This window comes from Dyella sp. C11, assembly GCF_003121485.1.
Lineage (GTDB): Bacteria > Pseudomonadota > Gammaproteobacteria > Xanthomonadales > Rhodanobacteraceae > Dyella.
The window spans coordinates 99,670-157,340 of sequence record NZ_QAVX01000005.1; the positions used below are offsets into that span (position 1 = coordinate 99,670).

Below are 57,671 nucleotides of genomic sequence, written 5' to 3' on the forward strand. Positions count from 1 at the left end.
CGCGCTGCTCAAACAGCACGCAGAAGGACGCGACCTTACGCAGGTCGCCGCGGCATGAGGCATGCACTGATCTTTGCTGCGGGACTCGGCGAGCGCATGCGTCCGCTGACCGATCACACGCCCAAGCCCTTGCTGGAAGCGGGCGGCAAGCGTCTCATCGAATGGCATCTGGAAAAACTTGCCGCCATCGATGTGCGCTACGTGGTGATCAACACCTCGCACCTGGCCGACCAGTTTCCCGAGGCGCTGGGCGATGGCTCGCGCTGGGGCATGCGCATCCGTTACGCGTACGAAGGCCCCACGCCGCTGGAAACCGGCGGCGGCATGCTCAATGCGCTGCCCCTGCTGGGCTCCGAGCCTTTCATCGTGATCAGCGCCGACGTGTGGACCGACATGGATTTCTCGACGCTGCCCGTCGAGCCACGCGGCGTCGGTCATCTGCTGATGGTCGACAACGCGCCCCATCATCCCCTCGGCGATTTTTCACTGGACGCTCAGGGGCTGATTCACGCTGACGACAGCGCGCCGCGACTCACCTACAGCGGCATCGGCGTTTTTCGCCGCGAGCTTCTCGATGCGTGGCAGGACGTGGCGCATGACGCGGCCGCGAAGGAAACGCCGCCCCGCTTCAAGCTGCGCCCGCTGCTTGAGCGCGCCATCGCTCGCCGCGAGCTGACCGGCAGCCACTACCGGGGCGCATGGACCGATGTGGGAACACCGCAGCGCCTCAAGGAACTGGACGAACGTCTACGCCGCTGAGGCAGCCCGGCGAAAGGTAACCTGCGCAAAATCCTGCCGGTTGGATGCCGCCGCAAGCCGGAGGTATCCTGAACCGCCCGGTTCTGTAGTGCCTCGCATCGCCCCGCTGCAGGACCGACACGTTTCCTCGCAAGGTGTCGACGATGTCCGAACTGTGGTCCCATCTGGTCAGCTGGTTCGCCAGCCACGGCGTGCTGCCGGTGCTGCAATTCCTGCATCTGGAAGGCCTGGCCGGCGATCCGAGCGACATCTCCGCCTCGCTGCTCATCGCCGCGTTCCAGCTGTGCGTGATCGGACTTATCTTCCGTCCGCTGGAAAGCATCGTGCCCGCGGAGAAGTGGGAAAACCGCAAACTCACCAGCGTGGACTTCCAGTACACGGTGATGATGCTGGTCGGCATCTTTCCGATCTTCAGCTATCTCATCCTCACGCCCATCGCCAACTACTTTGGCGGACCCGACACCGGCCCGGGCGATGCCAGCGCCTCGCCGCTCGCCATCACGCACTGGGTGCCCTGGCTGAAGCAGCATCCGTGGCTGCTGTTCGGCTGCTACTACGTGGTTTACGACCTGGTGTACTACTGGATGCATCGCCTGCAACACGCCCTGCCGTGGTGGTGGGCGCTGCACAGCATGCATCACAGCACGCGCCAGATGAGTTGCTGGACGAACGATCGCGGCAGCCTTATCGATGGCTTCATCCAGTCGATGATTCTCGCCTGCGTCGGCATCGTGATGGGCGTGGAACCCGAACAGTTCGCATGGCTGGTGCTGATGGGTGAACTGGTGCAGAACTTCTCGCACGCCAACGTACGCATCGCCTTCGGCCCGGTGTTCAACCGCGTGCTCGTATCGCCCAAGTTCCACCGCCTGCATCACATGCTGGTGGACCCCACCCGCCCCAACCTGCACAACTGCAACTTCGGCCAGGTGTTCTCCATCTGGGACGTGATCTTCGGCACCGCGCTCTACAACGAACCGCTGCGCCCCACCGGCGTGGGTGACCCGATGGTGGATGACGACAACAACCGCAACCTGGTCGGCCTGCACTGGAATGCCGCCAAGCGCTTCTGGGGTTCGGTGCGCCGGCTGGAAGGCTGGAAGTTCGGCGAAGTGGCTTTTGGTCCGGATTACCGGCCGATTCCGGTGGATCAGCTGGATCTGCATGGGCTGGCGCATCATGTGATGCAGCCGGCCAAGTCGGTGGACGAAACCCTGGGTGAAACCGCGCCCTCCCGCGAATCTGCCGAACCTGCCTGATCCCGAATCCGGCGACCCGACCGACGGTACACTGAGTCCCTCCGGGCCGTGATGGCTCGACAGGGAGTCTTTCTTGTCAGCCACGTCCACTCATGCGCCTCACGGAACGACCCTCCTGGACGGTCGCGATGGCATACGGTTCGTCAAGCCATCCGGCAGCAGTTATCAACCCTGCGTCGATTTCATCCGCCACAGCGCAGACGACAAACTGATTCTCTGGCTGCAAGCCATTCCCGACCATGACGCCGTAGCCATGCTTTTGAGCTGCGATGGCGTGGAGCACGTCCATCGAGTGCATGTGCAGACTCGTCACCTGGAAGATCCGTCGCGACTTTCATCGCTCCATCATCTCCGTACCTTCGGCGCCGATGATGCGATCGCGATGGACTTCCGTCACATGGCCCGGCTATGGGCGCTGGGTGGCGTCTGGTCCGAGCACTGGCAAGGTCTGGAACACTGCACTTCGCTTCGCAGCCTGCATGTCTCCGCCTTCCAGCGTAAGTCGTTCGAATCCCTGCCTCTGATCGAACAATACGAGGACCTGACGCTCATCCAGACTCGCGTTGCCTCACTCCGAGGACTGGAACAGGCGAGCAAGCTCACGCATCTGTCGATTTCGCATGCTTCCGCCCTCGTTGATATCAGTGCGCTCGGCTCGTCGAAGTCGCTTCGGCGCGTCGAATTTGATGGATGCAGGAAGATTCACGACTTCAGTGTCATCGGGCAGCTGGAACAACTTGAGCTGCTCAGCCTGCACCGCTGCGGCACCATCGCATCGCTGGGATTCATAAGACGGAATGTGCATTTGCGTGGTTTGGGACTGATCGAAACGCGACCCGCCGATCTCGACCTCAGCCCATGCATGGATCATCCGACGCTGCGGCATTTCGGTGCAACGGCATTTCGCGGCGCCACGCCTAGCGTAAGAAACGTGGAGAAAGCGCTGGAGGCGCGAAGCCAAGCTCAAGCTTCGTCATCCGGTTCCTCGCACGATCAAGTTCTGCACTAAAGAAAAGGCCCGGGAAATCCCGGGCCTTTTCCTTTCCATCGGAGCCTTGAGTCGCACTTACGGACGACGCGCCAGCTCCGGGTTTTCCTTGGTCTTGGGCATCAGGTCCTGCTTGGACACGCCCAGCCACAGCAGGATCGGGCTCGCCACGAAGATCGAGGAGAGCGTACCGACCACGATGCCGATCAGCATGGTGATGGCGAAGCCGTGCACGGCCGGGCCGCCGAAGAAGTACAGCGCGGCCATGGTGATGCCGGTGAACAGCGCGGTGATGATGGTTCGCGACAGCGTGTTGTTGATCGAGCGGTTGAGGATCTCTTCCGGCTCGGCCTTGCGGGCGAGGCGGAACAGTTCGCGCACGCGGTCGAACACCACCACCTTGTCGTTGATGGAGTAACCGATCACCGCCAGCACCGAGGCAAGCACCGTCAGGTCGAATTCGCGCTGCGTCAACGCGAAGATGCCGACCGTTACCAGCGCGTCGTGAGCCTCGGTGGCAATGGCCGCCACGGCGAAGCGCCACTCGAAGCGGATGCCCAGGTACAGGCCGATGCCCAGCACCACCACGATGGCGGCCACGATACCGTCACTGCGCAGTTCCTCGCCCACGGCGGAACCCACGTAGTCGCGGCTCTTCAGCTTGGCATCGGGACGCGCGACCTGCAGCACCTTGGTCACGTCTTCGGCGATCTTGTCCAGGTTCACCTTGCCGCCGTCGGCCACGCCCGAGTTCGGGTCGTCCTTGGGCTGCAGGCGAACGGAGACTTCCTTGGTGCCGCCCAGGCTCTGCACCAGGGCATGCTCCATGCCGCCCTTTTCGAGGGCGTCGCGGACTTCACCGACCTGCACCGGCTGGTCGTAGTCCATCACCAGCGACACGCCGCCGGTGAAATCCAGACCGTAGTTCAGGTGCTTTACCGAGATCAGCACGACGGAGGCGACCATCAGCAGGATGGCGAGACCGACGGAGAACTTCCTCATGCCGAGGAAGTTCACGTTTGCGTTGTGGTTGAAGATTTCCATGATTGATTGTTCCTCTTCAGACCGACAACGTCTTGAGCTTGCGATGACCGTGGATCAGCGCGGTGATGGCGTGCGTCACGGTGACCGAGGTGAACATCGAGGTCAAAATACCGATCAGCAGCGTCACACCGAAGCCCTTGATCGGGCCGGAGCCCATCGTGGTCAGCGCGAGCGCGGCGATAAGGTGGGTGACGTTGGCGTCGAGAATGGTGGCCCACGCCTTGTCGTAACCGGCGCGAATGGCTGCATGCGGCGACGAACCATTACGCAATTCTTCGCGTATGCGTTCGCAGATCAGCACGTTCGCGTCGATCGCCATACCCAGCGTCAGCACGATACCGGCGATGCCCGGCATGGTCAGCGTGACGCCGATGGCCGACATCACGGCAATCAGGATCACCAGGTTGAAGAACAGCGCGATATCGGCCACCAGGCCGAACAGCTTGTAGTAAACCGCAGCGGCCAGCAGCACCAGGGCAAGGCCGAGCGTCACGGCACGCAGGCCCTTGGCGATGTTGTCCTGGCCAAGGCTAGGACCGATCACGCGCTCTTCGACAATGTCGACAGCTGCCGCCAGCGAGCCGCCCTTGAGCAGCAGTGCCAGCTCGGAGGCTTCCTTCGGACTGCGCAGGCCGGTGGTCTGGAAGTTCTTGCCGAACACGCCATTGATGGTGGCGTAGTTGATCACCTCTTCGGTGACCTTGGGCGTGCGCACTTCCTTGCCGTCGACCACCTTGGTGTCGACCACGCGCTCCACATACACCACGCCCATCGGCTTGCCGACGTTGCCAGTGGTGAAGTCCAGCATCTTCTTGGCACCTGCCGCATTCAGCGTGACCGACACGGCGGGCGAACCGCTCTGCTGGTCGAACGAGGACGAGGCATCCACCAGCTGGTCGCCGGTGACGATGATGTTCTTGCTGAGCAGGTACGGACGGCCGTCGCGATCCTTGTAGAGGCGCGCATCCGGCGGAATGATGCCCGAGCGGGCGGCATCCACGGCCTGCTGCGGCGTGCCGTAACCCGCACGGTATTCCAGCGTGGCCACGGCACCGATGAGCTTCTTCGCTTCGGCCGTGTCCTGCACGCCAGCCAGCTCGACCACGATGCGGCTGTCGCCCTGCTGTTGGATGATCGGCTCGGACACGCCCAGCGCGTTGATGCGGTTACGCAGCGTGCCCAGGTTCTGGCGAATCGTGTTGAGCGAAAGCTCGCGCAGCTTGTCCGGACGCACCACGGCGTTGAGCGGGAAGCGGTCGCCGGTGGCGTTGCCGTCCGTCACGGTGAGGTCGGGATAGTCGGCAGAAATGGCGTTGGCGGCAGCGGTACGGTCCTCGGCGGACTTCAGCACCACGGACACGCCCTGCCCGCGCTGCGCGTTGCGCACCACGGATTCGTAGCGGATGTTCTTTTCGCGCAACAGGCTGCGGATGTCATCCGCATAGCGCGTTTCCTGCTTGTCGACCACGTCGTCCAGGTCGACCTGCATGAGGAAGTGCACGCCGCCCTGCAAGTCCAGGCCCAGCGGCATGGAGTGCGCGCCGATCGCGGTGAGCCAGTGCGGCACCGTCGACTTCAGGTTGAAAGCAACCGTGTAGTCGTCGCCCAGCGCGGCCTTGATCGCGTCAGAGGCGCTCTTCTGCAAGTCGGCGTTGGTGAAGCTCGCCAGCAGATGGTCACCATTGAGCTCGATGCCCGAACTGGCGACGTTCGCCTTCTTCAGCGCGTCGGCCACCTTCTGCTCAAGCGCCTGGTCGACCGTGCCGTTGCGGTTCGCCGTGATCTGCACGGCGGGTACCGGCAGGAACACGTTGGGCAACGCATAGACAATACCGAGCACCAATACGATGGCGACCAGCGCATATTTCCAGCGTGGAAAATCACTCATGCCTTGAATCCGTCAAAAGCCGCGGCATGAGGCAGCCGCGGCGAGCAATGCATCGTGGTGACCGGGGCCCCTCAACCCCGGCAAGTCGTCAGGACGACTTCAGCGTGCCCTTCGGCAGCACCTGCTGCACGGCACCCTTCTGCAGCTTGATCTTCACGTTCGGAGCGATCTCGACCGTGACGAAGCTCTCACCGATCTCGTCCACGCGACCGGCGATGCCGCCGTTGGTGACCACCTCGTCGCCCTTGGCGAGAGCGGAGATCATGGAACGATGTTCCTTCTGGCGCTTCATCTGCGGGCGGATCATGACGAAGAACATGACCACGATCAGCAGCACCGGCAGGGCCAGGCCAAAGAGCGGGTTGCCCTGTGCGCCGGCAGCCGGAGCGGCCTGGGCCATCACGAAAGACATCGGAAAAGTCATCAGCTTGTCTCGCAAGTTGCGGTATCGACAGGGTTTTCCGCCGAAACCTGATAAAAGATCGTGGATTATGCCACGCGCCCCCGGGCCCTGCATGCGTCACAAGGCCAGCCCGACGCAGGTTCTGGCGTCAAAACGGTCGGATTCCAAGGGGGGGACCGGGATTGGGCGTGCCTGGTTCCCGGAACCGCTTCGTGCACCGTCATTCCAGCCGTGGCCGGACTGACGGGCCAAGACCGTCAGTCCGAGAGGCCGCCGGCGCGACGCGCGTAGAACTCCGCCACGAAGTCGTCCAGCTTGCCGGCCGCGATGGACTCGCGAAGCCCTGCCATCAAGCGCTGGTAGTGACGCAGGTTGTGCATGGTGGCGAGCTGGCTGCCCAGGATTTCGTTGCAGCGATCCAGGTGCCGCAGATAAGCGCGGCTGAAGCCATTGCTGCATGCATAGCAATCGCAGCCTTCCTCGATCACGCGCGTATCCAATGCGAACTTCGCATTGCGGATGCGCAGCGTGCCTTCCGCGGTGAACAGGAAACCATTGCGTGCATTGCGCGTGGGCATCACGCAATCGAACATGTCGATGCCGCGACGCACCGCTTCCACGATGTCTTCCGGACGACCCACGCCCATCAGATAGCGCGGCTTGTCCACCGGCAGCATCGGCACAGTGAAATCCAGCGTGTGATTGCGTTCGGCTTCCGGCTCGCCCACGGCAAGGCCGCCCACGGCGTAACCGTCGAAACCGATGTTCACCAGGCCTTCCGCCGAACGGCGACGCAGGTTTTCAAACACGCTGCCCTGCACGATGCCAAACAGCGCATTGGGATTGCCGAGGTCATTGAACGCGCGACGCGAACGCTCGGCCCAGCGCAGGCTCAGCTCCATCGACGTCGACGCCACCTTCTCCGTCGCCGGATACGGCGTGCATTCGTCGAAGATCATCGCGATATCCGAATCGAGCACCTTCTGGATGCGCATCGATTCTTCCGGCGAGAGAAACACCTTCGAGCCATCCACCGGTGACGCAAAGGCCACGCCTTCCTCGGTGATCTTTCGCTTGTGCGCCAGCGAAAACACCTGAAACCCGCCGGAATCCGTAAGGATGGGTTTGTCCCAGCCGATGAATTTGTGCAATCCACCAAACTGCTCCACCACCTCAAGGCCGGGGCGCAGAAAAAGGTGGAACGTATTGCCCAGGATGATCTCGGCGCCGATCTCGCGGACATCCCGCGGCGTCATCGCCTTCACCGAGCCATACGTGCCCACCGGCATGAAAGCCGGCGTTTCCACCGTGCCACGGTCAAAGGTAAGACGGCCACGGCGAGCCGCGCCGTCAGTGGCCTGAAGTTCGAAAGTCATGGAAGTCATCGGGTAATTATCGCGTGTTCTGGGTTGCGGCGCTTGGAGCGCCGTGCAGACCCGCTTCCTTGGCTTGGTCCAGGGCTGAAGCAAGGCCCGTCGTTTCCGACGAATTGCCTATCAGAGCCTTGCATTCTGGTTTGCCTCGGCCATCGCTTTTTGCCCTGGCTCTTGGCTCCGGCTCTCGCTCTTGGCTCTCCGGGCCCCCGTATGACAGCGGCGGGCGGGTGAAGGATCAGCCCGCAGGGTGGCTGGCAGGGATGCCAGCCAGTTTGTCGTCAGGGCAGGATGCCCTGTCGACAAACCCCGTAGCCCGCACGCGAACCTGGAGGCCGAAGGCCGGAAGGCGCGTCATCCGGGGTGCCTTTTCTTTTGGTTACTTTTCTTTGGGCAAGCAAAGAAAAGTGACCCGACGATCGGCAGATCGTCGGAAGCCCGCGGCAGGCGAGCCAGGTCGCCACAGCGCTTCAACTGAGCGACAGAGCAAGGGCAAAGTCACTGGATCCCAGCCTTCGCTGGGATGACGGTGAGGGATAGGGGTGTCATCGCAAGGATGACGGTGAGGGATAGGAGCGTCCTCGCCAGGATGACCGTGAGAGATAGAAACGTTCCCGCGAGCACCCACCCCCCACCCCAACCCTCTCCCCGAAGGGGAGAGGGAGCTGCCTGCCAACCGTTACTTACCCTGCGGCAAGATCAACATCGCATCGCCATTCGAGAAAAACCGATAGCGCTGCTCCACCGCATGCCGATACGACCCCAACATGAAATCCCGCCCCGCCAACGCCGACACCAACATCAGCAACGTCGATTGCGGCAAGTGAAAGTTCGTCAGCAAACCATCGACGCTGGTGAACTTGTAGCCGGGGAAGATGAAGATCTGCGTTTCACCGGCGAACGGCTGCAGTTCGCCATCGCGCACGGCACTCTCCCGCGCCCGCACCACCGTGGTGCCCACAGCGAAGACACGACCACCGGCCGCGCGCGTGCGGCGAATCTGCTCCACCAGGCTCGCGCCCACGTTGAGCCACTCGCGCTGCATCTGGTGGTCCTTGATGTCGTCGGCACGCACCGGCTGAAACGTACCCGCACCCACATGCAGCGTGACGTAGCCGAACTGGATGCCGCGTTCGCGCAACAACGCCAGCGTGGCTTCGTCAAAATGCAGACCGGCCGTGGGCGCGGCAACGGCGCCAGGCTCGCGTGCAAACACCGTCTGGTAACGCTCCAGGTCGCTGGCGTCGGCGTGGCGCTCGATATACGGCGGCAGCGGCATTTCGCCCAGGCGCAGCAGCAACCGTTCCAGCGGATCGGTCGACTCGAAGCGCAGCCGGAAGAACGGCCCTTCGCGCCCCAGCACCACGGCATGGCTGCCGTCGGCCAGTTCGATGCGACCACCTTCCTTGGGCTTCTTGCTGACGCCCAACTGCACGATGGCTTCATGTGCACCGGTGACGCGCTCGATCAGGATTTCCACCTGACCGCCGGTGTCCTTGCGGCCATAGAGACGCGCCGGCAACACACGCGTGTCGTTGAACACCAGCAGGTCGCCTTCGCGAAGAAATTCCGGCAGGTCGCGGAACATGCGGTCCTGGCGCGTCTGCGCCTCCACATCGAGCACCAGCAGGCGGCTGGCCGAACGCTCGGCCAGCGGTGCCTGGGCGATCAGCTCGGGCGGGAGTTCGAAATCGAAATCGGTCTTCTTCACGGCGGGGATACTGGCGACGAATGGGCCATTATCCCCCAAAACCCTGCCCCGCCCTTCAGACCGCGGTTTTGCGGCGCCGACGGCGAACCAGCCAGATGGCCATCGCCACCACCACCAGCCCACATGCCGCCAGTGCATGCGGGAAGTAGCGCCGCGCGACATGCCGTACCTCAGCCACCTGTTGCGCGCGCTTCAACGCACGGGCCCGGTCGAAATCCGGCTCTTCGCAGTTGCTGCCGAAATCCTCCGCCCACGCCACGTAGGGCCCCTGCTTCACATAGCGCTGGTAGAGCGTGGTGGCACGGCGCATGCGCTCGGACGGCTGGCTGGGCGCCGCATCGCCGTAGAACTGATAGTGATCCTCGTAGTCGGGCGGCCCTTCCAGCATCCAGCCGGCGGCCTTGCACAGAACGGCCGCGAAGGCCTGCGAGCGCGGCGGCAGCAGATCGGCGGCCTGGTTTGCCTCGTCCGCCGCCACATAGCGATAGTGGAAACGGTAGTCCGGCTTCGCCACGCTGTCGGCGTATCGCTGGCGCTCGCCATCGGTCACGTAGGCCTGCTTGAGCGACTTCGGGGCCTGGCCGCTGCCACCTTGAAAGCTGCCACCGTTGTCGCTGAAATCCGGGCCTTGTTCGTAGCCCAGGATTTCCATGCCGTCTTCGCGTGCGATGACGGATGCCGTGTAAAGCGCCTGCGCCTTGCTGATATCGGACCACGCATGCTTGCTGTCGCGTAGCGCGGTTGCATAAGCGGCGGCCTTGGTGCGCAGATTGGATGGCTGCGTCTTGCCACTGTCGTCCGTGGCGGCGACGCGCGGATCGTCATCCTTGGGAAAATAGGCCCGTGCTTCGTCGTAGCGCGCCGCGCGCATCAGGCGACGAGCAAGCAACCAGCGCAGGTTGTCGGCCAGCGGAAGCTGGCCACGCCCATCGCCGTCTGCCTGTTTGTCTTGGGAGGGCGCCGGCGATGCAGGTGCGCGTGCATCCACAAAACTTTTCAGTTCGTCCACGGTGAGCACGCGTTCGGCCATGTACGACGCGTCATTGGCATAGCCGATGCCCATGCCAGCGTCCACGCCTTCATCGATGGCGTTGTAGTCGTTGCCATCACCGCCAACCGCCTGTGCAGCGTCGTAAAGATGCCCCATCGCCTCCACGTACTCGCCACGCGCCAGCGCGAGCACGCCTTGCTCGCCGGTAATGAGATGCGTGTTGGACGGCTCGACCACCGCGTGCGGATCGTCCACCTTCGGAAACGCCTTCACCGCAGCAGCGTAAGCCGCATTGGCAGCGGCGAGATCCCCCTTTTGCAGCGCGAGTTTGGCGCGCACCCATTCCGCCATGGGCCCCGACGATTTGTTGACCAGTCGAGCAGCAAGATCGTAATGGCCGACCTCGTAGGCCAGCGAAGCAAGACGATCCGCAGCTTGCACTTCGTCCACACCTCGCTTTTCGATGGCGTCGACCAGCGCAGGAAGGCGTGCATCGATCTTGTTCCTGGGTGAGGCGCTCGTCGTGTCGTACGACGGGCCATCCATGCGTGCCAATGCATAAGCGACGAGCAAACGCTGCGAGCTGGCATTGTCGATCAAGGCACCCATGAGTGTCGGGTGGCGCATGGAGAAATCCGCTACTGCCGCCAGCGAGTTCACCGCACCATCGGAACCATGGCCGGCTTGTGCCGCGTAGAGCGTGATGGCGCGCTTGAAGTCATCCGCACTGATGCCTTCCGCACACTTGGCGTCAAAGCCCGGATTGCGCTCACCGGCCTCGTCTGCCGTGCCATTTCCGGAATCCTGTTCGGCAACGCCGTAAAGATCAGCCCACGTACACTGCTTGCCGTGACTGTACAGATAAAGGCGGGCTTCCTCGCCGAAGCTGTCCACGGCGAGCCCTTGTGTGTCGGATGCACCATCGACGGCACGCGTGCGTGCCAGCTGGAATGCCTTGGCCGCCGCTGCGCGTTCGCGCTGGAAGGCATCCGGATCCGATGCATGTTCGTTGGCCTGTTGCGCGTGAATGCGCCCCAGCATGTAAGCCGCCCAGACGGAGCGCAGTGACGACTGCGCCGTCGGCAACGCCAGCACCTGTTCGAAACGCGTGGCCGCCTTGTCGGTATCGCCGCGGGTGTAGTCGACGGCTCCGGCCGTGTAGGCGCGCAAGTCTTCGGGAAGATCCTTGCCCTGGTCGTAAGCGGCATCGCCATGGTCCAGCGCGCGCAATGTCTTGATACGCGACAACTGCGAGGCGCTCACACCCAGCGACTTGGCTTCCGCATCGTCATCCTTGGCCCCATCGCCATAGCGCGGCGACTCCTGGCTCTGCAGCTTGTCCGTGGCGGGCAACAGGTGCATCGCCTCGAACGCGAAGCTGTTCTGCGGCACGTATTTCAGCGTCGCCGCGCGCTCGTCCAGCAACTGGTTGGGAAACATGGGGCCGCAAGCCCAGGCCACGGCGCCGGCAAGGCCGACGACCAACGCAGCGACGATTCCTTGGCGCTTCAACATGGTTTCACCTGGAGTAAGGCGCTCCGCGCCCGATGCCTCAAGTATGGCGAAAATGCCGGGTGGCCGGCATCAGGTTTCAACCCGCAACGACGGCGGTGCGGGGCAGCGAAGCCATCCCACCAACAGCGCCTGTCCCGCGCGCAGCGTGCCGGTGCGGGATCGCTGCAGATAAAGACCTGCCGTCCCCCGCTGCAATGTATATCCGTTGATGCCATCGGCCAGCACGCAAGACCCATCGACACGAACGAGCGACGGCAGGCTCAGGTCGGCATCGCCCTCGTTCACCAGGCGCACGTCGTAGCGCCCGGCATCGCTGGCAGGCTCCGCCCGCGCGACCAGCGATGCCCGCAAGGCGATTCGCCCCAGCACTGCTTGCCAGCTTGCGGCGCTCCAGGCACGTGCATCGTCACTGGTGGGAAGGCGGAACCACACGATGCCAATCAAACCCGGCGGTACGTCGCTCTCCAGCGTCGAGACGAACTGCTGCATGGCGCGCGGATCGGCGAAGAGCTCGCTGGTGTCGTCGTCACGACTCAATGTGGGACGTTCGCTTTCGATGGCGGAAACACGCCCCTGCGTATCCCAGCTTACCCGCGTGCCGTAGGCAGGCAAGGCGACTCGCCATGGTTTGCGGGTGTGGTGCGCGAAGTCCTGCATCCATGCCCTCGCCTTGCCCGCGTCAAACAGGCCCGCACGTGGCGATTGCACCGCATGCACCTGCAATACCGATTCGTCCGCTTGCGCGAGCAAGCCATCAAGGTCGGCACTTTCCAGCCAGGTGGGCAACGCCGTCAGCGAGAGACGTTCGCCGGCCTGCAACGACGGACGCAGAACCTGGAGAAAATGCGTGTACGCCGGCAGGCGTGCCGTGCCGGCATCGTGGTCCAGCTCGATGCCCGCGAAGGCGATTCCCTGTTGCCGCCACCGACCGAGCACCGTTTGCACGTCGGCAAGCAGCGCGGCTTCATTCCACTGGCGTAGCTGTCCCTCGATGCGCACGACCGCCACGACGGGCTTTCCGCTGTCCGCCAGCGCCCGCCAGTCGGGCGTGAATACACGCCACTGGCCCTGCACGTCCATTTCCGCTGCAAGCACGCGCCACGCACGCACCGACTGGCCTTCGCTCTGCACCGCCTGTACGAGTGCGGGCGTCCACTGGCGTTGCCACACATAGGCATCATTGGGCAGCGATGCGCCATGCGGTGCACACGCCGCCAGCACGCCACATGCAAGCAGCCACAGACCCATCCATCGGAATAGCGGGAGATGCACGCGTACGCCTGTCACCATCGGGGATGCACTATTGCACCCGATTGCGTGTACTACAGCCAGCCCTTCTGCCTTGCCAGGCGATAGGCTTCGATGCGATTGGCGGCGCCAAGCTTGCCGATGGCTTCGGAAAGGTAATTGCGCACGGTGCCGTGCGACAGGTTCAACTGGGTGGCGATGTCGTTGGCGGATTGACCTTCCCCCGCCAGGCGCAGCACCTGGCGTTCGCGGTCATTCAAAGGATCAGCTTCGGACCAGGCCTCCAGCGCAAGTTGCGGGTCGATGGCGCGACCGCCACGATGAACCATGCGCAGCGCTTCAGCCAGGTTTTCAGCGGGCGCATCCTTCAGCAGGTAACCGGAAACACCCGCATCCAGCGCACGACGCAGGAAACCCGAACGTGCAAACGTGGTGACGATGATCACCTTGATCGGCATGTCGTGGCGTTGAATGCGCTGCGCCAGCTCAAGGCCCGTAAGCCCCGGCATTTCGATATCGGTGACCAGCACATCCGGCTTCAGGCGTTGCAGTTCGCGCCACGCGGCTTCGCCATCGGGCGCCGAACCCAGCACCTCGATATCGCTCTCGAGGTTGAGCAGCGCGGACAACGCGCCGCGCACCATGGCCTGGTCTTCGGCCAGCATTACACGAATCATGCAGCACTCCTGTCATCCAGCACGGCGGTCGGCGCATCACTGGCGACGTCCGCGGATTGTTCTTTGTGCCTTGGCACCCGCACGGTCAACAGCGTGCCGCGTCGCGGTGGCGAGTCGATCTTCAGGCTGCCGCCCAGCGCGTGAATGCGCTCGCGCATGCCACTGACGCCGTTGCCATGCGCACTCAGGCCACCACAGCCGTCGTCGCGCACCCGCATTTCAAACTGGTCACCGCTCGTGGTGAATTCCACCCACGCGGACTGCGCCCGCGCGTGGCGATGAATGTTCGTCACCGCCTCCCGAAGCACCAGCGCAAGCGGCGCTTCGACCTGCGTCGACAGGCGCGTGTCATCGGGCAAGGCCCCGCTGAAATTGAGGCCCGATGCCTCCAGCATCAAACGGGCAGACACCAGCTCCGCCGCCAGGTCGCCACGACGCATGCCGGTGACGGCGGTACGCACTTCGGCGAGCGCGTGGCGCGCCACGCGCTCCACCTCCTCCATTTCGCGCTGCGCACGCTCGGGGTCCACGCGCGCGAGTTTGCGCGCCAGCTCGGACTTCAGTGCCACCAGCGACAAGGTGTGGCCAAGCAGATCGTGCAGATCACGGCCAATGCGCTCGCGCTCGGCGAGGGTGGCCAGCCGGCGAACCTCGTCCTGTGACATGCGCAATGCTGCATCCCTGCGGTGGTTGTTCATGCGCAGGAAATGACCGAAGCCGGACGCGAGCGCCACAAACGCAATCAACAGCATGACCCACGGCGACATGTGCAGCCGCCAGGCTTGAAAGGCCACGGGAACGGCCAGTATCGCCAGACCGGTCAGCCAACGGCGCAGCGATTGAAGGTACGCCATGCACATGCCGGCCGACACGATGAAGCCGATGGCCACGCCATTGAACGGCCACACCAGCATGCCGAGCAGGCCAATGCCCGCGGCATACCAGGGCAGGTAACGATAGGGTCCGGCGTAGATCCTGTAGTGAAAGTACAGATAGATCGGCGCAGAAATGAGCGTCGGGAGAAGCCAACGCGTCCAGGTGGTTCGAGCATCGGTGATGGGACCGATGAACAATGCGGCCACCCAAACAAGGTTGGCCATGGCCTCCCAGCGCAGGTAGCTTGGCGAGCCCAGCTTGCCCAACAGCGAGTCGGGATGAGGAGTGAACCAGGCTTTCATGTGGCTTGGCGCTCCTGTGAATGCCAGTCGGCGAGCGGCGCATCCGTGACATCGCCTTCCTGCAACGTCTCGCGCAGCTGCGGACGCGATCGCAGGGGCACGGTGATGCGCAACGACGTGCCGCCGCCCGAGGGTGATATCACTTCCACCTTGCCGCCGAGCGCGCGCACGCGTTCTTGCATGCCGTTGAGCCCATTGCCGTGCGCGCCGATGCCGCCACGACCATCGTCCTCGATGCTGAGCATCAGGTTGTGACTCATCACGTGGGTGGTGACGCGCGCACGGCTGGCCCGCGCATGCCGGGCGATGTTGGTGACCGCTTCGCGCAGCACCAGCGCAAGTCCGCGTTCCACATCCACCGGCAGCGAGGGTGGCAGTTCGTTGCATTCGAACGACACCGCGGACGATTCGAGCATCAGCCGCGCGGACGCCAGTTCTGCAGCCAGATCGGTGGCACGGATACCCGACACGGCAATGCGCACCTCGGACAGGGCATGACGCGCGACGCGCTCCGCCTCAGCCATTTCGCGCTTGGCGGCTTCGCTGTCGCGATCGAACAGCTTGCGTGACAACTCCAGCTTCAAGGTGATGAGCGATAGCGTGTGACCCAGCAGGTCATGCAGATCGCGGCCAATGCGCTCCCGCTCGGCGAGCGCGGCGAGGCGGCGCACTTCGTCATGGGAGAGCTGAAGCTCGGCTTCCTTCTCCTCGCTGAGTCGTTCCGCGTGCACCACCAGGCCAATGAAGATGGACGTGATGGGTATCCATATCCACGCCTGCCACGAGTAGTGCAGGAGCAGCACTTCGACCACCAACAGGGTATTGAGCACCACGAGCATGGCCATGTAGCGCCAAAGCTCCATGCGGCAACTGCGCAGCATGATCGTGCCGTACACGAAGTAGGAAAGCGCGCTGGGATACCAGGGCAGCAGCACCAGCGCCAAGCCCACCAGGCCCAGCGCGTAGTAGCGCGAATGCCGGCGCGAGGCGGTGCAGCTCTTGGCGTAAAGCACCAGGAATATGGGATAGGACAGCAGCGTGAGCCACGCCCACTGCCAGGTGTACCTGTCGAAGATAGGGGTGATGAACACCCACACCGACCACAGCAGGTGAATGGCATCCACCCAGGGCGACTTGCCCTTGCGGATACCGATGGCCACCAGCGAGTCCGGCGCTGGCGTCAACCAGTCTTGCAGCCATTGACGCACCGTACCACCCTCCCCGTGATCCGCCTGCTCCTCGTGCATGCTACTTCAACCAAGGCGACGCAGGCGGCGTACCGCCAGCAGGAAGAAGCCGGCGGTGTAGGCGAACAGCACCAGCAGGTGAGGCCACGCGTTCACGTGCTCCAGGCCGATGGCGCCAAGCGCGAGTTGCTGCAGGTGCGCGCTCGGCCAGATCGGCGCAATGCGCTGCAACACCGACGGCAAGGCCGACAGCGGAATCCACAGCCCCGAGAGGAACGACATGGGCAAGTAGATGATATTGACCACGCCGGGCGCGCCCTGCCCTTTCACCAGCGTGCCGACCAGCATGCCGAGCGCGCAGAACGGCAAGACGCCAAGCATGCCCGTGACAAGCAGCGACAAGGCCTGCCTGATGCCCAAAGGCACGTGTGCCAGCGCGACGGCAAGGGCAAGCAACAACACGATGACCATGCCGGCTGCCAGCATCGCCATCACCATCTTGCCCAGCAGGTACGCACCGGGCGGCATCGGCAACGCGCGCTTCAGTGTCAGCAGGCCGTTGTCGCGTTCCAGCGCCAGTGAAACGCCGAAGCCGAACAGGCCCGGACTCATCACGCCGAACACGCTATAGCTGGCCAGCAGGTAGCGGGCGGCGTTTCCGGGGGCGTTGTGGTTCATCACGATGCCAAACAACAGATAGAACATCGTGGGAAACAAGGTGATCGGCAGCAGGAAGCCCGGCGCACGAAAATAGCGCAAGCATTCGCTGCGGGCTTCGGCGACATACGCACCGAACACACGGCGCGGTGTCATGCCTTGGTGGGAAATGATGTCGAGCGCGGTGACGGACATTACGCAGCCTCCTTTGTCGTATCGGCATCGCGAGTCAGTTCGGTGAAGGCTTCCGCAAGGCCGGCGCGTCGTACTTCCAGTTCGCACAACGCGGGGTCGGCATCGAGCAGGCGACGCAATACGTTTTCAGGTGCGTCGCTATGCAGGTGAAGATGTTGTCCATCACGTTCCGCATGGGACACGTGGGGCCACGTCGCCAACGAGGCGGCGTCGAGATCGCTGATGCAACGAATGCGCGTCATCGCGACACGCGAGCGCAATGAATCCACGCTGCCTTCGCTGAGCACGCGCCCCTTGCCCAACACCACCACCCGTTGTGCCAACGCCTCGGCCTCTTCCAGATAGTGCGTGGTGAGCACGATGGCGCAGCCTTCGCCAACCAGGCGCCGAATGGCCGTCCACAGTTTCTGTCGCGCTCCGATATCCATGCCCACGGTGGGCTCATCGAGGAACAACAACTCGGGACGTCCGCACAACGCCATGGCGAATTGCACGCGGCGTTGCTCGCCACCCGACAGTGCGGCGTAGCGTCGCGACAACAAGCCTGTGACGCCAGCGAGTTCCGCCGTTTCATCGAGCGTTCGCGGCGCGGGGTAATAGCTCATGGTGAGCCGTAACAGTTCTGATACAGCCAGCGTCTGCGGCAACGATGCCGTTTGCAGCATGACGCCGATACGACGTCGGGCACTGATGTCCTGAGGGTCCTTGCCGAACAGTTCCACCTTTCCCGCATCGGCGCGTGTCAACCCCAGCAGCAGGCTGATCGCGGTGCTTTTGCCTGCGCCGTTCGGGCCCAGCAAAGCCAATAATTCGCCGCGGTGCAGCATGAGATCCAGGCCATCCAGCGCCGTTAAAGCGCCGTAATGTTTAACCGCGCCAGCCAGGCTGGCTACCACTGCAACAGGCTTTGTCATGGCTGCTCCTCCTTGCCTGCCATGCTAGGTGCCACAAGGGTGTGTCAGCAGTTGCCCCCGTCAGCCGGCGAAGGTGACAAGCGTCACCCGGGGTACCGGCCGCGACAACGCCGCGTTATGCTCGGAAAACCGTTGCAGCGCCACATCCGTGATGGATCGCACTGCGACATGGCCATAGAGCCAGGAAACGCTGATGGGTCGCGCGTTTCCACAACCATGCAAACGTAGACATGTCGATGTGCGTGCCATCGGGACGGCAGGCAAGTCGACCTTGAAGGAGGAACTCATGGGCGTGATTGATCAGCTGCGCGAATTGCGCGAATTCGGCGGCGCACCGCTGACCACCGGCCTGGATGACGCGGCCATCGAACGTTTTGCCGCCAGCCATCCGGCGTTGGCGCAAGCCATCACCGAAGCGGTGGCGCGTCATCGCGAACTGCGCGACGAACTGGGCGACTTCCTCAAGCTCGACGAAGCCCGGCAGCTCGTCGTGTCGCAGCAGGAAATCGTCAACTTCTACCCGACCGACGGCATCAACACCTACCTGCCCGCCGCAGCGCGCGGCCCGTGGGTGGTCACCCTCAAGGGTGCGGTGATCCACGACAACGGCGGCTACGGCATGCTGGGCTTCGGCCACAACTACGCGTCGATCGATGCGGCGCTGGCGCGTCCCCAGGTGATGGCCAACGTCATGACCGCGAGCATTTCGCAGATGCGTTTTGCCAAGGCCATGGATCGCGAACTGGGACGCCACCGTGGCGGCAATCCTTATACGCGCTACCTGATGCTCAACTCCGGCTCCGAAGCGGTGGGCCTCGCCTGCCGCATTGCCGACGTGAACGCCAAGCTGCAGACCGATGCCGGCGCGCGTTATGCGGGCCGCAGCATCAAGCGCGTTGCCGTGAAGGGCGCCTTCCACGGCCGTACCGACAAACCGGCGCTTTATTCCGACTCCACGCGCAAGACCTACGTGCAGCACCTGGCCAGCTATCGCCAGGAAGACACCTTGCTCACCGTGCAGCCGTACGACATTGCACAACTGGAAGCCGTGTTTGCCGACGCTGACAAGAACGGCTGGTTCATCGAAGCAATGTTCCTTGAGCCGGTCATGGGCGAAGGCGATCCGGGTCGGGCGGTGACGCCGGAGTTCTATGCCAAGGCGCGCGCGCTCACCGAAGCACACGGTTCGCTGCTGCTGGTCGACTCTATCCAGGCTGGCCTGCGTGCGCATGGCGTGTTGTCGGTCACCGACTACCCGGGCTTCGAGAAACTGGCTCCGCCGGATTTCGAAACGTTCTCCAAGGCACTCAACGCGGGCCAGTATCCGCTGTCCGTGCTGGCCGTGACGGAGCGCACCGCCGAGCTGTATCGCAAGGGCATCTACGGCAACACCATGACGGCGAATCCGCGTGCACTCGACGTGGCATTGGCTACGCTCGATGCACTCACCGACGACGTGCGTTCCAACATCCGCGAACGCGGCAAGGAATTCGTCGACAAGCTCAACGTGCTGAAGACCGAACTGGGTGGCCTGATCACCAAGGTGCAGGGCACCGGCCTGCTGTTCTCGTGCGAGCTGTCGCCGGAGTTCAAGTGCTACGGCGCCGATTCCATCGAGGAATACATGCGCGAACGCGGTGTCGGCGTGATCCACGGCGGTACCAATTCGCTGCGCTTTACCCCGCACTTCCTGGTCACCAGCGACGAAGTGGACCTGGTGGTGTCGCACGTTCGCCAGGCCTTGCTGCACGGCCCGCGCAAGCTCAAGGCCGAAGCGGCCTGACGCTTCAATTCGCCGGCATCGTTCGGAACCCCCGACGATGCCGGTGATGGCGTTAGGCGATGTCCTCCGGCAACCCGGAAGTCTCCTTGCTGAATGGCTTGCACCGTAAAGCGGTCAGCCACTCCCCGACACCCTCCGACCGGGCATAAACTTGCGCCGCCGGCACTCGCCGGTCATCCAGGAGGGTACCCGCATGACTTCGCGTCTGAGCCTGATGGTTGCCAGCGTTGCGCTGGCGTTTGCCGCCTCCACCGCCTTCGCAGCACCCCAGGACGCGGCCAGCAGTACGCCCGCCAAGAATTCACAACAGCAACGCATGACCGACTGCAACAAGCAGGCGACCGGCAAGACCGGTGACGACCGCAAGACCTTCATGAGCAGCTGCCTGAAGGGCGAAAGCGCCGCACCCGCCAAGATGACGCAGCAGGAAAAGATGAAATCCTGCAACGCCGATCCGCAGGCCAAGTCGCTCAAGGGCGATGCGCGCAAGCAATTCATGAGCACCTGCCTGAGCAGTTCGCCCAGCGCCGGTCACTGAGTACACGCACCCCTGTCTTGAAGGTGCCGGCATTGCCGGCACTTTTTTTGTGCCCAAAAAATCGTGTACGTAGCTCCATGTAGGAGCGCACTTGTGCGCGACCGCGGCCTGATCGTGCACCGAGGCGATGATGCAGGCCGCGGTCGCGCACAAGTGCGCTCCTACAGAAAAGGGCGGAAAACTGCGCGGTGGACCGCACATCGGTCACAATTGCCACATCATCCGGCAGGCAGTCCCCCATGAAGATCGTCGAAGTCCACCATCCCCTGATCCAGCACAAGCTTGGCCTGATGCGACGCGCCGGCATCAGCACGAAGGAGTTTCGCGAGCTTGCTTCCGAGGTCGCCTCGCTCCTGACCTACGAAGCCACCAAGGACCTGGAAACCGTCGAGCAACGCATCGAGGGCTGGGCCGGTCCGCTGACGGTGCATCAGATCAAGGGCAAGAAGGTCACCATCGTGCCGATCCTGCGTGCCGGCCTGGGCATGCTGCCGGGCGTGCTCGACATGATTCCGGCAGCCAAGGTGAGCGTGGTCGGCCTGCAACGCGATGAAGAAACGCTTAAGCCCATCGCGTACTACGAAAAGCTCACCGGCCGCATGGACGAACGCATCGCCATCATCGTGGACCCGATGCTGGCCACCGCCGGCACATTGGTTGCGACGGTGGACATGCTCAAGGCCGCGGGCTGCAAGCGCATCAAGGGACTCTTTCTCGTGGCGGCACCGGAAGGCTTGCAGCGCATGGAAGTGGCGCATCCGGATGTGGAGATCTACACCGCGTCGATCGACGAGCGCCTCAATGAACACGGCTACATCCTGCCCGGCCTGGGTGATGCCGGCGACAAGATCTTCGGCACCAAGCAACTGCCCGCCAACTAAGTCACCCGTTCCCGTGGTGCACCGAGCCCCGCCTCATCAGCGGGGCTTTTTTGTTGTCGGCGGAATGAGAACGGCAGCACGAAAGTCACGGAGCCGACATCTTTCCGTGTCATCTTCTCCGCGCCGTTTCGCTCCGGCGAAACGAAACTAACAATATGAATTAAAAGACCTTTTTTTGATTTTTTGGCTAAAGTTGCCGAGCGGTGGGCCGACAGCTCTTGCAGTTCCCTCACCCCGGATCTCCCCATGTTCAAACTCTCCAAGCAGATCTCCGGACTGACCTTGCGTCGCCGCCTGCTGCTGCGTCTGCTGGCCATCCTTACGCTGCTGGCCATCACCTGCGTGGCGGGCGTGGTGCAGCTGCGTCGCGCAGACACGCGCATCCAGGGCGTGGTCGAAGGTTCGCTGAGTCCGGTCGCGGACGTGGGCCGCGTGCAGAACGACTACAACAGCACGTTGCAGGTACTGGTCCACGCGGTGATGTCCCAGCTTCCCTCGGCCGTGGAAGATGCGCATACGCGCATCCACGCCGATCGCATCGATGCCGAGCGTCACTGGAAAGCACTGGAAAGCAGCGAGCTCGCGCGCGAGCAAACGCAGGCGCTCAAGCTCACCGTGACGCATCGGGCAGACGCCGACCGCACCATCGACGAGACGCTCACCCTGCTCGATGCCGGCCAGTTCGACATCGCCGGCCTCAAGCTGACCACCGAAGTACAGCCCGCCTACGAACCGCTGCAAAGTGATTTCGCCAACCTGTTCCAGGCCGCGCTGGCCAAGGGCAATCAGCAGGTGGACATGCAGCGCGCGGCGGATCGCGACGGCATGATCCTGTTGCTCGTGCTGCTGGGCGTGGCACTGGCTGTCACCATCGTGATGGATGGCGCACTGATGCGTTCGCTGATGCAACGCCTTGCGCGCGCTACCGACGTCGCGGAACGCATTGCGGCAGGCAGGCTCGGCGAGCCTGTGAACATTGGCGCCAACGACGAACTCGGCCAGTTGCTGCGTACGCTGGCATCGATGGACGCCCAGCTGACCCGCGTGCTCGGCGAAGTACGCAGCGGTGCCATTTCCGTGGGCGAGCGCGCACGCCGCCTTGCCCAGGACAACGACGCGCTGAGCGAACGCACGCAGGCGCAGGCCGCCAGCCTCGAACAGACAGCCGCCTCCATGACGCAGATGGCGGATACCGCGACGCAAGGCGCCGGTCACGCCGATGGCGCGGCAGACGCCGCGCGTGACGCGCTGGCGCACGTTGAGCACGGCCGCGTGGTCGCGGGCGAGGCGATCGATTCCATCCTCGCCATCGAAAAAGCCAGCCGCGACATTGCCGAGATCGTGGACCTGGTCGACAGCATCGCCTTCCAGACCAACCTGCTTTCGCTCAACGCCGCCATCGAAGCGGCACAGGCCGGTGAAAAGGGCCGCGGCTTCGCCGTGGTGGCCAACGAAGTACGCCAGCTTGCACGCCGCTGCGTGGACGCGGGCAAGGACATCCGTCGCCTGGTCGAACGCAGTGGTGAAGCCGTCGATGCCGCACGCGAACGCGTGATGCGTTCCGGCGAAGCCTTGGACGGCATCGTGCTCAGCATGGGCAGCGTGTCCGAGCGCGTGTCGCATATCTCGCACGCGTCGCGCGCACAGGTCGGCGGCATCCATCAGGTCAGCCGTGCCGTGATGGACATGGACGGCATGACCCAGGCCAACGCGGACCTGGTGGAAGACATCAACCACACCGGTCGCGCCCTCGCCAACGATGCGGACGCGCTGATGCACCAGGTCGCCTTCTTTCGCCTTCCCGGCCGGGAAGATTTCCACGAGTCGATGCATGACGCACGACCCTCACCCGCAGTGACGCTTCCTGTTCAGGCCGCTGCGGCCTGACATCGACCCGGGCAATGCCAGCCAGTCTCGCCTACCATTACACCCCTCACGCCATCCAGGGCGTGTTGGCACGTATCAAGTGGCCCGCGCCGGGAGCTGTTTGCCCGCAGGTCAAGGAAGAACGAGGGCGTGTATGTCGATACACAACCGAGTGATGACGCGGACCTGGGGGCAAACAGACCCGGCCCGAAGGGTTGACTCTCCCCGGCCGCTGGCGGGCAGCGTGCCGCTCGAACAGGCCACCGGCCTGCCCTTCGCCCCCCACTGCCCGCCAGCGCCCGGGGAGAGTCAACGTGGGCTACTTGATAAGTGCCAACACGCCCTAGAGCGCGCACTCGTTGCAGGAAGCCTCACGCCGGTCTTCCAGCCCATAGTGCGCATCGACACCATGGAAGTCGTCGCGCATGAGGGGTTGAGCCGTTGCGGCTTCATGCCCGGGAATATTTCCATTCTCGACCTGCTCGACCTTGCCCGCATGGAAGGCCGGCTCGCCGAGCTGGAACTGCACGCCGCACGCACCTTGTGCGGCGCGTTCGCTGCGCAGCAGGCGGAAGGCCGGCTGCTGGTCAACCTGAGCCCGCACGCGATTCTGCACGACTCCCTGCGGCCGGACGACGTGCTCGCCGCGCTTTCCGCCTGCGGACTCGACCCGGCACGCGTCACTATCGAGGTGACCGAACGCGATGTGGTCGAAAGCCCCGCGCGCCTCGCGCACGCGCTGGGTTATCTGCGAGCGCATGGCGTGCGCATTGCGCTGGACGATTTCGGCAACGGCCATTCCAACTTCGAGATGTGGAACGAGATTCACCCCGACGTGGTGAAGATCGATCGCTACCTGGTGCATGGCGTCTCCCGCAGCGCAGGCAGGCTGGCCATCGTGCGCTCGCTCTGCCAGGTCGCCGAATCGCTGGGCACGGACCTGGTCGGCGAAGGCGTGGAAGATCCGGCCGACCTTCGCGTGCTGCGTGACCTGGGCATTCCCTATGCGCAGGGCTTCCTGATTGGCCGCCCTGCGGAGCAGACCGCACGCGAGGCCAGCACGGCATCACGTCAGTTGCTGCGCGCGCCTGCCGTGCCGGTACTTCCCCGCCCTCGCGGGCCGGTAACGCAGCGGCCCACCCAAGTGCGTCATTTGCTGATCGAAGCGCCCTCCGTGCAGCCTCGCCAGACGAACGATGAAGTGATGGCCCTGTTCGTCGATCATCCGGAAATGCATGCGGTCGCGGTGGTCAAGGACGGCCACCCCATCGGCCTCATCAACCGGCGGCTGGTCAACGAACGCATGGCGCAGCCGTTCGCCCGCGAACTGCTCGCAAGAAAATCGTGCACGGCATTGATGAATACCGCGCCGCTCATCTGCGACGAAAATCGCAGCCTGGAAAGTCTTGCCGACGTGTTGCGCGGCGAAGACCAGCGCTATCTTGCCGATGGTTTCATCATCACGCGCCAAGGCCAGTACCTCGGGCTGGGCACCGGCGAGGCACTCGTGCGGCGCGTGAGCGAACTGCGCATCGAGGCTGCACGGCATGCCAATCCGCTGACCTTCCTGCCGGGCAACATTCCCACCACGGAACATCTGGAACGCCTGATCGACGGCAGCGAACCGTTTACCGTCGTGCACGTGGACCTGACGGACTTCAAGCCGTACAACGACCTCTACGGGTACTCGCGCGGCGACGAAATGATCCGCCTGCTTTCGGGCCTGCTCGGCGAGCATGTGGACCCCGCGCTCGACTTCGTCGGCCACATCGGCGGCGACGATTTCGTGTTGCTGTTCCAGAGCAACGACTGGGAAGCACGGTGTCAGCGCGTCATCGATGCGTTCAATGCGCGATCACCGCAATTGTTCGACGCCGTGGACATCATTCACGGTGGGCTGCATGGCAAGGATCGCCGCGGCGAACCGCAATTCTTCCCCTGCACCACGGTGGTGATGGGCGCGGTGGAACTTTGCCCGCCCTTGCCACAGCGCGCGCAATCCATCGCCATGCTGGCCGCCCGCGCCAAGCGCCATGCCAAACGCGCGCACAGCGGCCTGCACGTCTTCCCAAGACTCGTGGCGCCGGCATGAAAAAACCCCGGCCGTTGCCGACCGGGGTTTCAGGCAGGACGTAAAGCGATCAGCCGCGGAAGCGGTCCGTAGCCTGTACCAGTTCGGAGATATTGCCCGGCTCGAACGCCGAATGACCGGCATCCTGCACGATGCGCAGGTCGGCTTCCGGCCATGCACGATGCAGATCCCACGCGCTGCGCATGGGGCAGACCACGTCATAACGGCCCTGCACGATCACGGCGGGAATCTTGCGGATGCGATCCACGTTGCGCAGCAACTGATCGTCGTATTCAAAGAAGCCGCCGTGCACGAAGTAATGACACTCGATGCGTGCAAAGGCCAACGCAAACTCGTCCTCGCCGCTGGACTGGATGTGCCCTTCGTCCTGCCACAGGTAGCTGGTCGCACCCTCCCACACCGACCACGCACGCGCCGCTTCCACGCGCTCGATGGGATCGCTGCTGGTCAGGCGCCGGTAGTACGCGCTCATCAGGTCGCCGTGCTCCACCGCCGGAATGGCCTTCAGATAGGTTTCCCATGCGTCCGGATACAACGCGTCGCAACCCTTCTGGTAGAACCATTCCAGCTCCCAGCGGCGCAGCATGAAGATGCCGCGCAACACCAGCTCGCTCACCCGCTCCGGATGCGTTTGCGCGTATGCAAGCGCCAGCGTGGAACCCCACGAGCCGCCGAACACCTGCCACTTACCGATGCCCAGGTGTTCGCGGATACGCTCGATGTCGTTCACCAGGTTCCACGTGGTGTTCTCGTGCAACTCCGCGTGTGGCGTGGACTTGCCGCAACCGCGCTGGTCGAACAACACGATGCGGTACACCGCCGGATCAAAGAAGCGGCGGCACTTCGGATTGGTGCCACCACCCGGGCCGCCGTGCAGGAACACCACCGGCTTGCCGTTCGGGTTGCCACTCTGCTCGTAGTACAGGGTGTGCAGGTCGGAGACCTTCAGCATGCCGGTGTCGTACGGCTCGATCTCGGGGTACAGGGTGCGGCGTTCCTGCGACATGCGCGTGCTCCGGAAGCGGTGGGGGACGGTGGATTAGGCTAACACGCACCCCTCGCACCCCGCCCGCCCCGTGCCATGGAAAGCATACTCAGGGTGCTCCCACGGTGAGCACCCCAAAGCTCCCTGGCGCGGCCGTTGGGCGGCCACCCGATGCCGACGGCACCAGCGTCGCCGCCGACAGGTATAGCCGGTGTCTGGCCGGATCGAGCGCCAGCGTACGCGCGCTTGGCTGGGTGGGGATGGTGGCGACCACGCGGTAGCGATCCGCATCGTCCTGGTGCACCGCGGTGATGTTGCCGCTTTCGCCATTGGAGCTGTACACCGTCGCCGTGGCTTCGTCGAACACGATGGCATCCGGCCCTTCCCCGATCACCACTTGCATCACGGCCTTGCCGGTATCGGCGTTGGTGACAGCCATCCGCTTGTTGTCGCAGACGGAGAACAGGCGGTGCAGCTTGCGATCGATGGCCAACCCGGTGGGCGCCTCGCAGGTCGCCAGCGACCACGTCGCCATCACCGTGTTGGACGCGCTGTCGATCTTCACCAAGGCGGCGCGATCTTCCAGGTTCACGTAAAGATGACCCGCCTCGTCACTCACCGCGAACTCCGGCTTTCCAGGCAGTGGGACCGTGGCGGTCACCGTATTGCTTGCCGGATCGATGACACTGAAAGACTGCCCTTTGCCGTTGAACGTGAACACGTGTTTCGACGCCGGGTCATAGACAATCGCATCCGGCTTCTCGCCCGTGCCGGCAATGGTGGTCACGACAGCCAGGGAATCGAGATCGAACACCGTCACCGATGCCGACGTGCCATTGCTTGCGTAGCCGCGATGTGCGGCCATATCCAGCGCCACGCCATGCACACCCTTCATGCCGGGAATGGTGCCGATGCGCTTGTTCTGGTCGACGTCCACCACGTCGACACGATCGCCGCGTGTCACGAACAGGTGCCGCCGCTGCGCATCGAAGCTGAGGTAGTCCCAACCGCCTGCACCATCCAGCGACAGTCGCGAAAGCACACGGAACTGATCGGCCGGTGCCGCCGACGTTCCCGCGCTGGCGCAGGGAACAAACAACGCGCCCATCAGCGCGGCGCAAAGAAAACGTTGCATGGACGATCTGCCTGTCGGGAGTTCGCCGAAGCATGCTCCCGGGGACTTAGTACTGGCTTAGCGGCTTATCGGGCTTGCCTTTCACTGCACCCCAGGTCAAACGAACAGCTTGCCCGGATTGAGCAAACCGTTCGGATCGAACACCTGCTTCACGCCTCGCATCAGGGCGATTTCCGCCGCGCTGCGCGTGCTGCCCAGATAGGCGCGCTTCACCAGGCCAATGCCGTGTTCCGCAGAAATGCTGCCACCATGGCGCTGCAACGTTCCGGCCAGCAACTTGGTCACGTGCTCGCACTGGCTGATGAAATCGTCGTCGGACAAGTCGTCCGGCCGAAGCACATTGATGTGCAAATTGCCGTCGCCAATGTGGCCGAACCACACCACGTCGAAATGCGGGTACTCGCTGGCCAGCAGCGCCTGGATCTCGTGCAGGAACACCGGCAACGCGCTGATGCGCAGCGAGATATCGTTCTTGTATGGCTTGTGCGGCGCAAGACTCTCGGTGATGCCTTCGCGAAGCCGCCACAACGCGGCAGCCTGCGCTTCGCTCTGCGCGATCACGCCATCGCTGATCCATCCGCGATCCATGCCCATTTCGAAGGCGGCAAGGGCGGCGTCCTGCGAACGTTCATCGGCATCGAATTCGGTGACGACGTAGAAGGGATGATCCCCCTCGATGGCACGTTGCGCGCCATGCGCCAGCACGTAGCGCAGCGCCACATCGGTGAAGAACTCGAATGCCTGCAACGACAGGCGTGCACGAAACAGTGAGAACACTTCCATCAGCGCGTCCATGTTCGGCAGCGCCAGCAGCATCACTTGCGAGGGTGGCGGCGCATCGGTCAGGCGCAACGTAGCTTCCACCACGATGCCCAACGTACCTTCCGAACCGATCATCAATTGGCGAAGGTCATAGCCGCTCGAATTCTTGATCAGCCCGCGATTCAACTGAAGCAATTCGCCATTGCCCGCGACCACGGTAAGCCCGGCGATCCATTCGCGCGTATTGCCATAGCGAATGACGCGAATGCCACCCGCGTTGGTGGCGATGTTGCCGCCGATGGAGCACGAACCACGCGCGGCAAAATCGACCGGATAGATAAGGCCGTGTTCTTTCGCCACCTCGTGCACGGCGTGCAGCGTCATGCCCGCTTGCACGGCAAGGGTGCGATCCACGCCATCGAAAGCGAGCACGCGATTCATGCGCTCAAGGCTGAGCACCAGCTCACCGTTGGCCGCCACCGCGCCGCCGGACAGCCCCGTGCGGCCGCCTGAGGGCACCACCGCAACGCCGTGCTCGTTGGCCCAACGCACGATGGCCTGCACTTCCTCGACCTCGGCGGGCAACGCGATGGCCAGCGGCGCAGGCGTCCAGCGACGGGTCCAGTCACGACCGTAATGCTCCAGGTCGGCGGCATCGGTCAGCAGGCGGAGCTTGGGCAGCCGGGCGGAAAGCGCGGCCAGTGGAGCATCAGTCATGGTGCGTTCCCCGGGTGTTCCGCAAGCCTGCCAGCGCTGGACGGCATCGTCCAGTGTTGCGACGCCGCAAAAGCGCCCCAAGGTCTGGCATAGTGCGGATGTTCTCCATCGCGCAACGGCCCATGAAGACCTCGTTCCCGAAACAAGACATCAAGGTGCTCCTGCTGGAAGGCGTCAGCCGCAGCGCCGTCGAAACCTTCCACCGCGCCGGCTACAGCCAGATCGAATATCACGAAAAAGCCTTGCCGGAAGCCGATTTGAAGGCCCGTATCGCCGAGGCGCATATCGTGGGCATCCGCTCGCGCACCCAGCTCACCGACGAGGTGCTTCAGCAGGCTAAACGGCTAATTGCCGTGGGCTGCTTCTGCATCGGCACCAACCAGGTGGACCTGGGCAGCGCGCGCCGCGCGGGCGTTCCCGTGTTCAACGCGCCCTATTCCAACACGCGCAGCGTGGCGGAATTGGTTATTGCTGAAACCATCATGCTGCTGCGCGGCATCCCGCAGAAAAACGCCCTTTGCCACCGCGGCGGCTGGACCAAGTCGGCGGCGGGCAGCTTCGAGACCCGCGACAAGGTGCTGGGCATCATCGGCTACGGCCACATCGGCACCCAGGTGGGCGTGCTGGCCGAGAGCCTTGGCATGCGCGTGATCTTCTACGACATCGAGCCCAAGCTCTCGCTGGGCAACGCCCGCCCCGCCGAAAGCCTGGACGACCTGCTCGAGCGCGCCGACGTGGTGACGCTGCATGTGCCCGAGACACCCTCGACGCAGATGATGATCGGCTCCAGGGAGCTCTCGCGCATGCGCAAGGGCTCGCTGCTGATCAACGCCTCGCGCGGTACCGTGGTGGACATCGATGCTCTGGCCGAATCACTGCGTTCGGGGCATGTGGGTGGCGCGGCGGTGGACGTGTTTCCGGTGGAACCCAAGGGCAACGACGACGCCTTCGTGTCGCCGCTGATCGGCATGGACAACGTGATCCTGACGCCGCACATCGGTGGCAGCACGCTGGAAGCGCAGGACAACATCGGCATCGAAGTGGCCGCCAAACTCGTGCGCTACAGCGACAACGGCTCCACCCTGTCGTCGGTGAATTTCCCCGAAGTGTCGCTACCCGAACATCCGCGCAGCCGACGCCTGCTGCACATCCATCGCAACATGCCGGGCGTGCTGTCGCGCATCAACGAGCTGTTCTCCGCCGGCAACATCAACATCGACGCACAGTTCCTGCAAACCGACAGCGAAGTGGGTTATGTGGTGATCGATGTGGCCGCTGACGAGAAGCAGTCGGACGCATTGAAAGATCAGCTGGCGGCCATTCCGGGCACGCTGCGCAGCCGCGTGCTGTATTGAGGCAGTCGACCGCTGCAACGCGGCGGTCACACTTGGCGCGTTGCCTGCCTTGTCTGTGGATGTGAAAAGGACAAGCAAGGCCACGCGCTAATTTGCCGTGGTTCGCAACTATCAATGCGCCCGCCGCCTCACGGCGGTTGGCGTGTTGAAAAGCCGCGTGCCCGTGTGTCACCCTCGAAACGGGGACGTTCTGATCGGTATCGAGCTGACGTCTGGCGCAAGGATGCCGAGCCCCCATTGATGAAAAACACCGACACATCGACCGCAAGGAGGCTACGCGTGTCATCTGCTCATCTTTCGCGCCTGTCACGGCGCATACCCGTTTGGTCTTTCTCCGGCACGCTCGCGCTTTGCGCGCTTGGCGCATTCGCTCAAGTCGGTGGCGCCCCACCCGTTTCGAATGCCGATGCGCAAGCATCAGGGTCTGCGCCCTCGCCGCAGGAAGTCACCGATATCTGCATGGCCAATTTCATGCCGGGCTTCGAGACATCGTTGCAGGGCGAGACGTATTCCACGTGGTCGCTGGGCAGCAATCTCAACATTCCTGCCACCATCGACAACCTCAAGGCGTACGGCACCCAGGCGAAGAACATGCATCTGGCGGCCAGCGCCGTGCATGGCAACAAGGCCACGATCACGGTGGTGCTGGATGACCCCGGCGTGATCAATGACGGCGCGTTCTCCATCAACGGACCGGACCGGCGCGCCGTCTCCATGCGCATCGACATGGACACCTCGCTCAATGCTGCGTCCTTCTCCACGCGCCTCAACAAAGAGCAGGGCAACGTGAGCCAGGAGCGTCTGCGCCGGGTTGCCTGCACGCTGGTTTCCATCGTCGCCCATGGCGCGCCGTTGCCGGAAGAGAAAAAGGCGTCGACGTCGGGCATTCACCTGCGCAATCCCTTCAAGAGCCAGCAGAAGGAAGCGGCTGAGCGATTGGCGGCTGTCCAGGAAAAACAAAACCAGAACCTCGACATGATGCGTCATGCGCAGGCACTGCTCTATCAACGTGCGCAACAGGCCGGCAAGGCCATCGTGTTCATGCCGATGATGAATGTGGATGCCAAATACAGCGCGGCGTCTGTTGGCGAAACGATTTCAGGCGGCCCCAAGCATCAAGCCTTCCGGTTCGACCAGACGGCCACGCTGGTGTGGCACGCCAGCGGCGATCCCAACAACCTGCTGCAGGCGGGCAACCAATCCTCGCTGTATCAGACGGGCTTGTTCGGTTACATCCAGAAGGTTTACGCCAACAAGATCTTCTACGGCGTGTTTATCGTCGATCCCGGCAGCTACGACCTGATCGGCCTGACCTACGATCTGGATCACAGCGGGTTACCCGCCTTGAGTTCCAAGCAGTGGACCGAAAAGCCTGCGCTCGGCATGGCGTCGCTCGCGCCCACAAGCAACGCCGAGTTCAGCACGCACCAGGCCTGGGCCGATGCGCAGTATCAGAATGTGCAGGTTTACGATGGCTCGAGCTGCACCATGGTGCAGAGTGGTGGCGGCGTGACCGGCTGCGTTGCCTGGCAAGACCAGTACCACAACGAAACGCGCATGACGGACGCGGGCGGCTGGCGAACCGCCGTCGACAAGAACTATGCAGGCGGCTTGCAGATTGCACTGACGCTCACGCGCCCCTTTGCGCGCTTTGAGGCCAAGCCGGGCGAGGTGATCGTCACCGACGGCTTCTTCCCCTCCACCGACAGCATGGTCATCGACAACGACGCCTGCCATCAGGCCAAAGGCGATGTAGTGGCCTGCGGTATTCAGAAGCTGGCGCTGTACCGCATCACGGGCCGCAAGAGCGAACTGCCGCTGGCGCCGGATTCGGCGTCCAAATCGCCCACGCTCGTGAACCTCATTTCCCGCGCGGAATACCGCCCGATGACGGTCAACGCCACCTCTCGCGCGGAAACGCCAGGCACCTATGAGGCGGGCTGGTCCACGCCCTACACGGCGACGGCGCACTGACGCTGCAGCGAACGCTGTGCGCTCACACAGGGGCTGGATGGCATCCACCCGGCCCCTGCTCTTTTACCGCCGCCGATAGGCAGCTCACGGCCTCACCGCGCCCACCGTCATCGCACGATTCACGGAAGCCGTTTCCGGCGGCACAAAACAAAAACGGCACCCAAGGGCGCCGTTTTCACTTTAGTTGCCGAATTGGTCGGGACGGCGGGATTCGAACCCACGACCCTCTGCCCCCCAGGCAGATGCGCTACCAGGCTGCGCTACGCCCCGATGATCGGCAAGACGACAAGTCTACCAGCTAAGCCGGTAGTACCGGAAGTCGTTGATGAAGGTTGAAGCTCAGCGACGCAGCAGCGCCAGCACTTCTTCCAGTTCCATGCGCACCTGGCGCACGATCTGATGCGAAATGCTCGACTCCATGCGCGCCTGCGGGCCTTCCAGACGAGCGCGGGCGCCCGTGATGGTGAAGCCTTCGTCGTACAGCAGGCCACGAATCTGACGAATCATCAGCACGTCGTGACGCTGGTAGTAGCGGCGGTTGCCTCGACGCTTGACGGGGTTGAGTGCGGGAAATTCCTGTTCCCAGTACCGCAGAACGTGCGGCTTCACGCCACACAGTTCGCTGACCTCACCGATGGTGAAGTAGCGCTTGGCCGGAATGGCCGGAAGCTCGGTGTTATTCCCTTGGTCCAGCATAGCCCTCGACTCGCACCTTGAGTTTCTGACCCGGTCGGAACGTCACCACCCGACGTGCGGAGATAGGAATCTCCTCGCCCGTCTTGGGATTACGACCCGGCCGCTGGTTTTTCTGACGCAGATCGAAGTTGCCGAAACCCGACAGCTTCACCTGCTCGCCTTTTTCCAATGCTTCGCGGACCACCTCGAAATAGGCGTCCACGAATTCTTTTGCCTCACGCTTGTTGAGGCCTACCTCGAGAAAGAGGCGCTCGGCCATCTCTGCTTTGGTCAGCGCCATCTTATCCTCGCAACTTCGCCTTGCATGCCATCTCCAACGCGGCGACTGCTTCACGAATGTTACGGTCAGCGTCGTCGTCGGTAAGGGTGCGTGAAGCGTCCTGTAAAATCAAGCCCATAGCGAGACTCTTTCGGCCTACTTCGACCCCCTTCCCGCTATAACGATCGAACAGTCGCAGCTCCTTGAGCTGGTTGCCCAGGGTCTGGCGAACGGTCTGCTCAATCTGTGACCAGGTCACGGCTTCCGGCACGTCGACCGCGATGTCACGGCGAACGGATGGGAAACGCGGCACCGGCTGCGCCTTCGGCAGGCGGCGGCCGAGTACCGGCTCCAGCTCCACTTCCAGCACATGGGCATCGGCACCCAGATCCAGGGCTTTAGCGAGCTGCGGATGCAACGCACCCAGGAAGCCCACCGTCTTGCCGTCACGGGTGACGCGTGCGCCACGACCCGGATGCAGCCAGCCGGGAAGGCCATCCGCGTGGATGGCCCAACGCTCCGGCTCGCCGCCCCAGGCGATCAGGGCATCGAGATCGCCCTTCAGGTCGTGGAAGTCGAGCTGGCGGGAAGCCTCACCCCACTGCTCTGCGTGCGCGTTGCCACAGGCAACGATGGCGAGCGTGGGGGTTTCCGTCGGCGCATCCTTGCGAGCGGCAGCCTCCGCACTGATGCGGAAGGTGCGACCCAGCTCGAACAGGCGAACACGTTCCTGCTGGCGCGCGCGGTTGTGCGAGAGCGCCACGATCAGGCCCGGGACCAGCGACGGACGCATCACCGCCAGGTCGGCCGACAGCGGGTTGGCCAAGGGCACCAGCTGCTCGGTCATACCCCAGCGCTGGAGCACATCGTTGCCGATGAAAGCCAGGTTCACCGCTTCGTAGTAGCCACGCGCGGCCAGTTGCTCACGCACCGCCAGCTCGTTGAGACGGCCCTCCGGCTCCACGGCCAGCGTCAGAGCACCCGCCGGCGTGCTGGTGGGAATGTTTTCGTAGCCATGGATGCGCGCGACCTCTTCGATCAGGTCTTCTTCGCGCTCGATGTCGAAGCGGCGGCTGGGCGCGGTGACCTTCCAGCCATCGGCCTGCGCTTCAACCTTCATGCCCAGCGCCGTGAAGATCCGCGCAACTTCGTCGTCGGCAACGGTCAGGCCAAGCACGCGCGCAAGTCGCGCGCGACGAAGCAGGATCGGTTCCGGCGAGCGCAGATGCTCCGGCAGCGTGACATCCACCAGCGGACCGGGAATGCCGCCTGCAATGTCGAGGATCAGGCGCGTGGCGTATTCGACGGCGATCCCGGGCAGTTCCGGATCCACGCCGCGCTCGAAACGATGCCCGGCATCCGTGTGCATGCCCAGCTTGCGGCTGCGGCCAATGATGGCCGACGGAATCCAGTGCGCCGCTTCCAGGAACACGTTACGCGTGGTGTCGGTGACGCGCGTCTCGGCGCCGCCCATGATGCCGCCCAGTGCGACCGCACGAGCGCCCTTGCCGCCGACGCTGTCGGAAACCACGAGGAAGTCATCACCCAGTTCGACGGTACGGCCATCGAGCAGCGCGAGCTTCTCGTTGGCACGCGCGGGACGAACAACGATGTCGCCTTCCAGCTTGTCCTTGTCGAACGCATGCATCGGCTGGCCAAGTTCGAGCATCACGTATTGCGTGACATCGACCAGGAAGCTGATCGGACGCAGGCCGCTGCGGCGCAGGCGTTCGGCCATCCAGACCGGCGTGGACACGCTGGCGTCGACGTTGCCGATGACGCGACCTGCAAAGCGCGGCACACGTTCACCCGCGTCGAGCACGACCTGCATGGTCGCGTCATTCTGCGCCGGCACCGGCTGGGCATCGAGCGGAATGACCTGGCCACCCAGTGCGGCGGCGACATCGAAAGCGATGCCGCGCACACTGAAGCAATCCGCGCGATTGGGCGTCAGCTTGATTTCGATACTGGCGTCCGGCAAACCCAGGTACGTCGCCAGCGGCGTGCCGACCTTCGCATCGGCGGGAAGCTCAAGCAGGCCCGAGGCATCCGGATCGATGCCCAGTTCCTTCGCCGAGCAAAGCATGCCGAACGACTCGACGCCACGCAGCTTGGCAGCCTTGATCGCGATGCCGCCCGGCAACGTTGCGCCCACGGTCGCCAACGGCGCCACCAGGCCCGCACGCGCGTTGGGCGCGCCGCAGACGATCTGCACGGTGCCGTTGCCCGTATCCACTTCGCACACCTGCAGGCGGTCGGCCTCGGGATGCTTCTGCGCGCTGATGATGCGCGCGACGATCACGCCGTCGAGCGAGTCGCCCAGCGCGGTGACCTCTTCCACTTCCAGGCCAATCGCCGTCAGCGTCGCGGACAGTTCATCGCGCGATGCCTTGGTCGGCACATGATGGCGCAGCCAGTTCTCGGAGAATTTCATGCGTGTGAGTTCCTGCTGCGTTTAGGCGAACTGCTTGAGGAAGCGCAGGTCGTTCTCGAAGAACGCGCGCAGATCGGAGACGCCATAGCGAAGCATCGCAAAGCGTTCCACGCCCAGGCCAAACGCAAAACCGGTGTAACGCTCCGGATCGATGCCACAATTCTTCAGCACGTTCGGATGCACCATGCCGCAGCCGAGCACTTCGAGCCAACGCGAACCGCCGTCTTCCGTCTCCCAGCGGATGTCCACTTCGGCCGAGGGTTCGGTGAAGGGGAAATAGCTGGGGCGAAAACGCATTTCGAAGTCGCGCTCAAAGAACGCGCGGATGAATTCGGCCAGCGTGCCCTTCAGATCCGCGAAGCTCGACGTTTCGTCGACCAGCAGGCCTTCGATCTGATGGAACATCGGCGAATGCGTCTGGTCGGAATCGCTGCGGTACACCTTGCCCGGCGCAATGATGCGGATGGGCGGCTGGCGCCCCTGCATGGAACGCACCTGCACCGGCGACGTATGCGTGCGCAGCAAGCGGCCATCACCGAAGTAGAAGGTGTCGTGCATGGCGCGCGCCGGATGGTGCGGCGGAAAATTCAGCGCTTCGAAGTTGTGCCAGTCGTCTTCGATTTCCGGACCATCGGCGCGCTGGTAACCCAGGCGCGAGAAGATCGCACTGATGCGCTCAAGCGTACGCGTGATCGGATGGATACCGCCGCGCTCGCCGTTACGGCCGGGCAGCGTGATGTCGATGGTTTCGGAAGCGAGGCGATGATCGAGTTCCGCCTGCTCAAGCACCTGCTTGCGCGCGGCGAGCGCGTCGGCAAGGTGATCCTTGATGCGGTTGACCTCGGCGCCGCGCGACTTGCGCTCGTCCGGCGACAACGCGCCCAGCGCCTTCAGCGCGGCGGTGACGATGCCGCTCTTGCCCAGAAGGCTGACGCGCAGCGCATCGAGCGCTTCGAGCGTGTCGGCTTTGTCGATATCGGCCAGCGCGGCTGAGGCGCGGCTATCCAAGTCATCCATCGATGCGACTCTCGCTTTATTCCCATTCCCCCGTTTACCAGCTTGTGTACGGGAGAGTGGGCAAGGGTGAGGGGTCACTCTAGCGATATCGCTTGATCAAAGCGCATGACGCGCTTTGACTGAAAACCGTGGCAAGACATGTCCCCTCACCCCGGCCCTCTCCCCGGAGGGGAGAGGGAGCAAAACATCGCGAGCGACCCAAATAAAAACGGGGAGGAGGCTGGTGGCCTCCTCCCCGCTTGATCACATCATATCGTCAGCGCGCAAAGCGCAAGACGATCAAGCGGCCAGACTGGCCTTCGCCTTTTCAGCGATCGCGCCAAACGCCTTGATGTCGTGCACGGCGATGTCCGCCAGCACCTTGCGGTCGACCGTGATGCCGGCCTTGGCCAGACCGTTGATCAGACGGCTGTAGGACAGGCCGAACTGGCGAGCCGCAGCGTTGATACGGACGATCCACAGGGCGCGGAACTGACGCTTGCGCTGCTTGCGGCCGATATAGGCGTACTGACCAGCCTTGATGACGGCCTGGTTAGCAACGCGGAAGACTTTGCGACGGGCGTTGTAGTAACCCTTCGCGCGGCCAATGATCTTCTTGTGACGACGACGGGCGGTAACGCCACGCTTTACACGAGCCATGGTTTATCTCCTCGCCTTACAAGTACGGCAACATGCGTGCTACACCCTTGGTGTCGCATGCCTTGACGTGGTTGGTCGCGCGCAGGTTGCGCTTACGCTTGGTCGACTTCTTGGTCAGGATGTGCGACTTGAAGGCGTGACCGGCCTTGAACTTGCCCGACGCGGTCTTGCGAAAACGCTTCGCAGCCGCCCGGTTGGTCTTGATCTTGGGCATTGGAATGCTCCCTGATGGGGCTGAACCCCGGTTTCTGACTGATCTGGCGGTGACCCGGGAAGGCCACTCTTTCCGTCCTGCCACGATCGGTTCACGACCCGTCCTGGTGGGTCGAACCGGCGATTATACGGACGATTCGGGGGATTTGCCAGCGGGGGAATGGGTTTACCGCAACCTGGCTCCCTCTCCCCTCCGGGCAGAGGGTTGGGGTGAGGGGCCAACCTGGCCTCGGTGGCCGGACCACCCTCATCGTCGTCCCGGCGCAGGCCGGGACCCAGAGCCACCGCGCCTGGTTTTCGCGATAACCAAGCCTTGCCTCAGCTGGATTCCGGCCTGCGCCGGAATGCCGGGCTGGAAACGCTTTCGCGAGCACCCGCCCCTCACCCTGCCCTCTCCCCGGAGGGGCGAGGGAAAAGCGCGCTTCGGCCGGGAAGCCTGAAGGCATCGATGCCCCCCAAAAAAAGAAAAAGCGGCCCGAAGGCCGCTTTTTCAATCATTTCCGAAGCTTACTTCTTCTTCGGACCGATCATCATGACCATCTGACGGCCTTCCAGGCGGGGGAAGGACTCGACCACGCCGTTCTCGCCCACGTCTTCCTGGATCTTCTTGGCCAGGTTCTGGCCCAGGTCCTGGTGGGACATTTCGCGACCGCGGAAGCGGATGGTGACCTTGACCTTGTCGCCTTCCTCAAGGAAGCGAAGCATGTTGCGCAGCTTGATCTGGTAGTCGCCCACGTCCGTGACCGGACGGAACTTCACTTCCTTGATTTCAACCTGCTTCTGCTTCTTCTTGGCCGCCTGGGCCTTCTTCTGGGCTTCGAACTTGAACTTGCCGTAGTCCATGATGCGGCAGACCGGCGGGTCGCCGTTCGGCTGAATCTCGACCAGGTCCATACCCGCTTCTTGCGCCAAAGCCAGTGCTTCGTCGCGGGTAAGAATGCCCAGCTGTTCCGAATCTGCGCCAATCACGCGAACGCGCGGGACGCGGATCTCAAGGTTACGGCGGTTGCCCTTAGTGTCGGTGGTAGCGATACCACTATCCTCCAGAAGAGTTCTTGTTTAATGCCGGCCCGCGCGCTTAGCGGCGGGTCTCGGCTTCCAGGCGTTCGACGAATGCGGCCAGCGGCATGCTGCCCAGGTCTTCGCCAGAACGTGTACGCACAGAAACGGCCCCTGCTTCCTTCTCGCGATCTCCGACGACCAGCAGGTAGGGGACTTTCTGGAGCGTATGCTCGCGGATTTTATAGCCGACCTTTTCGTTGCGCAAATCGGCGTGTACGCGGAAACCTTTATCGACAAGGGTTTGCGCCACTTCGCGAACATAGTCGGCCTGAGCATCCGTAATACTGAACACGGCGGCCTGCAAAGGCGACAGCCACGTCGGCAACAGACCGGCGTGATGCTCGATCAGGATGCCGATGAAACGCTCCATCGAACCCACGATGGCACGATGCAGCATCACCGGGTGACGACGCTGTGAATTCTCGTCCACGTACTCGGCACCCAGGCGCTCGGGCATCATGAAGTCCACCTGCATGGTGCCCACCTGCCAGGCGCGGCCGATGGAATCCTTCATGTGGTACTCGATCTTGGGGCCGTAGAAGGCACCCTCGCCCGGCAGCTCTTCCCATTGCACGCCGGCCGCACCCAGTGCCGCACGCAGTGCGTCTTCGGCGCGATCCCACACTTCGTCGCTGCCGATGCGCTTGTCGGGACGCAGCGCGATCTTCAGCGCAATGTCTTCGAAGCCGAAATCACCGTAGACCTTCATGGCCTGCTGGTGGAAGGCCGTCACTTCGGATTCGATCTGCTCTTCCATGCAGAACACATGGCCGTCGTCCTGCGTGAAGGCACGCACGCGCATGATGCCGTGCAGCGCACCCGAGGGTTCGTTGCGGTGGCACGCGCCGAACTCGCCGTAGCGCACCGGCAGATCGCGGTAGCTGTGCAGGGACGTGTTGAAGATCTGCACGTGGCCCGGGCAGTTCATCGGCTTCAGGGCATACGTGTGCTTCTCCGACTCGGTGAAGAACATGTTTTCCTGGTAGTTGTCCCAATGACCGGACTTCTTCCACAGCGACACGTCGAGCACCTGCGGGCAGCGCACTTCCTGGTAACCGCTCTGGCGGTACACGCGGCGCATGTACTGTTCCACCTGCTGCCAGATGGCCCAGCCCTTGGGGTGCCAGAACACCATGCCGGGGCCTTCTTCCTGCTGGTGGAACAGATCCAGCGCCTTGCCGATCTTGCGATGGTCGCGCTTCTCGGCTTCCTCCAGCTGGTGCAGGTAGGCCTTCAGATCCTTGTCGTTGAGCCACGACGTGCCGTAGATGCGCGTAAGCATCGCGTTGTTGGAGTCACCGCGCCAATACGCGCCGGCCACCTTCATCAACTTGAACGCGCGCAACTTGCCCGTGTTGGGCACGTGCGGGCCGCGACACAGGTCGGTGAACTCGCCCTGCGAATAAAGCGAAAGATCTTCGTTCGCCGGAATGCTTTCGATGATCTCGGCCTTGTACGCCTCACCCATGCCACGGAAGAAGCTCACCGCCTCGTCGCGCGACTTCACGCTGCGCGTGACGGGCAGCGCCTCCTTGACGATCTTTTCCATCTCCGCCTCGATCTTGACCAGATCGTCGGGCGTGAAGGGACGCTCGTAGGCGAAGTCGTAATAGAAACCGTTGTCGATGACGGGGCCGATGGTGACCTGCGCGCCGGGATACAGGCGCTGCACGGCCTGCGCGAGCAAGTGCGCCGTGGAGTGGCGCAGGATATCCAGCGCTTCCGGGCTCTTCTCGGTGACGATTTCAAGATTGGCGTTGTGCTCGATGGGGAAGCTGGCATCCACCAGTTTGCCGTCCACTTTGCCTGCCAGGGTGGCCTTGGCCAGACCGGCGCCAATGGAGGCAGCCACGTCCTGCACCGTCACCGGATGATCGAACGGTCGCTTGCTGCCGTCGGGTAGCGTGATTTCAATCATGTTTGCACCTGAATCGAGTCGCCTGCGCGGGCGCACTCATTGACGTTGAAGCGTTCCGAGAACCCCGGATCTGCCTGCCCGTCATTCCCGCGAAAGTGGGGGCGACGATGGAGACCGTGATGATTCGATACGCGGGAAAAACCCATAAAAAAAGGCGCCACGCGCCCTTATGCAAAACAAGGCGTGGCTTCGGTCAGCGTTGGAAGTGGGTAGTCGCCATGTCACACGCTCGACCGGCGCAGTTCGCGCGGGCCACCTTGTCTCCGGGGTTTAGGGCAGCTGAAACGCTAGTTTAGCCCAACACGTCATGTCAATTCAGCCACGACGGCCTGTCTCAGCCCGGGTGGCGATAGAATCTTCGGTTCTTTCAGGGAGATCTTTCGATGCGCATCCTCGTCACCGGCACCGCCGGCTTCATTGGTTCAGCCTTGGCCGAGCGACTGCTGGCCCGCGGCGACGAGGTCTACGGCATCGACAATCACAACGACTACTACGACCCCTCGTTGAAGGAAGCCCGGCTGGCCCGCTTCGCCAGCCATCCCAAGTACACGCACCTGCGCGCCGACCTGGCGGACACGGACGCCGTCCGTCACGCCTTTGCCGATTTCCAGCCACAGCGCGTGGTGAACCTTGCCGCACAAGCCGGCGTGCGCTATTCGCTGAAGAACCCGCAGGCGTACGTGCAGAGCAACCTGGTCGGCTTCGTGAACATCCTGGAGGCGTGCCGTCACGGCAAGATCGAGCATCTCGTCTACGCATCCTCCAGCTCGGTGTACGGCGCCAATCGCAAGATGCCGTTCTCCATCGAGGACGCCGTGGATCACCCGGTAAGCCTGTACGCGGCCAGCAAAAAGGCCAACGAACTGATGGCACACACGTACAGCCATCTCTACGACCTGCCGACGACGGGCCTGCGCTTCTTCACCGTCTATGGCCCCTGGGGACGCCCCGACATGTCGCCCATGCTGTTCGCCGACCGCATCAGCCGCGGCGAACCCATCGACGTGTTCAATTACGGCAACCACAGCCGCGACTTCACCTTCGTCGACGACATTGTCGAAGGCGTGATCCGCACGCTGGACCACGTGGCACTGCCCGATGCCGGTTACGACGCGCTGCATCCGAACCCGGGCACGTCGAGCGCGCCCTACCGCGTGTACAACATCGGCAACGACCAGCCGGTGCAATTGCTGCGCTTCATCGAGCTGATGGAACAGATCCTCGGTCGCACCGTCGAAAAGCGCCTGCTGCCCATGCAGCCGGGCGATGTACCGGATACATGGGCTGACGTGTCGGCGCTGCGTCGCGACGTGGGCTATTCGCCGAATACGTCGATCGAAGAAGGCGTGGCTCGCTTCGTGGCCTGGTACAAGGAATATGTGCAGCGGGGCGACTGATTACGCACCCCCTGTAGGAGCGCACTTGTGCGCGACCGCCGTCGCCTCACCGAGAGTTTTTCGCGGTTTGGTCGCGCACAAGTGCGCTCCTACAACGAGCACAACTTTAATCAGAACGGCTTGGCGATCACCAGGAATACGACGCCCAACAGCACCAGCACGGGCAGCTCATTCATGATGCGCAACGCCTTCGACGACGGCAGCGCGGCACCCTTCTCGGAACGCTTGAGCAAGCGCCCGGTCCAGATGAAATAGGCCAGCAGCAGCACGACCAGGGTCAGCTTGGCATCGATCCAGTGCAATGGACCCACCACATTCGGCAATGCCTGGGGGAACACGCGCCAGCCCTCCCAGAGCGCCAGCCCGAACAGGAAGGCGAGGCCAAACATGTTGTGCCCGAACCGGTACAGGCGACGCCCCATCAGGATCAGCCTTGCCTTCACCGCCGGCTCGTCACCCGCCTCCGCGATGTTCACCAGGATGCGCGGGAGGTAGAACACCGTTGCCATCCAAGCGATGACGAATACGACATGCAGACTCTTGACCCAGAGATACGTCATCGACCGGCTCCTTCAGCGCAAAAAGAAACGGCGTGACCAGAGGCCACGCCGTTTCATCGGTATTGGTGGGCGGTACAAGGATCGAACTTGTGACCCCTACCATGTCAAGGCACGAAACCAAACTAGGCTTAGTCGAACTATGTTTAGGGACCAAGCCAATATAAGCCCATATAAGAATTCACACAATGAAGACACGCCATTGAAGCGTCAGGCGGGCGATTCGGTGAGAGACCAGTGCCGGTTGTCCGGACTGCTTTCACAAGCTTCTGATCGAATGTTCGACACCTACATCTAGGACTGCGCCCTTGAACAATCCGACATCAGGGGTTGTCGTGCAGGATCCATTGAAGGCGAACATTGAAATCATCGACGCATTGCTGGCAAACCCAATAGCGCTGATCCGCGGTGCGCCAACCCACGTGCAATTCATCTGGAAGGCCGAGTTTCGAGAACTTGGCCCAACAGAGTGCGCAATGGTCGTGATCATCTGCTGGATGCAGCGGCGTCCACTCGCTCCGTGTGAGCGCCGCACCAATCAGGTGGTCCGCTTGATCGGTCAGCCAGCCATTGTCCTTCTCGGCCATGTCTCATCCTTTGAAATTCTTCCGCTCTGTGCGGAAAGCGCACCGGTAGCGACCCAGCCGATACGTCAGGCTTTTCCGTGGGCCCAAATTTGGTAAGCACGGAGAAACTCATCTTGGTTGTCAGTCAGCTCGATCTCTTCGGGATTAAACTCAATCATTGCACTTATGAGGGTCGCAACAGCCGCCCTCTGTGCAAGATTGCAGTGCGTATAAAGCTTGTTTTCCAACCCACCGTTGTAGAGGTGAAATAGCAGTTGGAGACCGTACCAGTCATACCCGTAAGGCGGTTCGGCAAATGCCAGTCGAGCGAGCGACGGCATGTAGAACGCCACCCCTTCGGCGCTCGAAAAACACATTGGCTCCCACCCAGGATTTCCAACATCCTGAAAAGTGAGCGTGTCACGGGTGCGATTCCTTAGCAGCTCATCGTGATCTGCGCACTCGGGGCAATGCGTGTAGTTCGTAAAATGATCCGGCTTGGATAAGAGGCCGAAAGCTTCATCCACAGCCGCAATTGCCTCAGCCTGCTTCACCATCATCAAATCCTTGGCAAGAATGGAGCTCTACCGAGCAACGTCCATTTAGAGACGGAAGCTAATGTCTGCATCCGCTGGCGATGCTATACGCAGCTGCTGTCCTTGCTGGCCATTTCTTCCTTTGAAATTTTTCCGCTTGGGATCAAGCGGGTCCATATATAGAACCAAGAAAACGAACTGGTGATCCGATGAGCCAAGCGCCCAACTAACGGAACGCCAACCGTTTAAGTGGTGTCTCGTACTGAGCTATTAACGTGTTAAGGGGATCGGCACCACGATAAAACATTGCTGAGTCCACTCCATTGTCGGCATTTAGCTTGGTCTCTCTACGGACGGTCGCAATAGCCCCTTTGCCGACTTGGCTTTTCCAGCCTGGAAATCCTATTTGGGCCAGAGTGACAAGGCGCTCCTTACGCTTACCGACAAATGGGAACTCTCGATAGCTCTCGATACGGCACACATCAATGTAGTTCTTGTGCGGATTGGACAAACAGTGTCCAAACTCCCTGAGCCGGCGATCAAGTTCTTGATAAGTAATCGCGTAGTAGCGGCAATCACGCTCTCTCGAGTTTCGCCTCAAATAGTCAGCAATAAACAGGACGTCTGCGTCGTCCTCGCGCTTTGAAATGGCCTGCATACGACGATATTTCATGAGACTTCGTTCAGCTATCTCGACCATGAAATCTTCAAGCTCATTCTGCCCATTGGTCGGATATCGATTCATCTTATGCAAGGCGTAGAGGTACGTGAGCAGGCCCGTCCGCTTATTCGCATCGTGGAACGGGTGGTCCGTCACGAGACCAAACACAAGCGTCGCTGCTTTCTCATATCGGTTTGTCCATTTGTCAGCCCCGCCAAATGCAACAAACTGTCGATAGACCGCAGAGTGCAAAAGGTTCATGTCTCGTGGGCCAATACCTCCGAGACCAGATTCTTGACCGTAGAAGTAATCCGCGATTAAAAAGTGCGCCCGCAAGACATCCAACAGACCAACGGTCGTATCCGTGTCGTACTGGTCGTCATTGCCTGCGACAACAACCCAGCGCTGATACTCAGCCGAAATCGGCTGATTCGAAAAGACGATCTCCATCCCTGTCCCCCTGATGAGCTCGTGGTGCTTTTGCAGCAACCGCTTAGAGCCTTCGCCACTACCTTATCAGGGTAGTGGCGAAGTGGTATCGAAATGGACAAGTCGGATAGATTTCGCCACGACGGACGTCGCGCACCAAGCTTTCATTACGGAAGCAGGTATGGTTCTGAACGCACAAAGAAAAAGAGGAACCCTCTCGGATTCCTCTTTGCTTCCCATTCGATCTTGGGATTTGAATCAAGCTAATCGGTTCTAGATACCAATTTTTTGAGCATTACCTTGAAAAATTCCAAAGACGCTCTCAACTACTTGATTCAACTATAATTGGTGGGCGGTACAAGGATCGAACTTGTGACCCCTACCATGTCAAGGTAGTGCTCTACCGCTGAGCTAACCGCCCGGAGCTCGCCCGGCATGCCGTGCGAGCCGCGCAGTATACGTGCTCTCACGGCTGCCGACAACCACCCCGCGAAACGTGGCGTCTCAGCCAGCCCGTTCGCGCAGCTTGTGGATCTGGTCGCGGAGGCGGGCGGCCTCTTCGAATTCCAGATTCTCGGCGTGCTTGTACATCTGCGCCTCGAGCTTCTTGATCATGGTCGAGGCCTGGTCGGCGCTCAGCGCAGCGTAATCGGCGCCCTTCTCCGCCACTGCAGCGGCACCCTGGCGCTCGCCGCGCCGGCCACGGCCGCGCGTGGGAGCCTCGCTGCGCGCACCTTCCATGATGTCGGCGATGCGGCGCACCACCGACTTCGGCGTGATGCCATGTTCTTCGTTGTAGGCCTGCTGTTTCTCACGGCGACGTGCGGTTTCATCCATCGCCGCCTGCATGGAGCGGGTAATGGAATCGGCGTACAGAATCGCCTTGCCACGCACATTGCGCGCGGCGCGACCAATGGTCTGGATCAGCGAGCCGGTCGATCGCAGGAAGCCCTCCTTGTCCGCGTCCAGGATCGCCACGAGCGACACCTCGGGCATGTCCAGGCCTTCGCGCAACAAGTTGATGCCCACCAGTACATCGAACTCGCCCAGGCGAAGGTCTCGGATAATCTCCACGCGCTCCACCGTTTCGATATCCGAGTGCAGGTAGCGCACCTTGACGCCGTGATCGCTCAGGTATTCGGTGAGGTTTTCCGCCATGCGCTTGGTGAGCGTGGTGACCAGCACGCGATCGCCCATCGCCACGCGCTTGTGCACTTCACCCAGCAGGTCGTCCACCTGGGTGCGCACGGGCCGCACTTCCACTTCGGGATCGATCAGGCCTGTGGGACGCACCACCAGCTCGACAATCTGCTCGCCCGACTTCTGCAATTCGTAGTCGCGCGGCGTCGCCGAGACGTAGATGGAGCGCGGTGCGCGCGCCTCCCATTCCTCGAAACGCAGGGGACGATTGTCCATCGCAGACGGCAGGCGAAAACCAAACTCCACCAGCGTCTCCTTGCGCGAGCGGTCGCCCTTGTACATGGCGCCCAGCTGCGGAATGGTGACGTGGGATTCGTCGACCACCAGCAGCGCATCGGCGGGCAGGTAATCGAACAAGGTCGGTGGTGGTTCGCCCGCGCCACGCCGCGTGAGATGACGCGAGTAGTTCTCGATGCCCTGGCAGTAACCCACCTCCGCCATCATCTCGATGTCGAACCGCGTGCGCTGGTCCAGACGCTGGGCTTCGACAAGCTTGTTGTCCTTGTAGAGTTGCTCCAGGCGCTCCTTCAGCTCGACCTTGATGGTCTCGATGGCATTCAGGACGCTTTCGCGTGTACTGGCGTAGTGCGTTCGCGGATAGATCGTGTAACGCGGCACCTTGCGAATCGTTTCGCCCGTCAGCGGATCGAACAGCGCCATGTTTTCGATATCGCCGTCGAACAATTCGATGCGCAGCGCTTCGCTTTCCGATTCGGCCGGAAACACGTCGATGATTTCGCCGCGCACGCGGTACGTACCGCGGCGCAATTCCATTTCGTTCCGGGTGTACTGCAGCTCGGTCAGCTGCCGGATCAACTGGCGTTGATCGATGTGCTCGCCCTTGGCGAGGATCAAGCGCAGCGAGAGGTAATCTTCGGGGTCACCCAGGCCGTAGATGGCCGAGACGGTGGCAACGATCAAGGAGTCCTTGCGCGAAAGCAGCGCCTTCGTCGCTGCCAGGCGCATCTGCTCGATGTGGTCGTTGATCGAGGCATCCTTCTCGATGTACGTGTCGGACGCGGCCACATACGCTTCGGGCTGGTAGTAGTCGTAGTAGCTGACGAAGTACTCCACCGCGTTGTGCGGGAAGAACTCCTTGAACTCGCCATAGAGCTGCGCCGCCAGCGTCTTGTTGGGCGCCAGCACAATGGTCGGCCGCTGCACCTTTTCGATCACGTTGGCGATGGTGAAGGTCTTGCCCGAGCCGGTCACACCCAGCAGCGTCTGGGCAGCCAGGCCTGCCTCGAAGCCTTCACTGAGGACGCGGATGGCCTCGGGCTGGTCGCCTGAGGGCTTGTAAGGGGAAACGAGTTCGAAGCGGTCAGTCATGGATGCCTACATGCGGTCGCGTCAGGCCATTTTAAATCGCCATGCTGACAGCCCCTGTCAGCAGGCTACGACGTGGTTCACCGACGGATGCTTACTGGTGCGGTGCCACCCAAGGGCTAGGCTGGCACTTTCCCTCGTGCAGGACGCATGAATGACCATGCAGGAAGCCGTGAAACCCTTTACGCAACGGGGTTTCAGCCTGATCGAGCAGATTGCCGTGCTGCTGGTATTGGCCGTGCTTGTGAGCGCTGCCATCCCGGCACTGGGAGGCCTGGTCGCCCGCCATCGGCTGCTCACCGCGCAATACCAGCTCGTTGCGTCGTTGCAGCATGCGCGGGCGCTGGCGATCTCCAGTCGCCGACGCGTGCTGTTGTGCCCCTCCCCTGGCGGAACCCAATGCGTGGACGACGTGCACTGGGAACATGGCTGGGCCACGGGCTTCTACCAAGCCGGCCATGCCGATCAGCTCAGCGGCCCATCCGTCCTGGTGCATGGCGCGCACGCGCGGCTGACCATCGTGAGCAGCGCCGGCCGCAAAGTCGTGCGCTTCCAGCCCGACGGCACCGCGGGCGGCAGCACCACGACATTCACCCTGTGCCGAAGAGGCATCGCGGACGGCGCACTGGCAGTCACCGTGTCCAACGTCGGGCGAGTGGCCGGTGCCAAGCCCACTGAAGCGTACGTCGCGCAGTGCGCCACAGAACCCTGAGCGTTCGCTACAGGCAGGCCTTGGCGGCTTCGCGATAGCCACGCAAGGCGATCACCTGAAACTGCTCATAAAGCGCCACGTCGGCACCCGTTGCGCCCTTGCTGTGAACCACCAGCAACTCCTCGACATTCGTGGTGGTGTTGGCCACGACCACTTGCAACGATGTTGGCGTTTCCACCACGCGCGAATGCGGTGACAACGCAGACCAGCGCTGCTGTACGCAGGCCGCATAGACCGAATCGATCTTGTTCGTGCTGCCCTGGAACGTGGGCTTGTTGTGCGTGAGGCTGCGGCCCGTCGCACAGCCGGCAACGTCGACGACACACAGGGCGACCAGCATGCCACTCAACAGGCGCCGCATCAGCGCCAGGGCTTTCGCGCGGCCATTTATCGCTTTGTGCAAGCTCATGCGCTATTCACCGCCGAAAATGCCAAGGAAATCGCCCAACTGGCACCGCTCCATACTGGGATTCCCCCTGGAGCGCCGCTAGTCTAGGCCCACGCAGGGGAATTGGGGTAACGGGGATGTTTCCTGGAGATTTGTATCAGTGGTGGCTTTATCTGTCCTCCACACTGACTGGGTTGATCAATATTGGCGTGTTGGTGGCATGCGTGATGTTGTGGGTCCATCGCAAGGATCTCCAAACCGCCTGGCGCCGGATGACGCCACGCTCGCTTCGGTTCAACCTGCTGGCATTGACGTTCGACACCGTCCTGATATTGCTTCCGCTGAGCTATCTGGTGGGAGTAATCGAGCACCAGCTGCTGCAACGAGGCTGGACCCTCTTCGGGGGCAAGTGGGCGATGGCGTTGCCATCCATGGTGCTTTTAGCCCTGGCCATCTTCCTCGGCGACTTCGTCGCCTATTTCCGCCACCGTTTTGAGCATTCGCGCTGGCTGTGGCCGGCGCACGTGATGCACCACAGCGACACGGACATGCACTGGCTGACGGTGTACCGCTTCCACCCGATCAACCGGCTTTCCACGGCCTTGATCGACTCCTGTGCGCTCGTCATGCTTGGCCTGCCGCTCTGGGCCATCGTCGCCACCAGTGCATTTCGGCACTACTACGGCATCCTTGTGCATATGGACCTACCCTGGACATTCGGTCCGCTGGGCAACGTTTTTGTGTCGCCCGCCATGCATCGCTGGCACCACGTGCGCGAGGGTGATGGCGTGGGCTCCAACTTCGCCTCGGTCTTCTCGGTGTTCGACCGTGTATTCGGCACGCTTTACATGCCCGGCCCATGCAATCAGCCCCTGGGCGTCACGGATGTAGACAACGACAGCTATTTCAAACAATTGGCATGGCCGTTCTATCGTGCCGCCAAGGCCCTCGAACCGGGCCCGCAGACCCCAGCCGTCGACCCAAACTCGACAAACTAGCCGTGCGGCAGCCTTTATCACCCCCGATTGAGACGCGTCCATTCGTGGAGGCATAAAAAAACCCCGCCAAAAGGCGGGGTTTTCTCAAATATGGCGCCCGAAGTTGGACTCGAACCAACGACCCCCTGATTAACAGTCAAGTGCTCTAACCGGCTGAGCTATTCGGGCGGGGTGAGCTGGATAGTTTGAATATCCAGCTCGGTGCTGTCAAGACGTTTTCACGGTTTGATGACGATCAGGCGGCCTTGTCCGTGAGCACGCGATAGCAAGGCACGTAGGCCGTGCCGCCGGGAAGCTTCATGCGGTCCTGGGACACGAACGCCTTCAGCAGTTCGTCCAGCGACTGCATGATGTCGGCGTCACCGTCGATTTCGAAGGGACCGTTCTTTTCGATGGCCTTCAAGCCCTCTTCCTTCACGTTGCCGGCGACGATGCCGGAGAACGCGCGACGCAGGTCGGCGGCGAGTTCGTGGCGCGGACGATCGCGATGGATCGCCAGCGCACGCATGGCCTCATGCGTCGGACGGAATGGCAGCTGGAACGCGTACGGAATGTTGAGCGCCCAGTTGAAGAAGAACGCGTCCTTGTTGTCCAGGCGATAGTTGCGCACCTTGTCGATGCCGCGAACCATGGCGCGCGCCACGGCGGCCGGGTCGTCGACGATGATCTGGTAGTGCTGCGTCACGCTCTCGCCCAGCGTCAGGCGCAGGAAGCGGTCGATCTGTTCGAAGTAAGCGGCCGACTGCTTCGGACCCGTGAAGATCAGCGGGAACGGCACCCCGGCGTTTTCCGGATTCAGCAGGATGCCGAGCATGTAGAGGATTTCCTCGGCCGTGCCTACGCCGCCCGGGAACACGATGATGCCGTGGCCCATGCGCACGAAGGCTTCGAGGCGCTTCTCGATGTCCGGCATGATCACCAGGTGATTCACGATCGGGTTCGGCGATTCGGCCGCGATGATGCCCGGCTCGGTAATGCCGATATAGCGATTGTTGCGGCGACGCTGCTTGGCGTGCGCAATCGTCGCGCCCTTCATCGGGCCCTTCATGGCGCCCGGGCCGCAACCCGTGCAGATGTCCATGCTGCGCAGGCCGAGCTGGTAGCCCACCTGCTTGGTGTACTCGTACTCGTCGCGCGAGATGGAATGACCACCCCAGCACACGACCAGGTTCGGGTCGATCTGCGCTTTCAGGATGCGCGCGTTGCGCAGGATCTCGAACACGGCATGGGTCAGGCCCACGCTGTCGTCCAGATCGAAATTGCCCTGCTCCATCTGCGTGGACACGTAGACGATGTCGCGCACCACGGCCACCAGCAGCTCGTTGATGCCGCGGATGATCTGGCCGTCCACGAACGCCTGCGCGGGTGCATGCGTCAGTTCGATCTTGATGCCGCGATCCTGCTGCAGCACCTGGATGTCGAAGTCGGGAAACTGTTCGAGGATGGAGCGCGGATCGTCGCTCATGTTGCCCGAGGTAAGCACGGCCAGCGCGCAACGGCGCAGCAAGGCGTGCAGGCCCGAACCACTGGCATCGCGCAGGCGCGCCACTTCGTTGCGGGACAGGATATCCAGGCCACCGGCGGGCGAAATGCGCGCGCTCACGGTGCCAGGGCGACCGGCCTTGCCGGCTTGCATGTCATTCATTCAACCATTCTCCTCGCCGCGCCCTCGCGGCTCGTTCGTCCGTGCAAAACGCGGCGGACCGCGTAGCTTCCCGCGCCGGGCATGACAGGGTCAAGCATCCAGGAGATGCCTGATTTCGACGGTTCACCAAGCCTGCCCCGCCGTCATTCCGGCGCAGGCCGGAATCCAGTGGCGAAAGCGATCAGCTGTCGCGAACGAACGCGGTCAGCCCTGGCGCGAAAGCCGGGCTACAGCGCGACTGGATTCCGGCCTGCGCCGGAATGACGACAGGGGATCGCGGGGCCTGAAACAAATCCTCGCATCCACAGAAAAGCCGGCGCCCTTTCAGGCGCCGGCTTCACGTACTGCAACAGCAAGCTCTTGCTTAGAACGTGTAACGCAGGGTCAGCATGGCCGACCAGCGCGAGACAACGTTGGTCTTGATGTCGCGACCGGCGTCGTACACCACCTTGGTGCCCGGCTGGTAGTTGCCGTTGGCGTCCAGCGGCAGGCTGTAGATGTACTTGCCCGTCGCCTGGTCCACGCCGGCAAAGCTGGCGAGGTTGCGGGTGTACGGGAACGGCACGTACAGCTGCTGGCCCCAGTCGTTGTTCAGCAGGTTCATGAAGTTGTACACGTCCAGGCGGATCTCACCCTTGTTGCCCTTGAACAGGCCCGGGATTTCCTGGCTGAAGCTCATGTCGAGCTGGTTCGTCCAGGCCGCGCGGGTGCCGTTGCGGCTGGCGATTTCGCCCTGGTGATCCTTCAGGTAGCTGTCCTGCTTGATGAAGGCGTAGAACTGGTCGATCGCCTTCTGCGAGGTACCGTTCTGGAACAGCACGTCGCCCTGACGCGGGATGTAGACCAGGTCGCGGCTGTAGCTGTCGCCGTTGGCATCGTTGGCGAACACCCAGCTGTACGGCTGACCGGTCTGGCCGTTGTAGAACGCGCTGACGGTGGTGGCGTAGTTGCCAAAGAAGGCATGCGACCAGCTCAGCGACGCGGTGAGACGCTGCTTCACGGCGTAGTTGGCCGTGCTGGCGACGTCTTCGTTCGGGTTCACCCACGCGTTGTTGCTGAAGTTGGACGAGGCCTGGCTGGACGTGCCGGGGTTCACTTCCTTCGCATTGGCGAAGGTCACGCCCACGCTGGCTGCCCACTCATCGGCGAACGGCTTCTTCAGCGACAGCGTGAACGCGTCGGAATAGCCCTTGCCGGTGTTGGCCAGTTCCGTGGTGTTGACCGAGAACTTGCTGTTGGCGTTGGCGCGGTTGCTGTTGCCGGTGGCGGTGGGGCTGGCCGTCGGAATCTTGTAGTACGTGTTGCGGCCATCCGGCAGCACGCCGGTCGGCGCACCGATGTTGAGGTTCTGATACCAGATCGCGTCGCGCACCTTGATGTGCTCGTACTCGGCCGAGGCAATCAGGCCCATCCACGGTAGCTCGCGGTCGATCGCCAGGCTGGCCTTCCACACGGACGGCAGCTTGAAGTTCGGCGCCACGGTGTCCACGGCCATCTGCGTGTTGGACGGCGGCGGCACGTTCTGGTTGAACGGATCGGGGCTGAAGCCCGGGTAGGCCGTGCCCGGACCCACCGGCAGGTTGTTCGTGTTGCGGATCGAATAGGTGGCCACCGTCATACCGTTGTTCTGGTACGGGTTGGTCATCCACACGGTCGGCGGATTGGACTGGAACAGGCCCACGCCGCCACGCAGCTGCGTCTGCAGCTCGGTGTTGAAGGCGTAGTTGAACGACACGCGCGGTTCGACCATGGTCGCGCCGTCGATGGTCTGGTCGTTGCGGAAGCCGAAGGTCTTCTCGAACGTCGGGTTGTACACCGGCTTGTCGTCGGTGGCGTAGCGGTTCACGCGCACGCCGTACAGCAGCGACAGGCGGTCGGTGACCTGCCAGTTGTCCTGCAGGAAGAAGCTGTAGCGACGCAGCGTCCACTTGCCGGCCACGTCATCCAGCGAGTAACCCTTCGCCGGCTGGTAGAGGTCGAACTGGTTGTAGATGCCCTTCTCGAAGTTATCGATGCCCCAGAAGGTGTACGCGCCGAACTGTGTGCGGCCGAACAGGTTGTAGATCTGGTCCTGCTGGAAATCGATACCGCCCTTCAGCGTGTGGTCGCCCAGGTACAGGGTGGCCGCACTGAAGAGGCTCCAGGTCTTGGTGTGGATCTGGTTGTAGTCGCTGTACTGGTCTTCGCCAAGGTCGATGTACGGCGAGGAACCGTTGAGCTTGCCGTTGTTGTCCTTGCCCAGGTTCACGTAGACCTGTGGCTGCTGCCACGGCACGGAGCGCACCTGGGTGAAGTCCTTGTAACCGACCTTGGTTTCGGTCGAGAACATCTCGTTCCAGTCGTCGAAGAACTGCAGCGAGTAGTTCTTGGTGTCGCTGTTCTTGGTGTACCAGTAGCTGGTCAGGCCGATAGCGTTATTGCTATTGCCCTGGATCACCGGCTGCGTTTCCTTGGTCTGCTGGAACGCAAGGCTCGAACGATGGTTGTCGGTGATGTTCCAGTCCAGCTTCACCAGCGAGCGCTTGCTGTCCAGGTCGACGCCGCCGCCGCTGAAATCGCCCGGGTGCAGGCCCAGCTTGTTCGCGGCGTTGATCACGCGCTGCAGGTCGCTCGGGGAAATCTTGTTGCTGGTGGACGGGCCGGTCAGCGACGTGTCCAGGCCGTTGGCCGAGTCGTTGCCCAGGCCGAGGGTCTTCTGCTTTTCATAGCTTGCGAAGAAGAACAGCTTGTCCTTCACCAGCGGGCCGCCCAGCGTCATGCCGCCGGTCCAGTCACGGTCGTAGCCCTTGTAGCCGCGGTCGCCGCTGTTGATCCAGCCGGCATTGCCGACCATGTCGCTGGCATTGCGGTAGGCGTAGTACACCGAACCGTGGAACTGGTTGGTACCGCTCTTGGTCACGGCGTTGATGTCCGCGCCCACGGTGTCCGACGTGGTGTCGAAGTTGGCGGTGGACAGGTTGTACTCGGCGATGGTGTCGACCGACACCGGCGAGCCGAGGTACGGCATGCCGTTGGAGTTCAGGCCGAACGGATCGCCCACGCCCACGCCGTCCACGCTGATCTTGTTGTAACGGCTGTTCTGGCCCATGGCGGACATGGAGCCATCGCCACGGTCGGTAATGGCGATGCGGGGGTCGAGGCGGGCCACGTCCTGGATGGAGCGGCTCGGCGACGGCAGCATCTTCAGGTCACGACCGGAAACGTTGGTGGCCAGGCCCTTGTTGTCGGAGTTGAACGTCTGCGCTGCCACCAGGCCGGTAACGGTCACCGCACCCAGGTTGGTCGCCGCCTGCTGGGCGCCCATCGTCAGGTTCACTGCCGTATCCGTGGCCAGCTGCAGGTACACGTTGTCCTGCTCGGACTCCTTGCCGTCCTTGGTCACCTTCACGTCGAACGGACCACCCACGCGCAGGCCCTGCGCCGAGTAACGGCCGCTGGCGTCGGTGACGGTGGTCTTGGTGGTGCCCGACGGAGCGTGGACGATCTGCACGGTGGCGCCGGCAACCGGCTGACCGCTGGCATCCAGGATGCGGCCGCTGATCGAGGACGAGGTGTCCTGGGCAAAGGCCGGCGCCGTGGCGAGCAAGCCCGCGATGGCGAGCGGGAGCAATTTTGTGCGCAAAGAAAGGTTCATCGAGATTCAACCCCTAAGAGATTCGCAAGAAAGGCATGGGACCAGACCGAAGGAGTCCCATGCCCCTCCGCCACCGTCTTAAGTGACTGATTCCCTAAATATTTTCTGATGCACCCGAAATGCCTGGCGAGCACGCCGGCCGGGACTCATCACGACGAATGTAGCGTCATTATATGACAAATTCGTAACTTCTTGACGAATTACTCACAATTCTTGCGCCTTGTTCTTGCGCCATTCGCAGGTACTTGCTTGCGATGGGTAAACAGCAGGCACAAAAAAAACCGGCGCCTTGCGGCGCCGGTTTCAGGGGTACAGCCAGGTGGTTTCGGCTTAGAAGAACGAGATGCCGAAGGTCACCATGTACGTGCGGTCTTCCAGCAGCGAGTAGTACGGAGCCGACGTGTACAGCGTGCTGCCGTTGTTGACGTCCTTGATCGTGTTGCCCGGGTTGCTGGCCAGGAACGCGCCGATGTTGTTGGCGTTGGTCAGGGCGCGCTTGTTGGTCAGGTTGAACACGTTGAGCTTGATGTACGGGTTGCGCAGCCAGGTGGCGAAGTCGTCGAACTTCCAGCCGGCATTCATGTTGAACACCGTGTAGCCGCCCACCTGTTCGGTGTTCGACCAGTCGCCCCAGATCGGACCGCGGTACTTGGCGTCCAGGGTGGCCCAGAACGGACCGTGGTCGTAGCCCAGGCGCACATAGCCCGAGTTCTTCGGCGTGTTGAGGAAGGTCTTGCCTTCGGTCGGGTAGGTGCCGTCGCCAAAGGTGTTGACGTTACCGTCGAGGATGGCCTTCTGGTACGAGTAGTTGCCGTACAGGGTCCAGTCTTCGGCGAACTTGTAGCTGCCTTCGGCGGTAAGGCCGCGCATGTGCATCTTCGGCAGGTTCAGGTACACCGTCTGGCCGGAGTTCACGTCGTAACCCGAGATCTGCTTGTTGATCAGGTGCGACTCGTACGCGTCGACGTTGGCCGAGAAGTGGTCCGCATAGAAGCGCCAGCCCAGGTCAACCGTGGTGGCCTCTTCCGGCTTGGCCTGGTACGTACCGGCGGCAGCGTTGGCGAGGTTCTTCGGGTTGTCGGCCACGGCAACGTTCTGCAGCAGCGAGCCGTTGATCGGAGCGCGGTAGGTGCGGCCGGCGCCGATGTAGAACTGGTTCTCGTCGTTGAGCTGGTACTTCACGCCAGCGGTCGGGCTGACCTTGTGATAGGTCGCCTCGGCCGTGCCGCCGAACTGGCTGGTCTTCGGGCTGGTGGTGTAGCTGCCCCAGTTCTCGTAGTCGTAACCAGCGCGGTCTTCCCACAGGTACGCTGCGCCGACCGTGATGGTCCACTGGTCGTTCGGGGTCCAGGTGTTGGTCGCGAAGAACTTCTTGATTTCGGAGTTGGTGTACTCACGGTACAGGCGCTGGATCACGCCGTTGGAGTACTTGATGTAGTTGGAGGTGCCCCAGAAATCGGACGGCTCACCGTCGACGGCCGGGTTGAACACTTCCTGCTGCTGCTGGCGAGCGCGCTCGTACCAGAAGCCGTACTCCAGGCTGTCGTCCATGCCGAAGTCCTGGTTCAACTTGGCGATGACACCCGGACGGTAGGTGAAGGTCTGGCTGACGTCGTAGGCCACCGCAGTGCCGCCGATCTTGCCGTCGCCATTCAGATCCTGGTTCGCCACACCGATGGTGTTCTGGTAGACGGTGGATTCGGTGAACTTGTAGCCACCACCGCCGCCGCCGTTGCCGTACCAGAAGTACGGGACCACCGACAGGCGCAGGCTGTCAGCAAGCTTGAACTCGCCGTCCAGGCTGGCCAGCCAGCTGGTGAACGGGTTGGTGTGGAGCTTCCAGTAGTAGGTATCGGTCGGGCTGTAAGCCTCGTCGTAGCTCTGGAAGTAGCCGCCCGAGCGCACCTGCGCCTTGGTCAGGCTGTCGTAGCTGTAGTTGCGCTCGCGGTTGTACTGGAACGAACCGGAGATGTAGTTGTTGTCGTCGATCGTCCACAGCGCCTTGCCGTCGACCTTGGTGACGTTCAAGTTACCCGGGCCGCGCCAGAAGTCGGAGGTGTTGTTCGAGTAGGACACCCATGCGCGCACCGGACCCAGATCGCCAGTCTGCAGGCGGAAGAAGGTACGGCGGTAGTCGTGGTTGCCCAGGCTCTGGGCGAAGTCGACACCGGCGGTGTGCGACGGGTCGATGGTGACCCAGGAGATGGCGCCACCGGCGGCACCCGAGATCGGCGTGTCGACGTCCGGGTAGCCCTGCAGCACGGTGATGTCACCCATGTTTTCGGTGTCGCCGTACTCGGTCGAGTAGACCTTGTAGTTGCCCGAGTCGTTGATCGGCGCGCCGTTCACGGTGGTACCGATTTCGTCGCTGGTGAAGCCGCGAATCTGGTAGTTGCCGTTGGCCAGGCCGCTGACGTCGTCCGTCGAGGCGTTCACGCCCGGGATGGAGTCGATCATCTGCACGAACGTGCCGCCCGGAGCCGCCTTCACGATGGCGTCGCGGCTGATGGTCGAAACCGCCTTCGGCGCCGTCTGCACCGACATCAGGCCATCACCCAGCGACAGGCTCTGGGCCTGGACCGTCACGGTGTCCAGCTGCTGGGCACGCTTGGTGTCGTTGGAGGTGGTGGTGTTGGACGTGCTCGACGGACCCGAACGCTGGGCCGGTTCCTTGGTCTGCGGGTTGGTGGCCTGGCCCGAGGTGTCCTGGGCGGAGGCAACGCCGGCAGCCATGCAGAACACGACAGCGATGGCCATAGAGAGGTGGTTTCGTTTCATCATCGTCATTCCAGAATTGACAAAAATTGATGTCAGCTGGCGCCCAGAAGGTCGTCAGCGAACGGGAAAAGGAAAAAGCACGTCACCCGGCTGAAAGTTCTCGCGATATTCGAAAGTTATTTCGCAAGACGCTGCTTAAAAACGTAATTTCATGCCATTTAACGTAAATTTAAACGTTTTCTCCGGGCGTAAAAAAGCCCGATCGGTAAAAGATCGGGCGAAATTACGAAATCAGTTAACGCTGTTGGCCTGGACCTCGACAAAGCCCCTTGAGTCCGGACCAACCCTGTAAGGTTTACATAAGTATTTTACAAGAAATTTACCGTTGGATCACGCGTGCAACAAAAGCCAACGTATTTCCCTGCTGCGTGGTCAATAAGTAACCACTGAAACTAGCGTGAGATATGGAAACTTCCGTGAGGTGGCGCCCAGAGTTGCTCATGGACGCCACTCACCGCCTCACGCAAGCCGGTCTTACTTGCCGAGGTAGCGCGCCCGCTTGGCCGGCTTCAGCGTTGCCAGGTCCAACAT

General features: G+C 62.5%; 48 protein-coding genes and 3 tRNA genes (2 of these 51 only partly in view). 14 read left to right on the forward strand and 37 right to left on the reverse strand.

Going from position 1 to position 57,671, the window contains the following annotated elements; all coding sequences use genetic code 11:
• The 4 genes from DK366_RS07010 to DK366_RS07030 form a co-directional block, all read left to right on the forward strand.
• Positions 1-58: the final stretch of a phosphotransferase gene (locus tag DK366_RS07010; protein ID WP_109124834.1), read on the forward strand. 956 nt of this gene lie to the left of the window's left edge; 58 of the gene's 1,014 nt are visible here — the last part of the coding sequence; its start codon lies beyond the left edge, outside the window; its stop codon occupies positions 56-58.
• Positions 55-759, forward strand: a complete 705-nt coding sequence (gene murU, locus DK366_RS07015; protein ID WP_109124835.1) for an N-acetylmuramate alpha-1-phosphate uridylyltransferase MurU — start codon at positions 55-57, stop codon at positions 757-759. Before DK366_RS07010 ends, murU begins: the two co-directional genes overlap by 4 nt.
• 143 nt (positions 760-902) lie before the next feature.
• Complete coding sequence (locus DK366_RS07020) at positions 903-2,018, forward strand: sterol desaturase family protein (RefSeq protein WP_109124836.1); 1,116 nt, start codon at positions 903-905, stop codon at positions 2,016-2,018.
• Positions 2,019-2,091: 73 nt separating this feature from the next.
• The gene (locus DK366_RS07030; protein WP_157956466.1) at positions 2,092-3,027 is read left to right on the forward strand and encodes a hypothetical protein; all 936 of its coding nucleotides are present in this window, start codon (positions 2,092-2,094) and stop codon (positions 3,025-3,027) included.
• 57 nt (positions 3,028-3,084) lie between these two features.
• Here the strand turns inward: DK366_RS07030 and secF are convergent, their stop codons facing one another.
• The 12 genes from secF to DK366_RS07090 form a co-directional block, all read right to left on the reverse strand.
• Entirely contained in the window at positions 3,085-4,050 is a 966-nt protein-coding gene (gene secF / locus DK366_RS07035) for a protein translocase subunit SecF (RefSeq protein ID WP_109124839.1), read from the reverse strand.
• Positions 4,051-4,066: 16 nt separating this feature from the next.
• Positions 4,067-5,938, reverse strand: a complete 1,872-nt coding sequence (gene secD, locus DK366_RS07040) for a protein translocase subunit SecD (protein ID WP_109124840.1) — start codon at positions 5,936-5,938, stop codon at positions 4,067-4,069.
• An 88-nt stretch (positions 5,939-6,026) separates the two neighbouring features.
• Positions 6,027-6,362 carry a preprotein translocase subunit YajC gene (yajC, locus tag DK366_RS07045; RefSeq protein ID WP_109124841.1) on the reverse strand — a complete coding sequence of 112 codons (336 nt, stop codon included), beginning with the start codon at positions 6,360-6,362 and terminating at the stop codon, positions 6,027-6,029.
• A gap of 236 nt (positions 6,363-6,598) precedes the next feature.
• A complete protein-coding gene (gene tgt, locus DK366_RS07050; protein WP_109124842.1) occupies positions 6,599-7,726 on the reverse strand; it encodes a tRNA guanosine(34) transglycosylase Tgt in 1,128 nt (375 codons plus the stop codon).
• 667 nt (positions 7,727-8,393) lie between these two features.
• Positions 8,394-9,425: a tRNA preQ1(34) S-adenosylmethionine ribosyltransferase-isomerase QueA gene (gene queA, locus DK366_RS07055; RefSeq protein ID WP_109124843.1), complete on the reverse strand. Its 1,032-nt coding sequence runs from the start codon at positions 9,423-9,425 to the stop codon at positions 8,394-8,396.
• Between the two features lie 55 nt (positions 9,426-9,480).
• Positions 9,481-11,931, reverse strand: coding sequence for a hypothetical protein (locus DK366_RS07060; protein ID WP_109124844.1), 2,451 nt, complete (start codon positions 11,929-11,931; stop codon positions 9,481-9,483).
• Positions 11,932-12,000: 69 nt separating this feature from the next.
• Entirely contained in the window at positions 12,001-13,203 is a 1,203-nt protein-coding gene (locus DK366_RS07065; RefSeq protein ID WP_232820946.1) for a DUF3142 domain-containing protein, read from the reverse strand.
• Positions 13,204-13,253: 50 nt separating this feature from the next.
• Positions 13,254-13,856, reverse strand: coding sequence for a response regulator transcription factor (locus DK366_RS07070; RefSeq protein ID WP_109124846.1), 603 nt, complete (start codon positions 13,854-13,856; stop codon positions 13,254-13,256).
• The gene (locus DK366_RS07075; protein WP_109124847.1) at positions 13,853-15,034 is read right to left on the reverse strand and encodes a sensor histidine kinase; all 1,182 of its coding nucleotides are present in this window, start codon (positions 15,032-15,034) and stop codon (positions 13,853-13,855) included. Before DK366_RS07075 ends, DK366_RS07070 begins: the two co-directional genes overlap by 4 nt.
• Positions 15,031-16,281 carry a sensor histidine kinase gene (locus tag DK366_RS07080; RefSeq protein WP_109124848.1) on the reverse strand — a complete coding sequence of 417 codons (1,251 nt, stop codon included), beginning with the start codon at positions 16,279-16,281 and terminating at the stop codon, positions 15,031-15,033. The genes DK366_RS07075 and DK366_RS07080 overlap by 4 nt, the downstream gene beginning before the upstream one ends.
• Before the next feature lie 6 nt (positions 16,282-16,287).
• Positions 16,288-17,073: an ABC transporter permease gene (locus tag DK366_RS07085; RefSeq protein ID WP_109124849.1), complete on the reverse strand. Its 786-nt coding sequence runs from the start codon at positions 17,071-17,073 to the stop codon at positions 16,288-16,290.
• Entirely contained in the window at positions 17,073-17,987 is a 915-nt protein-coding gene (locus DK366_RS07090; RefSeq protein WP_109124850.1) for an ABC transporter ATP-binding protein, read from the reverse strand. The genes DK366_RS07085 and DK366_RS07090 overlap by 1 nt, the downstream gene beginning before the upstream one ends.
• A 286-nt stretch (positions 17,988-18,273) precedes the next feature.
• Here DK366_RS07090 and DK366_RS07095 point away from each other — a divergent pair, with 286 nt between their 5' ends.
• From DK366_RS07095 to upp, 3 genes are all read left to right on the forward strand, one after another.
• Complete coding sequence (locus DK366_RS07095; protein ID WP_109124851.1) at positions 18,274-19,770, forward strand: aminotransferase class III-fold pyridoxal phosphate-dependent enzyme; 1,497 nt, start codon at positions 18,274-18,276, stop codon at positions 19,768-19,770.
• 193 nt (positions 19,771-19,963) lie between these two features.
• Complete coding sequence (locus tag DK366_RS07100) at positions 19,964-20,308, forward strand: PsiF family protein (RefSeq protein ID WP_109124852.1); 345 nt, start codon at positions 19,964-19,966, stop codon at positions 20,306-20,308.
• A 239-nt stretch (positions 20,309-20,547) separates the two neighbouring features.
• On the forward strand, positions 20,548-21,189 hold the full coding sequence (upp, locus tag DK366_RS07105; protein ID WP_109124853.1) for a uracil phosphoribosyltransferase: 642 nt from the start codon (positions 20,548-20,550) through the stop codon (positions 21,187-21,189).
• Here the strand turns inward: upp and DK366_RS21160 are convergent.
• The gene (locus DK366_RS21160) at positions 21,186-21,422 is read right to left on the reverse strand and encodes a hypothetical protein (protein WP_157956467.1); all 237 of its coding nucleotides are present in this window, start codon (positions 21,420-21,422) and stop codon (positions 21,186-21,188) included. The genes upp and DK366_RS21160 overlap by 4 nt on opposite strands.
• Positions 21,423-21,435: 13 nt before the next feature.
• Here DK366_RS21160 and DK366_RS07110 point away from each other — a divergent pair, with 13 nt between their 5' ends.
• Positions 21,436-23,076: a methyl-accepting chemotaxis protein gene (locus DK366_RS07110; protein ID WP_109124854.1), complete on the forward strand. Its 1,641-nt coding sequence runs from the start codon at positions 21,436-21,438 to the stop codon at positions 23,074-23,076.
• A gap of 154 nt (positions 23,077-23,230) precedes the next feature.
• Positions 23,231-25,147, forward strand: a complete 1,917-nt coding sequence (locus DK366_RS07115; RefSeq protein WP_109124855.1) for a phosphodiesterase — start codon at positions 23,231-23,233, stop codon at positions 25,145-25,147.
• 49 nt (positions 25,148-25,196) lie between these two features.
• On the opposite strand, the gene pip is transcribed toward DK366_RS07115, so the two are convergent.
• From pip to DK366_RS07130, 3 genes are all read right to left on the reverse strand, one after another.
• On the reverse strand, positions 25,197-26,153 hold the full coding sequence (gene pip / locus DK366_RS07120) for a prolyl aminopeptidase (protein WP_109124856.1): 957 nt from the start codon (positions 26,151-26,153) through the stop codon (positions 25,197-25,199).
• 88 nt (positions 26,154-26,241) lie between these two features.
• The gene (locus tag DK366_RS07125) at positions 26,242-27,267 is read right to left on the reverse strand and encodes a YncE family protein (protein ID WP_109124857.1); all 1,026 of its coding nucleotides are present in this window, start codon (positions 27,265-27,267) and stop codon (positions 26,242-26,244) included.
• 96 nt (positions 27,268-27,363) lie between these two features.
• Positions 27,364-28,746, reverse strand: a complete 1,383-nt coding sequence (locus DK366_RS07130; RefSeq protein WP_109124858.1) for an FAD-binding oxidoreductase — start codon at positions 28,744-28,746, stop codon at positions 27,364-27,366.
• Between the two features lie 122 nt (positions 28,747-28,868).
• On the opposite strand from DK366_RS07130, the gene serA reads away from it, so the two are divergent.
• Together serA and DK366_RS07140 are read left to right on the forward strand one after the other, a co-directional pair.
• Positions 28,869-30,101, forward strand: a complete 1,233-nt coding sequence (serA, locus tag DK366_RS07135) for a phosphoglycerate dehydrogenase (protein ID WP_109124929.1) — start codon at positions 28,869-28,871, stop codon at positions 30,099-30,101.
• A 459-nt stretch (positions 30,102-30,560) separates the two neighbouring features.
• On the forward strand, positions 30,561-32,075 hold the full coding sequence (locus tag DK366_RS07140; RefSeq protein WP_109124859.1) for a hypothetical protein: 1,515 nt from the start codon (positions 30,561-30,563) through the stop codon (positions 32,073-32,075).
• Positions 32,076-32,268: 193 nt separating this feature from the next.
• On the opposite strand, the gene DK366_RS07145 is transcribed toward DK366_RS07140, so the two are convergent.
• The 9 genes from DK366_RS07145 to thrS all read right to left on the reverse strand — a co-directional run bounded on the left by DK366_RS07145 (position 32,269) and on the right by thrS (position 40,313).
• A tRNA-Pro gene (locus DK366_RS07145) sits at positions 32,269-32,345 on the reverse strand.
• A 69-nt stretch (positions 32,346-32,414) separates the two neighbouring features.
• Positions 32,415-32,771: a MerR family transcriptional regulator gene (locus tag DK366_RS07150; protein WP_019467383.1), complete on the reverse strand. Its 357-nt coding sequence runs from the start codon at positions 32,769-32,771 to the stop codon at positions 32,415-32,417.
• Positions 32,752-33,051: an integration host factor subunit alpha gene (gene ihfA, locus DK366_RS07155; protein WP_019467382.1), complete on the reverse strand. Its 300-nt coding sequence runs from the start codon at positions 33,049-33,051 to the stop codon at positions 32,752-32,754. Before ihfA ends, DK366_RS07150 begins: the two co-directional genes overlap by 20 nt.
• A gap of 1 nt (position 33,052) precedes the next feature.
• Positions 33,053-35,464 (reverse strand): phenylalanine--tRNA ligase subunit beta, encoded by a 2,412-nt coding sequence (pheT, locus tag DK366_RS07160; protein ID WP_109124860.1) that lies wholly within the window; start codon positions 35,462-35,464, stop codon positions 33,053-33,055.
• A gap of 21 nt (positions 35,465-35,485) precedes the next feature.
• Positions 35,486-36,481 (reverse strand): phenylalanine--tRNA ligase subunit alpha, encoded by a 996-nt coding sequence (gene pheS, locus DK366_RS07165; protein ID WP_109124861.1) that lies wholly within the window; start codon positions 36,479-36,481, stop codon positions 35,486-35,488.
• A 279-nt stretch (positions 36,482-36,760) separates the two neighbouring features.
• Positions 36,761-37,120, reverse strand: a complete 360-nt coding sequence (gene rplT, locus DK366_RS07170) for a 50S ribosomal protein L20 (RefSeq protein ID WP_017463630.1) — start codon at positions 37,118-37,120, stop codon at positions 36,761-36,763.
• A 16-nt stretch (positions 37,121-37,136) separates the two neighbouring features.
• Positions 37,137-37,334 carry a 50S ribosomal protein L35 gene (gene rpmI / locus DK366_RS07175; protein WP_019467379.1) on the reverse strand — a complete coding sequence of 66 codons (198 nt, stop codon included), beginning with the start codon at positions 37,332-37,334 and terminating at the stop codon, positions 37,137-37,139.
• Positions 37,335-37,840: 506 nt separating this feature from the next.
• Positions 37,841-38,365: a translation initiation factor IF-3 gene (infC, locus tag DK366_RS07180; protein ID WP_304529332.1), complete on the reverse strand. Its 525-nt coding sequence runs from the start codon at positions 38,363-38,365 to the stop codon at positions 37,841-37,843.
• A 46-nt stretch (positions 38,366-38,411) separates the two neighbouring features.
• Complete coding sequence (gene thrS / locus DK366_RS07185) at positions 38,412-40,313, reverse strand: threonine--tRNA ligase (protein WP_109124862.1); 1,902 nt, start codon at positions 40,311-40,313, stop codon at positions 38,412-38,414.
• A 383-nt stretch (positions 40,314-40,696) separates the two neighbouring features.
• Here thrS and DK366_RS07190 point away from each other — a divergent pair, with 383 nt between their 5' ends.
• Positions 40,697-41,710, forward strand: coding sequence for an NAD-dependent epimerase (locus tag DK366_RS07190; RefSeq protein WP_109124863.1), 1,014 nt, complete (start codon positions 40,697-40,699; stop codon positions 41,708-41,710).
• A gap of 110 nt (positions 41,711-41,820) precedes the next feature.
• On the opposite strand, the gene DK366_RS07195 is transcribed toward DK366_RS07190, so the two are convergent.
• The 6 genes from DK366_RS07195 to uvrB form a co-directional block, all read right to left on the reverse strand.
• Positions 41,821-42,270 carry a CopD family protein gene (locus DK366_RS07195; RefSeq protein WP_109124864.1) on the reverse strand — a complete coding sequence of 150 codons (450 nt, stop codon included), beginning with the start codon at positions 42,268-42,270 and terminating at the stop codon, positions 41,821-41,823.
• Between the two features lie 320 nt (positions 42,271-42,590).
• Positions 42,591-42,854 (reverse strand): hypothetical protein, encoded by a 264-nt coding sequence (locus DK366_RS07200; protein WP_109124865.1) that lies wholly within the window; start codon positions 42,852-42,854, stop codon positions 42,591-42,593.
• A gap of 65 nt (positions 42,855-42,919) precedes the next feature.
• The gene (locus tag DK366_RS07205; protein WP_109124866.1) at positions 42,920-43,390 is read right to left on the reverse strand and encodes a hypothetical protein; all 471 of its coding nucleotides are present in this window, start codon (positions 43,388-43,390) and stop codon (positions 42,920-42,922) included.
• Between the two features lie 205 nt (positions 43,391-43,595).
• The gene (locus tag DK366_RS07210) at positions 43,596-44,480 is read right to left on the reverse strand and encodes a type II toxin-antitoxin system death-on-curing family toxin (protein WP_157956468.1); all 885 of its coding nucleotides are present in this window, start codon (positions 44,478-44,480) and stop codon (positions 43,596-43,598) included.
• Between the two features lie 325 nt (positions 44,481-44,805).
• A tRNA-Val gene (locus tag DK366_RS07215) sits at positions 44,806-44,880 on the reverse strand.
• Positions 44,881-44,963: 83 nt separating this feature from the next.
• Positions 44,964-46,988, reverse strand: a complete 2,025-nt coding sequence (gene uvrB / locus DK366_RS07220; protein WP_109124868.1) for an excinuclease ABC subunit UvrB — start codon at positions 46,986-46,988, stop codon at positions 44,964-44,966.
• Between the two features lie 151 nt (positions 46,989-47,139).
• Here uvrB and DK366_RS07225 point away from each other — a divergent pair, with 151 nt between their 5' ends.
• Entirely contained in the window at positions 47,140-47,697 is a 558-nt protein-coding gene (locus DK366_RS07225; RefSeq protein ID WP_109124930.1) for a GspH/FimT family pseudopilin, read from the forward strand.
• 7 nt (positions 47,698-47,704) lie between these two features.
• On the opposite strand, the gene DK366_RS07230 is transcribed toward DK366_RS07225, so the two are convergent.
• Positions 47,705-48,106, reverse strand: coding sequence for a hypothetical protein (locus DK366_RS07230; protein ID WP_109124869.1), 402 nt, complete (start codon positions 48,104-48,106; stop codon positions 47,705-47,707).
• 116 nt (positions 48,107-48,222) lie between these two features.
• On the opposite strand from DK366_RS07230, the gene DK366_RS07235 reads away from it, so the two are divergent.
• Positions 48,223-49,083: a sterol desaturase family protein gene (locus DK366_RS07235; RefSeq protein WP_198651459.1), complete on the forward strand. Its 861-nt coding sequence runs from the start codon at positions 48,223-48,225 to the stop codon at positions 49,081-49,083.
• A 91-nt stretch (positions 49,084-49,174) separates the two neighbouring features.
• Here the strand turns inward: DK366_RS07235 and DK366_RS07240 are convergent.
• The 5 genes from DK366_RS07240 to DK366_RS07260 all read right to left on the reverse strand — a co-directional run.
• A tRNA-Asn gene (locus DK366_RS07240) sits at positions 49,175-49,251 on the reverse strand.
• 67 nt (positions 49,252-49,318) lie between these two features.
• On the reverse strand, positions 49,319-50,728 hold the full coding sequence (gene ppnN / locus DK366_RS07245; RefSeq protein ID WP_109124870.1) for a nucleotide 5'-monophosphate nucleosidase PpnN: 1,410 nt from the start codon (positions 50,726-50,728) through the stop codon (positions 49,319-49,321).
• 364 nt (positions 50,729-51,092) lie between these two features.
• The gene (locus DK366_RS07250; RefSeq protein WP_109124871.1) at positions 51,093-54,362 is read right to left on the reverse strand and encodes a TonB-dependent receptor; all 3,270 of its coding nucleotides are present in this window, start codon (positions 54,360-54,362) and stop codon (positions 51,093-51,095) included.
• 330 nt (positions 54,363-54,692) lie between these two features.
• Positions 54,693-57,119: a TonB-dependent receptor gene (locus DK366_RS07255; RefSeq protein ID WP_232820947.1), complete on the reverse strand. Its 2,427-nt coding sequence runs from the start codon at positions 57,117-57,119 to the stop codon at positions 54,693-54,695.
• Between the two features lie 495 nt (positions 57,120-57,614).
• A protein-coding gene (locus DK366_RS07260) for a lysophospholipid acyltransferase family protein (RefSeq protein ID WP_109124872.1) crosses the window boundary here: on the reverse strand, positions 57,615-57,671 show its end. 1,653 nt of this gene lie beyond the right edge of the window; only the last 57 of its 1,710 coding nucleotides appear in the window; its start codon lies beyond the right edge, outside the window — the gene reads right to left on this strand; it ends in the stop codon at positions 57,615-57,617.

Bases quoted from the DNA above. Each gene is read 5' to 3' on its own strand.
- ppnN (WP_109124870.1), bottom strand. From the start codon at position 50,728: ATGAATGACATGCAAGCCGGCAAGGCCGGTCGCCCTGGCACCGTGAGC.
- ihfA (WP_019467382.1), bottom strand. From the start codon at position 33,051: ATGGCGCTGACCAAAGCAGAGATGGCCGAGCGCCTCTTTCTCGAGGTA.
- yajC (WP_109124841.1), bottom strand. From the start codon at position 6,362: ATGACTTTTCCGATGTCTTTCGTGATGGCCCAGGCCGCTCCGGCTGCC.
- DK366_RS07200 (WP_109124865.1), bottom strand. From the start codon at position 42,854: ATGGCCGAGAAGGACAATGGCTGGCTGACCGATCAAGCGGACCACCTG.
- DK366_RS07115 (WP_109124855.1), top strand. From the start codon at position 23,231: ATGACGCGGACCTGGGGGCAAACAGACCCGGCCCGAAGGGTTGACTCT.
- DK366_RS07080 (WP_109124848.1), bottom strand. From the start codon at position 16,281: ATGCACGAGGAGCAGGCGGATCACGGGGAGGGTGGTACGGTGCGTCAA.
- pip (WP_109124856.1), bottom strand. From the start codon at position 26,153: ATGTCGCAGGAACGCCGCACCCTGTACCCCGAGATCGAGCCGTACGAC.
- DK366_RS07210 (WP_157956468.1), bottom strand. From the start codon at position 44,480: ATGGAGATCGTCTTTTCGAATCAGCCGATTTCGGCTGAGTATCAGCGC.
- murU (WP_109124835.1), top strand. From the start codon at position 55: ATGAGGCATGCACTGATCTTTGCTGCGGGACTCGGCGAGCGCATGCGT.
- DK366_RS07250 (WP_109124871.1), bottom strand. From the start codon at position 54,362: ATGAACCTTTCTTTGCGCACAAAATTGCTCCCGCTCGCCATCGCGGGC.
- tgt (WP_109124842.1), bottom strand. From the start codon at position 7,726: ATGACTTCCATGACTTTCGAACTTCAGGCCACTGACGGCGCGGCTCGC.
- secD (WP_109124840.1), bottom strand. From the start codon at position 5,938: ATGAGTGATTTTCCACGCTGGAAATATGCGCTGGTCGCCATCGTATTG.
- DK366_RS07195 (WP_109124864.1), bottom strand. From the start codon at position 42,270: ATGACGTATCTCTGGGTCAAGAGTCTGCATGTCGTATTCGTCATCGCT.
- DK366_RS07255 (WP_232820947.1), bottom strand. From the start codon at position 57,119: ATGGCCATCGCTGTCGTGTTCTGCATGGCTGCCGGCGTTGCCTCCGCC.
- pheT (WP_109124860.1), bottom strand. From the start codon at position 35,464: ATGAAATTCTCCGAGAACTGGCTGCGCCATCATGTGCCGACCAAGGCA.
- DK366_RS07140 (WP_109124859.1), top strand. From the start codon at position 30,561: ATGGCCAATTTCATGCCGGGCTTCGAGACATCGTTGCAGGGCGAGACG.
- secF (WP_109124839.1), bottom strand. From the start codon at position 4,050: ATGGAAATCTTCAACCACAACGCAAACGTGAACTTCCTCGGCATGAGG.
- DK366_RS07125 (WP_109124857.1), bottom strand. From the start codon at position 27,267: ATGCAACGTTTTCTTTGCGCCGCGCTGATGGGCGCGTTGTTTGTTCCC.
- DK366_RS07190 (WP_109124863.1), top strand. From the start codon at position 40,697: ATGCGCATCCTCGTCACCGGCACCGCCGGCTTCATTGGTTCAGCCTTG.
- serA (WP_109124929.1), top strand. From the start codon at position 28,869: ATGAAGACCTCGTTCCCGAAACAAGACATCAAGGTGCTCCTGCTGGAA.
- rplT (WP_017463630.1), bottom strand. From the start codon at position 37,120: ATGGCTCGTGTAAAGCGTGGCGTTACCGCCCGTCGTCGTCACAAGAAG.
- DK366_RS07235 (WP_198651459.1), top strand. From the start codon at position 48,223: ATGTTTCCTGGAGATTTGTATCAGTGGTGGCTTTATCTGTCCTCCACA.
- DK366_RS07085 (WP_109124849.1), bottom strand. From the start codon at position 17,073: ATGTCCGTCACCGCGCTCGACATCATTTCCCACCAAGGCATGACACCG.
- uvrB (WP_109124868.1), bottom strand. From the start codon at position 46,988: ATGACTGACCGCTTCGAACTCGTTTCCCCTTACAAGCCCTCAGGCGAC.
- DK366_RS07060 (WP_109124844.1), bottom strand. From the start codon at position 11,931: ATGTTGAAGCGCCAAGGAATCGTCGCTGCGTTGGTCGTCGGCCTTGCC.
- DK366_RS07090 (WP_109124850.1), bottom strand. From the start codon at position 17,987: ATGACAAAGCCTGTTGCAGTGGTAGCCAGCCTGGCTGGCGCGGTTAAA.
- DK366_RS07230 (WP_109124869.1), bottom strand. From the start codon at position 48,106: ATGAGCTTGCACAAAGCGATAAATGGCCGCGCGAAAGCCCTGGCGCTG.
- DK366_RS07095 (WP_109124851.1), top strand. From the start codon at position 18,274: ATGGGCGTGATTGATCAGCTGCGCGAATTGCGCGAATTCGGCGGCGCA.
- DK366_RS07225 (WP_109124930.1), top strand. From the start codon at position 47,140: ATGACCATGCAGGAAGCCGTGAAACCCTTTACGCAACGGGGTTTCAGC.
- thrS (WP_109124862.1), bottom strand. From the start codon at position 40,313: ATGATTGAAATCACGCTACCCGACGGCAGCAAGCGACCGTTCGATCAT.
- upp (WP_109124853.1), top strand. From the start codon at position 20,548: ATGAAGATCGTCGAAGTCCACCATCCCCTGATCCAGCACAAGCTTGGC.
- DK366_RS07020 (WP_109124836.1), top strand. From the start codon at position 903: ATGTCCGAACTGTGGTCCCATCTGGTCAGCTGGTTCGCCAGCCACGGC.
- DK366_RS07130 (WP_109124858.1), bottom strand. From the start codon at position 28,746: ATGACTGATGCTCCACTGGCCGCGCTTTCCGCCCGGCTGCCCAAGCTC.
- DK366_RS07150 (WP_019467383.1), bottom strand. From the start codon at position 32,771: ATGCTGGACCAAGGGAATAACACCGAGCTTCCGGCCATTCCGGCCAAG.
- DK366_RS07075 (WP_109124847.1), bottom strand. From the start codon at position 15,034: ATGAAAGCCTGGTTCACTCCTCATCCCGACTCGCTGTTGGGCAAGCTG.
- DK366_RS07100 (WP_109124852.1), top strand. From the start codon at position 19,964: ATGACTTCGCGTCTGAGCCTGATGGTTGCCAGCGTTGCGCTGGCGTTT.
- DK366_RS07110 (WP_109124854.1), top strand. From the start codon at position 21,436: ATGTTCAAACTCTCCAAGCAGATCTCCGGACTGACCTTGCGTCGCCGC.
- pheS (WP_109124861.1), bottom strand. From the start codon at position 36,481: ATGGATGACTTGGATAGCCGCGCCTCAGCCGCGCTGGCCGATATCGAC.
- DK366_RS07070 (WP_109124846.1), bottom strand. From the start codon at position 13,856: ATGATTCGTGTAATGCTGGCCGAAGACCAGGCCATGGTGCGCGGCGCG.
- DK366_RS07205 (WP_109124866.1), bottom strand. From the start codon at position 43,390: ATGGTGAAGCAGGCTGAGGCAATTGCGGCTGTGGATGAAGCTTTCGGC.
- rpmI (WP_019467379.1), bottom strand. From the start codon at position 37,334: ATGCCCAAGATCAAGACCAACCGGGCGGCTGCGAAGCGTTTTCGCAAG.